The 57,671-nt window shown below is 71.9% G+C and carries 48 protein-coding genes and 1 riboswitch (2 of these 49 running past the window's edge); of the genes, 9 read left to right on the forward strand and 39 right to left on the reverse strand.

From position 1 onward, the window contains the following. The 3 genes from IE096_RS11110 to IE096_RS11120 form a co-directional block, all read right to left on the reverse strand. Positions 1-677 carry the 5' portion of an MFS transporter gene (locus IE096_RS11110; RefSeq protein ID WP_189451208.1) on the reverse strand. Its footprint begins 655 nt before the window's first position, so only the first 677 of its 1,332 coding nucleotides appear in the window; it begins with the start codon at positions 675-677; its stop codon lies off the left edge, out of view. A 107-nt stretch (positions 678-784) separates the two neighbouring features. Further along, positions 785-1,891, reverse strand: coding sequence for a branched-chain amino acid aminotransferase (locus IE096_RS11115; RefSeq protein ID WP_189451210.1), 1,107 nt, complete (start codon positions 1,889-1,891; stop codon positions 785-787). A gap of 192 nt (positions 1,892-2,083) precedes the next feature. Further along, positions 2,084-3,139, reverse strand: a complete 1,056-nt coding sequence (locus IE096_RS11120; protein WP_189451212.1) for a 3-isopropylmalate dehydrogenase — start codon at positions 3,137-3,139, stop codon at positions 2,084-2,086. A gap of 130 nt (positions 3,140-3,269) precedes the next feature. On the opposite strand from IE096_RS11120, the gene IE096_RS11125 reads away from it, so the two are divergent. Continuing rightward, a complete protein-coding gene (locus IE096_RS11125; protein ID WP_189451214.1) occupies positions 3,270-4,934 on the forward strand; it encodes a purple acid phosphatase family protein in 1,665 nt (554 codons plus the stop codon). Between the two features lie 23 nt (positions 4,935-4,957). Here IE096_RS11125 and IE096_RS11130 read toward each other — a convergent pair whose 3' ends face one another. The 3 genes from IE096_RS11130 to IE096_RS11140 form a co-directional block, all read right to left on the reverse strand. Beyond that, positions 4,958-5,110 (reverse strand): hypothetical protein, encoded by a 153-nt coding sequence (locus IE096_RS11130; RefSeq protein WP_164737850.1) that lies wholly within the window; start codon positions 5,108-5,110, stop codon positions 4,958-4,960. A 309-nt stretch (positions 5,111-5,419) separates the two neighbouring features. Continuing rightward, positions 5,420-7,051 (reverse strand): L-glutamate gamma-semialdehyde dehydrogenase, encoded by a 1,632-nt coding sequence (gene pruA, locus IE096_RS11135; RefSeq protein ID WP_189451217.1) that lies wholly within the window; start codon positions 7,049-7,051, stop codon positions 5,420-5,422. Between the two features lie 44 nt (positions 7,052-7,095). After that, a complete protein-coding gene (locus tag IE096_RS11140) occupies positions 7,096-8,022 on the reverse strand; it encodes a proline dehydrogenase family protein (RefSeq protein WP_189451756.1) in 927 nt (308 codons plus the stop codon). Positions 8,023-8,201: 179 nt separating this feature from the next. Between IE096_RS11140 and IE096_RS11145 the strand changes: the two genes are divergently transcribed. After that, on the forward strand, positions 8,202-9,452 hold the full coding sequence (locus IE096_RS11145) for a PucR family transcriptional regulator (RefSeq protein WP_189451219.1): 1,251 nt from the start codon (positions 8,202-8,204) through the stop codon (positions 9,450-9,452). Here IE096_RS11145 and IE096_RS11150 read toward each other — a convergent pair. From IE096_RS11150 to IE096_RS11160, 3 genes are all read right to left on the reverse strand, one after another. Then, positions 9,449-9,640 (reverse strand): ferredoxin, encoded by a 192-nt coding sequence (locus IE096_RS11150; RefSeq protein WP_189451221.1) that lies wholly within the window; start codon positions 9,638-9,640, stop codon positions 9,449-9,451. The genes IE096_RS11145 and IE096_RS11150 overlap by 4 nt on opposite strands. 43 nt (positions 9,641-9,683) lie before the next feature. Next, positions 9,684-10,901: a cytochrome P450 gene (locus tag IE096_RS11155; RefSeq protein ID WP_189451222.1), complete on the reverse strand. Its 1,218-nt coding sequence runs from the start codon at positions 10,899-10,901 to the stop codon at positions 9,684-9,686. Between the two features lie 101 nt (positions 10,902-11,002). Continuing rightward, positions 11,003-11,593, reverse strand: coding sequence for a TetR/AcrR family transcriptional regulator (locus tag IE096_RS11160; RefSeq protein ID WP_189451224.1), 591 nt, complete (start codon positions 11,591-11,593; stop codon positions 11,003-11,005). Positions 11,594-11,689: 96 nt separating this feature from the next. Here IE096_RS11160 and IE096_RS11165 point away from each other — a divergent pair, with 96 nt between their 5' ends. Then, on the forward strand, positions 11,690-13,228 hold the full coding sequence (locus tag IE096_RS11165; RefSeq protein WP_189451226.1) for an MFS transporter: 1,539 nt from the start codon (positions 11,690-11,692) through the stop codon (positions 13,226-13,228). 2 nt (positions 13,229-13,230) lie between these two features. On the opposite strand, the gene IE096_RS11170 is transcribed toward IE096_RS11165, so the two are convergent. The 7 genes from IE096_RS11170 to IE096_RS11200 all read right to left on the reverse strand — a co-directional run bounded on the left by IE096_RS11170 (position 13,231) and on the right by IE096_RS11200 (position 24,064). Then, positions 13,231-14,055, reverse strand: a complete 825-nt coding sequence (locus IE096_RS11170) for a GntR family transcriptional regulator (RefSeq protein ID WP_189451227.1) — start codon at positions 14,053-14,055, stop codon at positions 13,231-13,233. A 166-nt stretch (positions 14,056-14,221) separates the two neighbouring features. After that, entirely contained in the window at positions 14,222-15,829 is a 1,608-nt protein-coding gene (gene serA / locus IE096_RS11175) for a phosphoglycerate dehydrogenase (protein ID WP_189451229.1), read from the reverse strand. Positions 15,830-16,090: 261 nt separating this feature from the next. Beyond that, positions 16,091-17,092 carry a ketol-acid reductoisomerase gene (gene ilvC, locus IE096_RS11180; RefSeq protein ID WP_189451231.1) on the reverse strand — a complete coding sequence of 334 codons (1,002 nt, stop codon included), beginning with the start codon at positions 17,090-17,092 and terminating at the stop codon, positions 16,091-16,093. 90 nt (positions 17,093-17,182) lie between these two features. Continuing rightward, complete coding sequence (ilvN, locus tag IE096_RS11185; protein ID WP_189451234.1) at positions 17,183-17,707, reverse strand: acetolactate synthase small subunit; 525 nt, start codon at positions 17,705-17,707, stop codon at positions 17,183-17,185. Between the two features lie 100 nt (positions 17,708-17,807). Then, the gene (locus IE096_RS11190) at positions 17,808-19,691 is read right to left on the reverse strand and encodes an acetolactate synthase large subunit (protein WP_189451236.1); all 1,884 of its coding nucleotides are present in this window, start codon (positions 19,689-19,691) and stop codon (positions 17,808-17,810) included. A gap of 216 nt (positions 19,692-19,907) precedes the next feature. Beyond that, entirely contained in the window at positions 19,908-22,829 is a 2,922-nt protein-coding gene (locus IE096_RS11195) for a putative bifunctional diguanylate cyclase/phosphodiesterase (RefSeq protein ID WP_189451238.1), read from the reverse strand. 272 nt (positions 22,830-23,101) lie between these two features. Then, positions 23,102-24,064 (reverse strand): 2-hydroxyacid dehydrogenase, encoded by a 963-nt coding sequence (locus tag IE096_RS11200; protein ID WP_189451240.1) that lies wholly within the window; start codon positions 24,062-24,064, stop codon positions 23,102-23,104. 73 nt (positions 24,065-24,137) lie between these two features. Between IE096_RS11200 and IE096_RS11205 the strand changes: the two genes are divergently transcribed. From IE096_RS11205 to IE096_RS11215, 3 genes are all read left to right on the forward strand, one after another. After that, entirely contained in the window at positions 24,138-25,148 is a 1,011-nt protein-coding gene (locus IE096_RS11205) for an aldo/keto reductase (protein WP_189451242.1), read from the forward strand. A gap of 105 nt (positions 25,149-25,253) precedes the next feature. Further along, positions 25,254-26,408: a PQQ-dependent sugar dehydrogenase gene (locus tag IE096_RS11210; RefSeq protein ID WP_229820109.1), complete on the forward strand. Its 1,155-nt coding sequence runs from the start codon at positions 25,254-25,256 to the stop codon at positions 26,406-26,408. A 31-nt stretch (positions 26,409-26,439) separates the two neighbouring features. Continuing rightward, positions 26,440-26,604, forward strand: a complete 165-nt coding sequence (locus IE096_RS11215) for a DUF6191 domain-containing protein (RefSeq protein ID WP_189451244.1) — start codon at positions 26,440-26,442, stop codon at positions 26,602-26,604. A 351-nt stretch (positions 26,605-26,955) separates the two neighbouring features. Here the strand turns inward: IE096_RS11215 and IE096_RS11220 are convergent, their stop codons facing one another. From IE096_RS11220 to IE096_RS11265, 10 genes are all read right to left on the reverse strand, one after another. Next, positions 26,956-29,253: an MMPL family transporter gene (locus IE096_RS11220; protein ID WP_189451246.1), complete on the reverse strand. Its 2,298-nt coding sequence runs from the start codon at positions 29,251-29,253 to the stop codon at positions 26,956-26,958. Positions 29,254-29,473: 220 nt separating this feature from the next. Further along, entirely contained in the window at positions 29,474-30,079 is a 606-nt protein-coding gene (locus IE096_RS11225; RefSeq protein ID WP_373298112.1) for an AMIN-like domain-containing (lipo)protein, read from the reverse strand. A 205-nt stretch (positions 30,080-30,284) separates the two neighbouring features. Beyond that, a complete protein-coding gene (gatB, locus tag IE096_RS11230) occupies positions 30,285-31,793 on the reverse strand; it encodes an Asp-tRNA(Asn)/Glu-tRNA(Gln) amidotransferase subunit GatB (RefSeq protein ID WP_189451248.1) in 1,509 nt (502 codons plus the stop codon). 25 nt (positions 31,794-31,818) lie between these two features. After that, positions 31,819-32,079: a hypothetical protein gene (locus IE096_RS11235; protein WP_189451250.1), complete on the reverse strand. Its 261-nt coding sequence runs from the start codon at positions 32,077-32,079 to the stop codon at positions 31,819-31,821. Next, complete coding sequence (gatA, locus tag IE096_RS11240) at positions 32,076-33,572, reverse strand: Asp-tRNA(Asn)/Glu-tRNA(Gln) amidotransferase subunit GatA (protein ID WP_189451252.1); 1,497 nt, start codon at positions 33,570-33,572, stop codon at positions 32,076-32,078. The genes IE096_RS11235 and gatA overlap by 4 nt, the downstream gene beginning before the upstream one ends. Before the next feature lie 6 nt (positions 33,573-33,578). Then, entirely contained in the window at positions 33,579-33,875 is a 297-nt protein-coding gene (gatC, locus tag IE096_RS11245; protein ID WP_126916225.1) for an Asp-tRNA(Asn)/Glu-tRNA(Gln) amidotransferase subunit GatC, read from the reverse strand. A gap of 324 nt (positions 33,876-34,199) precedes the next feature. After that, entirely contained in the window at positions 34,200-36,299 is a 2,100-nt protein-coding gene (locus IE096_RS11250; protein ID WP_189451254.1) for a putative bifunctional diguanylate cyclase/phosphodiesterase, read from the reverse strand. A gap of 173 nt (positions 36,300-36,472) precedes the next feature. Continuing rightward, positions 36,473-38,728 (reverse strand): NAD-dependent DNA ligase LigA, encoded by a 2,256-nt coding sequence (gene ligA / locus IE096_RS11255; RefSeq protein ID WP_229820110.1) that lies wholly within the window; start codon positions 38,726-38,728, stop codon positions 36,473-36,475. An 8-nt stretch (positions 38,729-38,736) separates the two neighbouring features. Continuing rightward, positions 38,737-39,759, reverse strand: coding sequence for a methionine synthase (locus tag IE096_RS11260; RefSeq protein WP_189451258.1), 1,023 nt, complete (start codon positions 39,757-39,759; stop codon positions 38,737-38,739). Positions 39,760-39,805: 46 nt separating this feature from the next. Next, positions 39,806-40,504, reverse strand: a complete 699-nt coding sequence (locus IE096_RS11265) for an SDR family oxidoreductase (RefSeq protein WP_189451259.1) — start codon at positions 40,502-40,504, stop codon at positions 39,806-39,808. Positions 40,505-40,782: 278 nt separating this feature from the next. Here IE096_RS11265 and IE096_RS11270 point away from each other — a divergent pair, with 278 nt between their 5' ends. Then, positions 40,783-41,208, forward strand: coding sequence for a hypothetical protein (locus IE096_RS11270; RefSeq protein ID WP_189451262.1), 426 nt, complete (start codon positions 40,783-40,785; stop codon positions 41,206-41,208). A gap of 152 nt (positions 41,209-41,360) precedes the next feature. Further along, the gene (locus IE096_RS11275; protein ID WP_189451264.1) at positions 41,361-41,954 is read left to right on the forward strand and encodes a hypothetical protein; all 594 of its coding nucleotides are present in this window, start codon (positions 41,361-41,363) and stop codon (positions 41,952-41,954) included. A gap of 46 nt (positions 41,955-42,000) precedes the next feature. Here the strand turns inward: IE096_RS11275 and mnmA are convergent, their stop codons facing one another. The 3 genes from mnmA to IE096_RS11290 form a co-directional block, all read right to left on the reverse strand. After that, entirely contained in the window at positions 42,001-43,152 is a 1,152-nt protein-coding gene (gene mnmA / locus IE096_RS11280) for a tRNA 2-thiouridine(34) synthase MnmA (protein ID WP_189451283.1), read from the reverse strand. Between the two features lie 132 nt (positions 43,153-43,284). Beyond that, positions 43,285-44,454: a cysteine desulfurase family protein gene (locus tag IE096_RS11285; RefSeq protein WP_189451285.1), complete on the reverse strand. Its 1,170-nt coding sequence runs from the start codon at positions 44,452-44,454 to the stop codon at positions 43,285-43,287. A gap of 13 nt (positions 44,455-44,467) precedes the next feature. Continuing rightward, positions 44,468-45,478, reverse strand: a complete 1,011-nt coding sequence (locus IE096_RS11290) for a helix-turn-helix transcriptional regulator (RefSeq protein ID WP_189451287.1) — start codon at positions 45,476-45,478, stop codon at positions 44,468-44,470. Positions 45,479-45,596: 118 nt separating this feature from the next. On the opposite strand from IE096_RS11290, the gene IE096_RS11295 reads away from it, so the two are divergent. After that, complete coding sequence (locus IE096_RS11295; RefSeq protein WP_189451288.1) at positions 45,597-46,169, forward strand: TIGR03086 family metal-binding protein; 573 nt, start codon at positions 45,597-45,599, stop codon at positions 46,167-46,169. A 64-nt stretch (positions 46,170-46,233) separates the two neighbouring features. On the opposite strand, the gene IE096_RS11300 is transcribed toward IE096_RS11295, so the two are convergent. The 10 genes from IE096_RS11300 to IE096_RS11345 all read right to left on the reverse strand — a co-directional run bounded on the left by IE096_RS11300 (position 46,234) and on the right by IE096_RS11345 (position 57,511). Then, complete coding sequence (locus IE096_RS11300; protein WP_126916213.1) at positions 46,234-46,914, reverse strand: trimeric intracellular cation channel family protein; 681 nt, start codon at positions 46,912-46,914, stop codon at positions 46,234-46,236. 96 nt (positions 46,915-47,010) lie between these two features. Next, positions 47,011-48,468: a M1 family metallopeptidase gene (locus IE096_RS11305; RefSeq protein ID WP_189451289.1), complete on the reverse strand. Its 1,458-nt coding sequence runs from the start codon at positions 48,466-48,468 to the stop codon at positions 47,011-47,013. A 125-nt stretch (positions 48,469-48,593) separates the two neighbouring features. Further along, complete coding sequence (locus IE096_RS11310) at positions 48,594-49,643, reverse strand: ABC transporter ATP-binding protein (protein ID WP_189451290.1); 1,050 nt, start codon at positions 49,641-49,643, stop codon at positions 48,594-48,596. An 11-nt stretch (positions 49,644-49,654) separates the two neighbouring features. Further along, positions 49,655-50,770: an ABC transporter ATP-binding protein gene (locus IE096_RS11315; protein WP_189451291.1), complete on the reverse strand. Its 1,116-nt coding sequence runs from the start codon at positions 50,768-50,770 to the stop codon at positions 49,655-49,657. Next, the gene (locus IE096_RS11320; RefSeq protein ID WP_189451292.1) at positions 50,767-51,765 is read right to left on the reverse strand and encodes an ABC transporter permease; all 999 of its coding nucleotides are present in this window, start codon (positions 51,763-51,765) and stop codon (positions 50,767-50,769) included. The genes IE096_RS11315 and IE096_RS11320 overlap by 4 nt, the downstream gene beginning before the upstream one ends. 151 nt (positions 51,766-51,916) lie before the next feature. Then, complete coding sequence (locus IE096_RS11325) at positions 51,917-53,695, reverse strand: ABC transporter substrate-binding protein (RefSeq protein WP_189451293.1); 1,779 nt, start codon at positions 53,693-53,695, stop codon at positions 51,917-51,919. A gap of 70 nt (positions 53,696-53,765) precedes the next feature. After that, positions 53,766-54,764: an ABC transporter permease gene (locus IE096_RS11330; RefSeq protein ID WP_189451294.1), complete on the reverse strand. Its 999-nt coding sequence runs from the start codon at positions 54,762-54,764 to the stop codon at positions 53,766-53,768. Between the two features lie 421 nt (positions 54,765-55,185). Beyond that, on the reverse strand, positions 55,186-55,989 hold the full coding sequence (locus tag IE096_RS11335; RefSeq protein ID WP_229820111.1) for an enhanced serine sensitivity protein SseB C-terminal domain-containing protein: 804 nt from the start codon (positions 55,987-55,989) through the stop codon (positions 55,186-55,188). 72 nt (positions 55,990-56,061) lie between these two features. After that, the gene (locus IE096_RS11340; RefSeq protein ID WP_189451295.1) at positions 56,062-56,796 is read right to left on the reverse strand and encodes an enhanced serine sensitivity protein SseB; all 735 of its coding nucleotides are present in this window, start codon (positions 56,794-56,796) and stop codon (positions 56,062-56,064) included. 109 nt (positions 56,797-56,905) lie between these two features. Continuing rightward, entirely contained in the window at positions 56,906-57,511 is a 606-nt protein-coding gene (locus IE096_RS11345) for an AAA family ATPase (protein WP_373298113.1), read from the reverse strand. A 137-nt stretch (positions 57,512-57,648) separates the two neighbouring features. Next, positions 57,649-57,671, forward strand: a riboswitch (glycine riboswitch); it runs 74 nt beyond the window's last position.

Below are 57,671 nucleotides of genomic sequence, written 5' to 3' on the forward strand. Positions count from 1 at the left end.
ATCGTGCCCCGGTCGTCGGCTCCCGTACCGCTGTCCTCCGCGTACGTCTCCGTCTCCAGCATGTTGCGCCGCAGGTAGAAGATGACGGCGGCGCCGAGGGCGCCCACGACGAAGGGGATCCGCCAGCCCCAGCTGTGGAGCTCACCGCTGGTGAGGGTGTGCTGGAGGAGGATCAGCAGCCCCAGGCCCAGGATCTGGCCGGCGGTCATGGAGACGTACTGGAAGCTGGAGGCGAAGCCTCGGCGGCCGGGCGCGGAGGCCTCGGTGAGGTAGGTGGCGCTGGCCGCGTACTCGCCGCCGACGGACAGGCCCTGGAGCAGCCGGGCGACGAGGAGGACGGCGGCGCCGCCGTAGCCGGCGACCCCGTAGGTCGGGGCGACGGCGATGAGCACGGCGGACGCCGACATCAGCGTGACCGTCAGGGTGAGGGCCGCCTTGCGGCCGCGCCGGTCGCCGACCCGGCCCAGCAGCCAGCCGCCGACGGGCCTCATGAAGAAGCCGACGGCGAAGATGCCGGCGGTGTTCATGAGCTTGGCGGTGTCGTTGCCCGCCGGGAAGAAGGAGCCCGCGAAGTAGGTGGCGAAGCTGGCGTAGACGAACCAGTCGAACCACTCGACCATGTTGCCGGCCGAGCCGACCCAGATCTTCTTCCAGTGCCGTGAATGTGCCTGTCCCATGAGGGATCACGGTGGCGGAACGGCCCGGATTCGGACAAGGGTCCGGCCGGCAACGATCACATGGACTTGCGTGCGTTATGTCCACCGCCCGCAAGGACGAACCGGTCTCAGCCCAGCGGGTGCATCCAGCCGTGGGCGTCCTCGGTGACGCCGGTCTGGACCGCCAGCAGCGCCTTGCGGAGGTTCATGGTGACCTCGCCGGGCTCGCCGTCGCCCTGGGTCCACTCGCCGCCCGTCGACTTCACGTGCCCGACGGGGGTGATCACCGCGGCCGTGCCGCAGGCGAAGACCTCGGTGAGGGTGCCGTTCTCGGTGTCGCGCTTCCACTGGTCGGTGGAGACACGGCCCTCCTCGGACTCGTAGCCGAGGTCCTTGGCGATGGTCAGCAGCGAGTCACGGGTGACGCCGGCCAGCAGCGAACCGGTCAGCTCCGGCGTGACGATCCGGGGCTTCTCGCCGTCGCGGCCCCCGTACACGAAGTACAGGTTCATGCCGCCCATTTCCTCGACCCACTTGTGCTCCAGCGCGTCCAGCCAGACGACCTGGTCGCAGCCCTTCTCGGCCGCCTCGGCCTGGGCGAGGAGGGAGGCCGCGTAGTTGCCGCCGGTCTTGGCGAAGCCCATGCCGCCGGGGACGGCGCGGACGTAGTTCTCGGACAGCCACACGGAGACGGGCTTGACGCCACCGGGGAAGTACGGGCCGGCCGGGGAGGCGATCACGATGAAGAGGTACTCGTTGGCGGGCTTCACCCCGAGGCCGACCTCGGTCGCGATCATGAAGGGGCGCAGATAGAGGGAGGCCTCGCCGCCGTGCGCCGGGACCCATGCCTTGTCCTGGCGGACCAGGACGTCGCAGGCCTCGATGAAGGTCTCGACCGGCAGCTCGGGCATGGCGAGCCGGCGGGCGGAGGCCTGGAAGCGCCGGGCGTTGGCGTCGGGGCGGAAGGTGGCGACCGAGCCGTCGGGGCGGCGGTAGGCCTTGAGACCCTCGAAGATCTCCTGCGCGTAGTGGAGGGTCATGTTGGCCGGGTCGATGGACAGCGGCGCGTACGGGGTGAGCTGGGCGTCGTGCCAGCCGCGGCCCTCGGTCCACTTGATGGTCACCATGTGGTCGGTGAAGTGGCGGCCGAATCCGGGGTTCGCCAGGATCCGCTCGCGCTCCGCGTCGGAGAGCGGGTGCGAGGAGGGCTTGAGCTCGATCGTGGGCGTCGTCATGAATGCGTGTCCTTCACCTTGGTAGTGGCGGACCGCGCTCACGTCGCCCCGAGGGCATCGGGACGTCCGAGCTTCTTCGCCTCAATCGCGGCCCCACGTTCGATTATCGCTCGTGAGGGGCCCGACGGAAAATGTGCGCGCGGCCGGTAATCGACGGTGATATCCGGTCGCGCGCGGAAACGCGGACCGGTATCAGCCGGTATGTACGGATGCGAGTACGCGCGATACGAGCGCGTCGCCCACCTGGTCGGTGGTGCGTACCACGCTGCCGCGCCCGGCGATGTCCTCGGCGACGGCCGTCTCGACGCGCGCCGCCTCCGCCTCGTACCCGAGGTGGCGCAGCAGGAGCGCCACCGAGAGGACCGTGGCGGTGGGGTCGGCCTTGCCGGTGCCCGCGATGTCGGGCGCGGAGCCGTGGACCGGCTCGAACATCGAGGGGAAGGCCCCGGTGGGGTTGATGTTGCCGGACGCGGCGAGCCCGATGCCGCCGGTGACGGCGGCGGCCAGGTCGGTGAGGATGTCGCCGAAGAGGTTGTCGGTGACGATGACGTCGAAGCGCTCCGGCTGGGTGACGAAGAAGATCGTCGCGGCGTCGACGTGCAGGTAGTCGGTGGTGACCTCGGGGTACTCGCGGCCGACGCGGTCGAAGATCCTCTTCCAGAGGTGCCCGGCGTGGACGAGGACGTTGTTCTTGTGGACGAGGGTCAGCTTCCGGCGGGGGCGGGCCTGGGCGCGCTCGTAGGCGTCGCGGACCACGCGCTCCACTCCGTAGGCGGTGTTGACGCTGACCTCGGTGGCGACCTCGGCGGGGGTGCCGGTGCGCAGCGAGCCGCCGTTGCCGGTGTAGGGGCCCTCGGTGCCCTCGCGGACGACGACGAAGTCGATCTCGGGGCGGCCGGCGAGGGGGCTGACCGTGTGGGGGAACAGCTTCGACGGACGCAGATTGACGTAGTGGTCGAAGGCGAAGCGCAGCTTCAGCAGCAGCCCTCGCTCCAGGACGCCGGAGGGCACCGTCGGGTCGCCGATCGCGCCCAGCAGGATCGCGTCGTGCTGTTCGAGGGAGGCCAGCTCGGCGTCGGGCAGGGTCTCGCCGGTGGCGTGCCAGCGGCGGGCGCCGAGATCGTACTCCCGGGTCTCCAGCTTGACGTCCGAAGGGAGCACGGAGTCAAGAACCTTGAGGCCCTGGGCCACGACCTCGGGGCCGATGCCGTCACCGGGGATCACTGCGAGACGAATGCTGCGAGACATACCGGGACCGTACTCCTGTGTCCCGCCTGATGACACACTCCGTCCGCGATATGGACACATTGCCAGCCGGACAGGCCACATTCACCGAAAGTACGTGTCCGGGCCGCCCGCTCCTGGCACTTTTTCCGACATGGACACACCACGAGTAGGCATCCCCGACCGTCTCGCGCGCGACATGACGATGGCCGAGCAGCACGAGTACCTGCGCGGCAGGTTCACCCGGCGCGGGCTGCTGCGCGCGAGCGCCGTGACGGCCGGCGCGGTCGCGGGCACCGGGCTGCTGGGGGCGGGCGCCCCCGCCGCGTTCGCCGGGGGCGGCGGCACCGCGCGGCCCCTCTCCCCCACGCTGATCACCACTCCCGCGACCGCGAGAGTCGACGGCTCGCTCGTCGCGCCGTTCGGGCGGCACCTGGCCTTCGGGGCCGACCCGAAGACGCAGATGCGGATCTCCTGGCAGGTGCCGTTCGCGGTCAAGCGGCCGTTCGTCCGCGTCGGCCTCAAGCCCTGGGACCTCAGCCGGCGCATCCCCGCCGAGCTCCGCACGCTCCACACCCCGCCCCTGAGCAAGAAGCTCCCGGCCGTCGACCAGGTCTACCTCCACGCCGCCCTGGACGGTCTGACCCCCGGCCAGACCTACTACTACGGCGTCGGCCACGACGGCTTCGACCCCGCCGACACCCGGCACTTCGCGACCGTCGGCACCTTCGCCACGGCGCCCGAGCGGTCCGAGCGGTTCGTCTTCACGGCCTTCGGCGACCAGGGCGTCAGCTACCACGCCCTCGCCAACGACCAGCTGATCCTCGGTCAGAACCCGGTCTTCCACCTCCACGCGGGCGACATCTGCTACGCCGACGACAGCGGCTCCGGCAAGCCGACGGACGTCTACGACGCCCGCACGTGGGACCAGTTCCTCGCCCAGACCGAGACCGTGGCCTCGCGGGTGCCCTGGATGGTGACCACGGGCAACCACGACATGGAGGCCTGGTACTCCCCCAACGGCTACGGCGGCCAGAGCGCCCGCTGGACGCTGCCGGACAACGGCTTCGACGCCCGGAACTCGCCGGGCGTCTACTCCTTCGTCTACGGCAATGTGGGCGTCGTCGCGCTGGACGCCAACGACGTCTCGTACGAGATCACCGCCAACACCGGCTACAGCGACGGCCGGCAGACACGCTGGCTCGACCGGCGGCTGCGGGAGCTGCGCGAGCGGCGCGACGTCGACTTCATCGTGGTCTTCTTCCACCACTGCGCCTTCTCCACGACCAACGGCCACGCCTCGGACGGCGGGGTGCGCGACCTGTGGGTACCGCTGTTCGAGAAGCACCAGGTGGATCTGGTGATCAACGGCCACAACCACGTCTACGAGCGCACCGACGCGATAAAGCGCGGCAGGGTGGCGAAGCGGGTGCCGATCGGCGACTCCGTCGACTCCTCACGGGACGGCATCGTGTACGTCACCGCGGGCGGCGCCGGGAAGTCGCTCTACGACTTCCCGGTGCCCGACAGCTACGAGGGCCATGTGAAGGACGTGGACTCCGTGGCCAGCTACCACTGGGCCAAGGGCCGGGTGAAGGCCAAGGAGACGGTGGAGTGGTCGCGGGTGCGCTATACGGGCTACTCGTTCCTGGCGGTCGAGTCGGAGCCGGGCCGGCACCCCAGGCTCACGGTGACGGCGCTGGCGGAGAGCGGCGCCCGGGTGGACCGCTTCGAGGTGACGCGGAGCGGAGCCGAGAAGGAACAGCACAGCGAGGTCACCCGTCCCGCGCGGGAGGACGAGGACGACCGGGGCCGGTGACTCAGTGACCGGTGACGCCGCCGTTAGTGACCGGTGACGCCGCCGTTGTCGCGGCGGTCGAGCGCGCGCTGGAGCGCGGCGGCGGCGTTGGCCCGGTCGGTCTGACGGGCGGCGCTGTCGGCCGCGCGGGCGGCGCGGCGGATCCGGCGGGCGGAACGGACGGCGGTCTCGGGCATGGTCACGTCTCCTCTGCTGGGCCCCGGGCGGGGGCGGGCGAGCGGGAAGCGAGAAGGATCGAAAAGCCGGGAGAAGGGCGGGGGCCGGGGTGCCGCAGGGGTCACCTGCGCGGGGCACCGGGCCGCGTCCGCCGTCGCTCGATGGAGCGGGACGTTCGGCTCCCTCCACGCTAGGTCAGGGCCCGGCGTGGTGTCTCCACTATTACTCGGACTTCCTACTATCTGAGACAGCGACACCGCCCGCGACACGACGCCGCCCCCGCCCGGCTGGGGGGCCGGACGGGGGCGGGGCTCAGGCGCGGGCCAGGATCAGCCCATGTGCGGGTAGCGGTAGTCGGTCGGCGGGACCAGGGTCTCCTTGATCGACCGGGTGGACACCCAGCGCTGGAGGTTGCTCGCGGCACCGGCCTTGTCGTTGGTGCCGGAGGCGCGGCCGCCGCCGAAGGGCTGCTGGCCGACGACGGCGCCCGTCGACTTGTCGTTGATGTAGAAGTTGCCCGCGGCGAAGCGGAGCTTCTCCATCGCGTCGGCGGCCGCGGCGCGGTCACCGGCGATGATCGAGCCGGTCAGGGCGTAGGCCGAGACGGACTCCATCTGGGCGAGCATCGCGTCGAAGTCGGCGTCCTCGTAGACGTGGACGGCGAGGATCGGGCCGAAGTACTCGGTCGTGAAGACCTCGTTCTCCGGGTCGGTGCACTCGATGACGGTCGGGCGGACGAAGTAGCCCACCGAGTCGTCGTACGTGCCACCGGCGACGATCGTGCAGGTGGAGTCCTCCTTGGCGCGGTCGATGGCGGCCTTGTTCTTGGCGAAGGCACGCTCGTCGATGACGGCGCCGATGAAGTGCGACAGGTCGGTGACGTCACCCATGGTGATGCCGTCGACCTCGGCCGCGAACTCCTCCTTGAAGCCGTCCTCCCAGATGGAGCGCGGGATGTAGGCGCGCGAGGAGGCGGAGCACTTCTGGCCCTGGAACTCGAAGGAGCCGCGGGTCAGCGCGGTCTTCAGGATGGCGCGGTCGGCGCTCGGGTGGGCGACGACGAAGTCCTTGCCGCCGGTCTCGCCGACCAGGCGCGGGTAGGAGCGGTACTTCTCGATGTTGTTGCCGACCGTCTTCCACAGGTACTGGAAGGTCTTGGTCGAGCCGGTGAAGTGGATGCCGGCCAGCTCGGGGTGGTTCAGAGCCACCTCGGAGACGGCGATGCCGTCACCGGTCACCAGGTTGATGACGCCCTTGGGCAGGCCGGCCTCCTCCAGCAGCCGCATCAGCAGCACGGCGGAGTGGGTCTGCGTGGGGGACGGCTTCCAGACGACCACGTTGCCCATGAGGGCCGGGGCGGTCGGCAGGTTGCCGGCGATGGCGGTGAAGTTGAAGGGCGTGATCGCGTAGACGAAGCCCTCCAGCGGCCGGTGGTCGCTGCGGTTCCACACGCCGGCGGAGTTGGCGACCGGCTGCTCGGCGAGGATCTGGCGCGCGAAGTGCACGTTGAAGCGCCAGAAGTCGACGAGCTCGCAGGGCGTGTCGATCTCGGCCTGCTGCGCGGTCTTGGACTGGCCCAGCATGGTGGAGGCGGCCAGCGTCTCGCGCCAGGGGCCGGCCAGCAGCTCGGCGGCGCGCAGGATGATCGCGGCGCGGTCGTCGAAGGACATCGCGCGCCACGCCGGGGCGGCGGCCAGGGCGGCGTCGATCGCGTCCTGGGCGTCCTGCTCGGTGGCGTTGCGGTACGTGCCGATCACGGCGGCGTGGTTGTGCGGCTGGACGACCTTGAAGGCCTCGCCGCCGCCCATCCGCTTCTCACCGTTGATCGTCATCGGCAGATCGATGGGGTTGGCCGCCAGCTCCTTGAGCTTGGCCTCCAGCCGGGCGCGCTCGGGGGAACCGGGGGCGTAGGTGTGCACCGGCTCGTTGACCGGGGCGGGGACCTGGGTCACAGCGTCCATGAGTTCCGTGTCTCCTTCGGGGCTTGACGGGGGTGTCGGGGGGCTCAGCCCTTGGTGAGGATCGAGCGGGCGAAGAACAGCAGGTTGGCCGGCTTCTCGGCGAGGCGGCGCATGAAGTAGCCGTACCAGTCGGTGCCGTACGCGGTGTAGACGCGCATGCGGTGGCCCTCGGCCGCCAGCCGGATGTGCTCTTCACTGCGGATGCCGTAGAGCATCTGGAATTCGTACTCGTCCGGATTGCGACCTGCCTGCCTGGCCAGCTCCTGCGTGATGGCGATCAGACGGGGGTCGTGCGAACCGATCATCGGGTAGCCCGAGCCCGCCATGAGGATCTTGACGATCCGCACGAACGCCTTGTCGATCTCGGCCTTGTCCTGGTACGCGACGGAGGCGGGCTCCTTGTACGCACCCTTCACGATACGCACCCGGCTGCCGGCCGCGGCGAGCCGGCGGGCGTCGTCCTCGGTGCGGAAGAGGTAGGCCTGGATGACGCACCCGGTCTTCGGGAAGTCCTTCCGCAGCTCCTCGTGGATGGCGAACATGGAGTCCAGCGTCGTGTGGTCCTCGGCGTCCAGGGTGACCGTGGTGCCTATGGCGTCGGCGGCCTCGACGACCGGGCGGACGTTGGCGAGGGCCAGCTCGTGGCCGCCCTCCAGGGCCTGGCCGAACATGGAGAGCTTGACCGACATCTCGGCCTTCTCGCCGAGGCCGAGCTCCTTGAGCCGGTCGATCAGCTCCAGATAGGCGTCGCGCGCCGCGTACGACTGCTCGACGGTGGTGATGTCCTCGCCCACCACGTCGAGGGTGACCTCGAGGCCCTTCGCCGCCGCGTCCTCCACGATCGGGATGACCTGGCCGACGGTCTCGCCGGCGATGAAGCGGTCGACGACCTGCTTGGTGCCCGGGGCGGCCGAGACGAAACGGCGCATCTTGTCGCTGCGGGACGCGGCGAGGATCACGGGACCCAGCATGGGCACCTCCACGATGAAGGCCGTCCCCACCTGGGGAGACGGCATAAGTGACTCATCGTGAAACGTAGAGTTCACGCCATCTCGCTGCCATCGACACCTGTCACGCATTCGTGGCCGGGATCTCAGACAGATGTATGACAATGATGGCCGACGAATACCCGAAAGGAGCGGGCCGCGGCATGCGTGGCGAGTATCAGCACCTCGTGGACGAGATCTCCGCGGCGCTCGGCGTCCCCGCGACGCTCGAGGACCGCGACTTCGGCCTGATCGCCTTCGGCGCCCACGGCGGGGACGACGACGCCGACCTGATGATGGACCCGGTGCGCACCCGCTCGATCCTCCAGCGCCGCTCCACGGCGGCGGTCCGGGCCTGGTTCGAGGCGTTCGGCATCGCCCGGGCGCAGGCGCCGCTGCGCATCCCGCCGGACCCGGCGGCGGGGGTGTTCACCGGCCGCATCTGCCTGCCGGTGCGCCACGGCGGGGTGGTGCACGGCTACGTCTGGCTGCTGGACGACGAGCACCTGGCGGGCCTGGACCTGGGCGTCCCGTTCGCCGACCCCCGGCTCGCCCAGGCGGTGGAGACGACCCACCGGATCGGCGCCCTGCTCGCGGCGGAGGCCCGGGCGGGCGCGGAGCTGGGCGAGCTGCTGCGGGACCTGCTGACCGCCCGGCCGGCGGCGGTGGAGGCGGCGCGCGGCGCGCTGCGGGAGGCCCTGGGCCCGGCGGCGGACGGGCCGCTGGCGCTCGTGGCGGTCGCCCCCTGGCAGACGGGTGACGGCGAAACGAGCCCGGAGGGTTCGGGCTCGGCGCTGGCGGAACGGTCCGGGGTGGCCGCGATGTGCGCGGTGCCGGGCGCGCTGCCCGACGGCTCGGCGGCCCTCGCGGCCCTGGTCCGGCTGCGGGCCGGCTCCGCGCCGGCCCCCGCCCGGGCCGTCGCCGACCGGCTGCTGCGCTCGCCGCGCGCCGGCCGGCCCGCGCCGGACGGCGCGCCCGCCGGCGCCCCGCCCGGGCTCGCGGCGGCCGGTCTGGGCACGCCCCGGCGGGGGCTGGCGGAGCTGCCGGAAGCCTGGTCGGAGGCGCTGTCGGCGGCGCGTGCGGCCGGGGCGGAGCGGCGGCTGGGCCCGGTGGCGGAGTGGTCCGGCATCGGCCCGTACCGGGTGCTGACGGGGCTCGCCCCGGAGCGCGCGGCGGACCCGGCGGTGCTGCCGCTGCTGGAGGGCGCGCACACCGAGCTGGCCCGCACCGCCGAGGTCTACCTCGACTGCGCGGGCCAGGCGGGGCGCGCGGCGGCGGCCCTGGGCATCCACCGGCAGACGCTCTACTACCGGCTGGGCCGGGTGGAGCAGCTGACGGGCCTCGACCTGGACGACGGCGAGGACCGGCTGCTGCTCCACATGACGCTCAAGGCGGCCCGGCTGCGGCGCGGCTAGTCCCCGGTCGCGATGGCCTGTACGGGACACCCCCGGGCGGCCTCCTTGACGAGCGGGTCGCCCGCGCCGTCCTCCTTACCGGGCCGGACGAGGCCGAAGCCGTCGTCGTCCTGGTCGAAGACACTGGGCGCGGTCAGGGCGCACATGCCCGAGCCGATGCAGACGCCCGAATCGATGCTGACACGCATGGCGGTGCTCCGTTCTTCGGTGGGATGCCGACAGTAGGACCGGTCACCAGGTGACCGGAAGGGCGAAGAGCCCCTGGAGGGTGCCCGCGGGCTTCACGGGCACCTCGTCCGGAGCAACGGCCAGCCGCAGCGTCGGGATACGGGCGAAGAGGCGGGTGAGGGCGATCTCCAGTTCGGCGCGGGCCAGGTTCTGGCCGAGGCACTGGTGGACGCCGAACCCGAAGGCGACGTGGTGGCGGGCCGAGCGCCGGACGTCGAGGGTGTCGGGGTCGGGGTAGACGGCGGGGTCGCGGTTGACGACCGAGGCGGGGAAGAGGAGGCCGTCGCCGGCGCGGATGGTCACGCCGTGGCACTCGATGTCCTCCAGGGCGACGCGCGGCAGCCCGTCGGCGATCGACAGCAGGCGCAGCAGCTCCTCGACGGCGCCGGCCATCAGAGCGGGTTCGGCGCGCAACGCGGCGAGCTGGTCGGGGTGTTCGAGCAGGGTGTAGGCGCCGAGGGAGATCATGTTGGACGTGGTCTCGTGCCCGGCGACGAGCAGGAGCAGGGCGATCATGACGAGTTCGTCGCGGTCCATCCGGCCGTCGGCGAGGGGCCCGGCGACGAGCTCGTCGAGCAGCCCGTCCCCGGAGCCGCCGGCCGTCGCGAGCCGCCGCTCCTTCTCCTCGATGAGGCCGTGGAAATACCCCATGAACTTGTCACGGGCGGCCCGCGCCTCCTCCGGCCCCTGCGCGCCGATCAGTTCGCGGGAGGTGCCCTCGAAGAAGTCGTGGTCGGCGTAGGGCACACCGAGCAGGTAGCAGATGGCCATCGACGGTACGGGCAGGGCGTACGCGGAGACGAGGTCGGCGCCCGGCCCCGCGGCGAGCATCGCGTCCAGGAGGCCGTCCACGGTCCGCTGGATCCAGGGGCGCATCGCGGCGATGCGCTTGAGGCCGAACGCGGGGATCAGCATGCGGCGCTGGCGGGCGTGGCGCGGGTCGTCGACGCCGATGAGGGGGAGCTCGCGCTCCCCCTGGGCCTCGGCGCGCGGCACGATCGCGGGGAAGGAAGGATTCTGCCGATCGGAGGAGATCCTCGGGTCGGTCAGCAGGGCCCGGGCCTCGGCGTGGCCGGTGACGGCCCACACCTCACGGCCGTCGTAGAGCCGCACCCGGGCCAGGGGGCCGCGGGCCGCCAGCTCCGGGTAGGCGGCCGGCGGGCGGTACGGACAGGTACGGGCCTGCGGAAAGGCGGTGGCGGGGGAATCGGTCACGGACATGGGGCGACCTCCCGGACGGGAACTAGTATCCTCGGGCAACCAGTACACCGGATACCTCCGGTTACGTCCAGTACGCCCCGTCAACTCGCCCCCGCGCAACGCTATTTCGGCGTCAGCACCGTGCCCGCGACCACGCGGCCCATGCCCTCGACGACGTCCCGGCCCGAGGGCACCTGCCGGGGGTCGATCAGCCACAGCACCCACAGCCCGGTGAAGAGGGAGTAGTACACGTGGCCACTGGTCCGCGTGGCGTCCTCGGGGACCTCTGTGTCGTCGACGCCCTCGAACACCGCGACCAGCCCCTCGCGCCCGTACGGCAGCATCTCGGCGAACCGCTTCTTCAGTTCGGGGTGGTTGCCCAACTGGCCCATCACCTCCAGCTGCGCCGACCAGAACCGCTCGTCCTCCGGGAAGTTGGCGACGATGCCGTCGATGACGGCGGCGAGCCGCTCCTCGCGCGAGGCGGCGGCCCCCACGGCGCCGGCCAGCGTGTCGGTGATCCTCTCCCCCCAGTCCTCGGTGAGCTTCAGGAAGCCCTCCATCATCAGCGCGTCCTTGGACCCGTAGTGATAGCCGATCGAGGCGAGGTTGGCGCCGGAGGCCGCCACGATGTCGCGCGCGGTCGTGCGCACCCAGCCCTTCTCCAGCAGGCAGCGCTTGGCGCCTTCGAGCAGATCTTCGCGATGTCCCATGCGAAAACCCTAACCCGCCCCCATACGCCCGTCCCAGACGCACGTCTTAAACAAGCGTCATAGACAAGCGTTTAAGACACCCGTATAGTCGCTGCCATGACGAACAGCACCCGTGCCGGGCGCCGGGAGTGGACGGCTTTTGTCGTACTCCTGCTGCCCCTCCTCCTGGTCTCGATGGACGTCTCCGTCCTCTTCTTCGCCGTGCCGGCCATCACCGAGGACCTGGCCGCGACCAGCACCCAGCAGTTGTGGATCTTCGACAGCTACGCCTTCGCCCTGGCCGGGCTGCTGATCACGATGGGGTCGCTCGGCGACCGGATCGGCCGCCGCAAGCTCCTGCTGCTGGGCGCCACCGCCTTCGGCGCCGCCTCGGTCGCGGCCGCCTACGCGCAGAACGCCGAGATGCTCATCGCGGCACGCTTCGTCCTCGGCATAGGCGGCGCGACGCTGATGCCCAGCACCATGGGGCTGGTGCGCAACATGTTCCAGGACGACGCGCAGCGCACCAAGGCCGTCGGCATCTGGTCCGGCGCCATGGCCGGTGGCATCGCGCTGGGTTCGGTGCTCGGCGGGGTCATGCTGGAACACTTCTGGTGGGGTTCGGTCTTCCTGATCAACGTGCCCGCGATGCTTCTGCTGCTCGTCTTCGCGCCGCTGCTGGTACCCGAGTTCAAGGACCCCCGGCCGGGCCGCTTCGACCTGCCGAGCGTGGTGCTGTCGATGGGCGCGATCCTCCCGGTCGTCTACGGCGTCAAGCGCATGGCGGCAGACGGCTTCAACACCACACTCCTGCTCTACGTCCTCGCCGGCCTGGTGCTGGGCGCGGCCTTCGTCCTCCGCCAGCGCGGCACACGGGACGCCATGATCAGCCGTGAGCTGTTCCGCCGGCGCGCCTTCGGAGCGGGCATCGCTCTCAACACCCTCGCGATGTTCGGCATGATGGGCGCCAACTACTTCACCACGCAGTACCTCCAGTCGGTGCTGGGCAAGGGCCCGCTGGAGGCGGCGCTGTGGGGCACGCTGCCGTCGCTCGCCGTGGGCGTCGCCGGCCCGATGGCCACCGTCGTGGCCCAGAGGACGAACAGGGCCTACGTCATCACGGCGGGCTTCCTCATAGCGGCCACGGGCTTCGCGATCCTCATGAGCACGGGCACCGACTCACTCGTCGTCACCCTGGTGGCCTGCGCCGTCATAGCCTGCGGCATCGTCACCGTGATGGCCCTGGTCTCCGACATGGCGCTCGGCGCCGCCCCGGCGGAGAAGGCCGGTTCGGCCGCGTCCCTGGTGGAGGCGGGCCAGGAGTTCGGCGGCGCCCTGGGCATGGCCGCCTTCGGAAGCGTCGGCATGGCCGTCTACCGCCACGACGTCACCCGCGACGCCCCCGCCGGGCTGCCGCACGGCGCGCTGGAGTCGGCGCGCGAGACCCTGGTGGGCGCCGTCTCGACGGCCGCCGCGCTGCCCGGCCGGACGGGCGGGGCGCTGGCGGCGGCGGCCCGCGACGCGTTCGTCCACGGGATGCACGTCGCCGCCATCGGCGCCACGGCCGTCCTGGTGCTGGGCGCGGCCGTCGCGGTGGCCGCCCTGCGGAACCGCGACGCGGACCGCCCGGAGCCGGCGGTCACCGTCGGCCAGTGACCTCAACGGCGTCCCTCACCAGGGGGGCGCCGCTCCGGCACGCGCGGGGCCAGCCCGTCGAGCAGCCGGGCCAGCCCGAACTCGAGCATCGCGTCGGGCTCCAGCCCGAGGCGCTCGTCGACGGGATCCTCCAGATCGACCGCGATGCCACGCACGAAGGCGGCGAGCGTGACGGCCGTGCCGAGCCCGCACTCGACGGCCGGGGCGACGGTCCACTCCAGCAGGCGCATCGCGTTCGGGGACAGCGACAGCCTCATGGTGGACACCGACTTCGCCAGCCAGGGGTGACGGCGGTAGAGCGCCCACTGCGCGCGGGCCGACGCCTCCAGCCGCGCCCTCCGGCCGTCCGGCCCGCGAGCCGGCAGCCGGACCTCGCCGAAGACGGCGTCCACCACCAGCGCGAGCAGCTCGTCCTTGGCGGTGACGTGACGGTACAACACCACGGTGGAGACGCCGAGTTCAGCGGCGACGGCGCGCATGGAGAGGGCGCCCGAGCCGCCGGAGTCGGCCAGGGCGATCGCCGTGCGGACGATTCGCTCGCGGGTGAGCGCCGGGGCACGCTCGCGGCGGCGGGCCCGGCGGGGCGGGCCGGCCCTCACGACGGCACCCGGCGCGTCGCTGCCGACGATGGTGCCGACGCCCGGCACGGCCCGTACGAGGCCCTCTTGCCGTAACACGGCGAGGGCCTTGGTGGCGGTGGCCAGGGCCACTCCCCACTCCTCGGTGATGCCGCGGGTGGAGGGCACCCGCTGGCCCGCGCGGAGTTCGCCGGAGGCGATTCGGGCGCGGAGCTCGGACGCGATGCGGAGGTATGGGGGCAGGCCCATGGGCCGAGGTTAGCTTTCCGCTCACCGCCGTGGGGCTACGCCCGCGCCTTCGGCGCGGGTTCTACCCCACCCACCCGCCCGATTACCCGGCACGGATTGCCCGGGTAGGGGGGCGCGGGTAAGGGGGCGCGGGCAGGGGGCCGCCCCACCCCGCCCCCGACCCACGTCAGGCCGTCAGGTCGACCGCACGCGCCGACGTCGCCCCGATCTCCTGCGCGATCTCCGCGAGCACAGCCGCCGGCACCGACTCGTCGACCGTGAGGGCGACCAGCGCCTCCCCGCCCTCCGTCGCCCGCGACACCTGCATCCCCGCGATGTTGATCCTCGCCTCACCGAGGATCCGCCCCAGCGTGCCCACCACACCCGGCCGGTCCCCGTACCGCAGGAACGCCATGTGGTCGGCGAGCGTCAGGTCCACATCGTGATCGCCCACGGCCACGATCTTCTGCAGGTTCTTCGGCCCGGCCAGCGTCCCGGAGATCGACACCTCGCCGCCCCCGGAGAGCGTGCCGCGCACGGTGACCACGTTCCGGTGGTCCGGCGACTCCGACCCGGTGGTCAGCCGCACCTCGACCCCGCGCTCCTGCGCGAACAGCGGCGCGTTGACGTACGAGACGGTCTCGTCGACGACGTCCTCGAACACGCCCTTGAGCGCGGACAGTTCGAGCACCTTCACGTCGTGCTGGGTGAGCTCCCCGTACACCTCGACGTCCAGCCGCACGGCGACCTCGCCCGCCAGCGCGGTGAAGATCCGGCCGAGCTTCTCGGCCAGCGGCAGCGCCGGCTTGACGTCCTCGGCGATGACACCGCCCTGCACGTTCACGGCGTCCGGCACCAGCTCACCGGCCAGCGCCAGCCGCACGGACTTGGCGACGGCGATACCGGCCTTCTCCTGCGCCTCGCCCGTGGAGGCGCCCAGGTGCGGCGTGGCCACGACGTTGTCGAACTCGAAGAGCGGCGAGTCGGTGCACGGCTCGGACGCGTACACGTCCAGGCCCGCGCCCGCGACGCGCCCCTCCTTCAGCGCGGCGGCGAGCGCCGCCTCGTCCACGATGCCGCCGCGCGCGGCGTTGACGATCCGCACCGACGGCTTGACCTTGCGCAGCGCCTCGTCACCGATGAGCCCCAGCGTCTCGGGCGTCTTGGGGAGGTGGACGGTGATGAAGTCGGAGACCTTGAGCAGCTCGTCCAGCGTCAGCAGCTTGACGCCCATCTGGGCGGCGCGCGCGGGCTGGACGTACGGGTCGTAGGCGACGACCTTCATGCCGAAGGCGGACATCCGCTGGGCGACGAGCACACCGATACGGCCCAGGCCCACCACGCCCAGCGTCTTCTCGGAGAGCTCGACGCCGGTGTACTTGGAGCGCTTCCATTCGCCGTTCTTCAGCGCGGCGTTGGCCTGCGGGATGTTGCGGGCGGTGGCGATGAGCAGACCGCAGGCGAGCTCGGCGGCGGTGACGATGTTGGAGGTCGGCGCGTTGACGACCATCACACCGGCCTTGGTGGCGGCGGAGACGTCGACGTTGTCCAGGCCGACGCCGGCGCGCGCGATGACCCGCAGCCGCTTCGCCGCGGCGATGGCCTCGGCGTCGAGCCGGGTGGCGGAGCGCACCAGGACCGCGTCCACGTCGGCGAGCGCGGGCAGCAGCTGCGCGCGGTCGGCGCCGTCGCAGTGCCGGATCTCGAAGTCCGGCCCGAGGGCGTCGACGGTGGCGGGAGAGAGCTCTTCGGCGATGAGTACGACGGGCTTGCGTGCCGGGGTACGAGTGCTCACGTGGTCTCAGTCCTCACTAGTCCTTCGCGGACGGCCGTCCCGACGGCCGAAGGCGGTGAAGGGGGCAGCCGCGTGGAAGACGCACGACACTGTGAGCCTGACGCGTTTGTGCTCCGCAGTGTATCGGTGGCGAGGGCCCCGGCCTGCTCCGTTGCGTAAACGTCACCCCCGCCGCCTGTACGCGGCGTACAACACGGCGATGGCGCCGGGACCGGAATGTCCGGCCCCGGCGCCACAAGGACGACTCCGGACTGCTTCGGACTACTCCTTGTCGTCCATCCAGCTCATCAGCTTGCGCAGCTTCTTGCCGGTGGTCTCCAGGAGGTGGTCCTGGTCGGCCTTCTTGTACTCGTTGTACTTGGGCAGACCGGCCTGGTACTCCTTCATCCAGTTGTCGGCGAAGGTGCCGTCCTGGATCTCGGCGAGGACCTTCTTCATCTCGGCCTTGGTGCCGTCGTTGACGATGCGCGGGCCGGTGACGTAGTCGCCCCACTCGGCGGTCTCGGAGACCGACCAGCGCATCTTCTCCAGGCCGCCCTCGTACATGAGGTCGACGATGAGCTTGAGCTCGTGGAGGCACTCGAAGTAGGCGATCTCCGGCTGGTAACCCGCCTCGACGAGGGTCTCGAAGCCGGCCTTCACCAGCGCGGAGGCACCGCCGCACAGCACGGCCTGCTCGCCGAAGAGGTCGGTCTCGGTCTCCTCGGTGAAGGTCGTCTTGATGACGCCGGCGCGGGTGCCGCCGATGGCCTTGGCGTAGGAGAGCGCCAGCGCGAAGGCGTTGCCGGAGGCGTCCTGCTCGACGGCGGCGATGCAGGGCACGCCGCGCCCCTCCTCGTACTGACGGCGCACCAGGTGGCCGGGGCCCTTGGGGGCGACCATGCAGACGTCGACGCCGGCCGGGGGCTTGATGAAGCCGAAGCGGATGTTGAAGCCGTGGCCGAAGAAGAGGGCGTCGCCGTCCTTGAGGTTGTCCTTGACGGACTCCTCGTAGACCTTGGCCTGGATCGGGTCCGGGACCAGGATCATGATGACGTCGGCCTCGGCGGCCGCCTCGGCGGGGGTGACGACGCGCAGGCCCTGCTCCTCGGCCTTGGCCTTGGACTTCGAGCCCTCGTGCAGGCCCACGCGGACGTCGACGCCCGAGTCGCGCAGGGACAGCGCGTGGGCGTGGCCCTGGCTGCCGTAGCCGAGGACCGCGACCTTACGGCCCTGGATGATGGACAGGTCGGCGTCGTTGTCGTAGAAGAGCTCGGCGGCCACGTGGGTTATCTCCTTGATTCCGGTGTTCCGGTGGTGCGTCCCACCGTATGACGGGCGGACGGGAAAGGGGGTCGGGGGTGGGGGAAGTCGTCAGGCGGAGCGGTCGAGCGCGCGGAGGCTGCGGTCCGTGATGGACCGGGCGCCACGTCCTATCGCGATGGTCCCGGACTGGACGAGTTCCTTGATGCCGAAGGGCTCCAGCATCTTGAGCATCGCGCCGAGCTTGTCGCTGCCGCCGGTGGCCTCGATGGTGACGGCCTCCGGGGAGACGTCGACGGTCTTGGCGCGGAACAGCTGGACGATCTCGACGATCTGGGAGCGGGTCTCGTTGTCGGCGCGGACCTTCACCAGGACGAGCTCGCGCTGAATGGCGGCGCTGTCCTCCAGCTCCACGATCTTCAGCACGTTGACGAGCTTGTTGAGCTGCTTGGTGACCTGCTCCAGGGGCAGCGACTCGACGTTGACGACGATCGTGATGCGGGAGATGTCGGGGTGCTCGGTCACCCCGACGGCGAGGGAGTCGATGTTGAAGCCGCGGCGGGAGAACAGCGCGGCGACTCTGGCGAGGATGCCGGGAGTGTTCTCCACCAGGACGGAGAGCGTGTGCTTGGTCATGGGGTCGGCCTCGTGAGCCTCTCGTCTCGTGAGTCGGTGAGGGTCGTACGTCGGGCGGTGGGGCGTCATCGGTCGTTCGTCATCGATCGGTCGTCGCCGGTCAGTCGTCGTCGATGCCGTCGAAGTCGGGGCGGACGCCGCGCGCGGCGAGGATCTCGTCGTTGGAGGTCCCGGCGGCGACCATCGGCCAGACCATGGCGTCCTGGTGGACGATGAAGTCGACCACGACCGGCCGGTCGTTGATGGCGTTGGCCTCGGCGATGACCTTGTCCAGGTCGGCGGGGTCCTCACAGCGCAGGCCCACGCAGCCCATGGCCTCGGCGAGCTTGACGAAGTCCGGCACCCGGGTCCCGGCGCACGGCTCCGTGCCGGCGCCCTCGGCGGAGCCGCCGTCGGTCACGGCGGGGCCGGTGTGGAGCACGGTGTTGGAGTAGCGCTGGTTGTAGAAGAGGGTCTGCCACTGGCGGACCATGCCCAGCGCGCCGTTGTTGATGATGGCGACCTTGATGGGGATGTTGTTGAGCGCGCAGGTGACCAGCTCCTGGTTGGTCATCTGGAAGCAGCCGTCCCCGTCGACGGCCCAGACCGTGCGGTCCGGGGCGCCGGCCTTGGCGCCCATCGCAGCGGGCACCGCGTAGCCCATCGTGCCCGCGCCGCCGGAGTTGAGCCAGGTGCGGGGCTGTTCGTAGCGGATGAAGTGGGCGGCCCACATCTGGTGCTGGCCGACGCCGGCCGTGAAGATGGTGTCCGCCGGGGCGAGTTCGCCGATGCGCTGGATGACCTGCTGCGGGGCGAGGCTGCCGTCGGCGGGCTGCTCGTAGCCCAGCGGGTAGGTGGCGCGCCAGCGGTCGAGGTCGGTCCACCAGTCGGCGTAGTCGCAGGCGTGGCCCTCGGCCTGCTCCGCCTGGACGGCGACGATCAGATCGGCGAGCACCTCGCGGGCGTCGCCCACGATGGGCACGTCCGCGGTGCGGTTCTTGCCGATCTCGGCCGGGTCGATGTCGGCGTGGACGATCTTCGCGTACGGCGCGAAGGAATCCAGCTTGCCGGTCACCCGGTCGTCGAAGCGGGCGCCGAGCGCGACGATCAGGTCCGCCTTCTGGAGCGCGGTGACGGCGGCGACCGAGCCGTGCATGCCGGGCATGCCCAGGTGCTGCGGGTGGCTGTCGGGGAAGGCGCCCAGCGCCATCAGCGTCGTGGTCACCGGGGCGCCGGTGAGCTCGGCGAAGACCTTCAGCTCGCCGGTGGCCCGGGCCTTGAGGACGCCGCCGCCGACGTAGAGGACCGGGCGCCGCGCTTGGGTGATCAGCTTGGCGGCCTCGCGGATCTGCTTGGCGTGCGGCTTGGTGACGGGCCGGTAGCCGGGCAGGTCGGTGTGGGGCGGCCAGGAGAAGACCGTCCGGGCCTGGAGGGCGTCCTTGGCGATGTCGACGAGCACCGGTCCCGGGCGGCCGGTCGAGGCGACGTGGAACGCCTCCGCGATGGTCCGGGGGATCTCGGCCGGGTCGGTCACCAGCCAGTTGTGCTTGGTGATCGGCATCGTGATGCCGCAGATGTCCGCCTCCTGGAAGGCGTCCGTGCCGATGGACTTCGAGGCGACCTGGCCGGTGATGGCCACCAGCGGCACCGAGTCCATGTGGGCGTCGGCGATCGGGGTGACGAGGTTGGTGGCCCCCGGACCCGACGTCGCCATGCACACCCCGACCTTGCCGGTGGCCTGGGCGTAGCCCGTCGCGGCGTGGCCGGCGCCCTGCTCGTGGCGGACGAGGACGTGGCGGACCTTCGAGGAGTCCATCATCGGGTCGTACGCCGGCAGGATCGCGCCGCCCGGGATGCCGAAGACGATCTCGGCCCCCACCTCCTCCAGCGAGCGGATGAGGGACTGCGCGCCCGTGACGTGCTCGACGGTGGCGGGCTGCTGTGCCGCGCCGCTGCGGGGCCGCGGCTGCGGATGATGGTGGGCCCCGTTGGCCTGCTCTGTCATCGACATTCTCTTCTCGAAGGCTTCGGTTCGACGGTTTCGACGGATGACTGGGTGATGCGGAAAACAAAAAACCCCTCGTGCCGTGAGGCAAGCGAGGGGAGCGCGCCGGGGTGGTCAGCAGGGCCTCATGGGCGGCCTGCTTCAGCCGACGCGCTGTCCAAGTACGAGAATTCGGGTGCGCATGGGATCGACCCTCCCTCTGGTGCACCAGGGGTGTCAAGTGGGTGGGACGGGCGTCTCATTATTTGAGCGCAATGGAGCATGGGCGAGGGCTCCCGCGCCGCCCGCCACTCCGGAGCGTACGGGCAGGGCGCCCCCGACGAGCACCTGGTTCCCGCCGTCCGTGGGATCACCCGGAAGGGTGGCGGCCAGGGCGTCGGGGATGAGGCCCGGCAGGGGGTAGGGGGCCCGGTCGAGGGCGTGGCGCAGCCGGTGCTCGTCGAGCGCGCCCGCGAAGGCCATGCCCTGGCCGTGGGTGCAGCCCATGGCGCGCAGGACGCGGGCCTGCTCCAGATCGTCCACGCCGTCGGCGACGGACTCCATGCCGAGGTCGCAGGCGATGCGCAGCAGCCCGGCGGTGATCTTGTGGAGGCGGGCGGATTCGGCCACTCCGTCGACGAGGCCGCGGTCGAGCTTGAGGACGTCGATGGGGAGGCGGCGCAGCGCGCTCATGGCGGCGTAGCCGGTGCCGAAGCCGTCGAGGGCGATGCGGACGCCGAAGCGGCGCAGGGAGACCAGCCGGTGCTCCAGCTCGTCGAGGGGCAGGCGGGGATCGCTGCCGGAGAGCTCCAGGACCAGTGATCCGGAGGGCAGTCCGTGGCGGAGGATGAGGGCCTCGACGCTCTTGGGGGGCAGCGACTTGTCCAGCAGCCGGGCGGCGGACATCCGGACGTGCACGGGGACGGTGTAGCCCGCGAGGCGGCGGCGGCCGGCCTGCTCGGCGGCCCGCTCCAGCGTCCAGCGGCCGAGCTCGGCGGTGCGGGCGCTCTCGTCGACCCGGTCCATTTCGGCCACGCGGAGGAATTCGTCCGGGGTGAAGAGGATGCCCTGGGCGGAGCGCCAGCGGGCCTGGGCGCCGACCGCGGTGATCCGGCCGGTGGCCAGCTCGACGACCGGCTGGTGGAGGAGGGCGAACTCGCCGTCGTGGAGCGCGGTGCGCAGCCGGCTGGCGAGTTCGGTGCGGCGCACCACGTCGGCCTGCATCTGGGGGGCGTAGAGCTCCACGCGGCCCTTTCCGGCCTGCTTGGCGCGGTACATGGCGAGGTCGGCGTTGCGCATGAGGGTGCCGGGGGTGATGTCGGGCTCGGCGAAGGCGACGCCGATGCTGGCGGCGACGCGGACCTCGGTGCCGCCCTCGACGAGGTAGGGCTGGGAGAGGGTGAGCCGCAGCCGGTCGGCGACCTCCAGGATGCGGTACTCGCGGGCGGCGGGGTCGCGGGTGCCGTCGCCGATGATGAGGGCCGCGAACTCGTCGCCGCCGAAGCGGGCGGTGGAGTCCCCGGCGCGCACGGAGTCCTGGAGCCGGCGGGCGGCCTGGATCAGCAGTTCGTCGCCCGCCTGGTGGCCGACGGTGTCGTTGACGGCCTTGAAGCCGTCGAGGTCGATGAAGAGCACGGCCGTGCCGGCGTCGGTGACTCTCCGGCCGGCGAGCGCCTGCTGGACGCGCTTGGTGAACAGGGCGCGGTTGGGCAGGTCGGTGAGCGGGTCGTGCTCGGCGGTGTGCTGCAACTGGGCCTGGAGCCGGACCCGTTCGGTGACGTCGCGGCTGTTGAAGATCAGGCCGCCGTGGTGGCGGTTGACGGTGGACTCGACGTTGAGCCAGTCGCCGCTGCCGGAGCGGAAGCGGCACTCGATGCGGGTGGTGGGCTCCTCGGCGGGCGGCGCGGCCAGGAAGCGGCGCACCTCGTGGACGACGCGGCCCAGGTCCTCGGGGTGGATGAGCGAGGCGAGCTCGGAGCCGACGAGCTCCTCCGCGTCGCGCCCGTAGACACCGGCGGCGGCGGGGCTGACGTAGCGCAGTATTCCGGTGGGCGCGGCGATCATGATGACGTCGCTGGAGCCCTGCACCAGGGAGCGGAAGTGGTTCTCCTTCTGGGCGAGTTCCTGGGTGAGGGAGATGTTGTCGAGCAGCATGATGCCCTGGCGCACGACGAGGGCCAGGACGACCGTGCAGCCGGTGAAGAGCACGACGCGGTCGACGTGGTGGCCGTCGAGGACGTTGTAGAGGATGCCCAGGGTGCAGACGGCGGCCGCGAGGTACGGGGTGAGGGCGGCGAGGGAGCCGGCGATGGGCCGCCCGGCGGGCGGGGCCGGCTGACGGCCGGGCCGGGCCGCGCTCTCGCGCTCCTCGCGGGCGACCCAGGGCGCGTAGGCCATCAGCATGTAGCCCGCGAACCAGCCGGCGTCGAGGATCTGCCCGGAGCGGTAGTTGGCCTGGAGCAGCGGCGAGGTGAACAGCGCGTCGCACAGGACGGTCAGGGCGAGGGCCGCGATGGCGGTGTTGATGGCGGAGCGGTTGGCCGAGGAGCGCTTGAAGTGCAGCGCCAGCACCATGGACACCAGGACGATGTCCAGCAGCGGGTAGGCGAGCGAGAGCGCGGCGTGGGCGACGGTCTCGCCCGCGAAGTGCGCGGTGTGGGCGAGGGCCAGGCTCCAGGAGAGGGTGAGCAGCGAGCCGCCGATCAGCCAGGAGTCCAGCGCGAGGCAGACCCAGCCGGCCCGGGTGACCGGGCGGCGGGCGAGCACCAGCAGGCCGATGATGGCGGGCGGCGCGAAGAGCAGGAAGCAGAAGTCGGCCGGGGACGGGCTCGGCACGTGCCGGCCGAGCACGACCTCGTACCAGCCCCAGACGAAGTTGCCGAAGCCCGCCATGGCGGACGAGGCGGCGAACAGCAGCCAGGCGGGGCGGAAGCGCGTACTGCGGGTCCGCCCGTACCAGACGCAGGAGGTCGCGGCGAGGCCGGCGGCGCCGCTCAGGCCGAAGTCGCCCATGGTGGCGGCGAGCTCGGGCGAGCCCCAGCCGAGGGCCGCGCCCGTCGCGTAGCCCCCGCAGACGATGGCGAGGACGAGCTGCGGGAGCACGCCCGGCCCCCCGGCGGGGGCGGGCCGGCGCGGGAGCGCCGCTCCGGGGGCGCTCACCGCTCCGCCGCCCTCAGCGGACCGAACGGAAGCTGTGATCGGTGGCCCCGTCGCGTCGGGTAGATCGTCCATTGGCCGTCCATCGCCCGTCGCCCCCCTCGAGTTCCGGTCCTTCGCCGCCCCCGTGCCGTGCCTGGAGCGGCCCCCGTCGGGACGATACACCAGAGTCGTCACTCAGGGACATAGCTCATATACATAGCGTAACCAGCCGCCGGATTACGGATACGCAGCGCATCCAAACGCTGTCTCTGAGTGGTTCCGGTCCGTGACGACTACGCCGTGGCTACGACATTCCGCAGAGGCTCGTCCAGTGCGAATCTGGCCAGTTGATCGCGCAAGAGGGCCTTGGCGCGGGGCAGATAGGCCGAAGAAGGCCCACCCACATGGGGGGTGATCAGCACTCCGGGCGCCTTCCAGAGCGGGTGCCCGGCGGGCAGCGGCTCGGGGTCGGTGACGTCCAGGGCGGCGGTCAGCCGGCCGCTCTCCAGCTCGGCCAGGAGCGCCCCGGTGTCCACCACGCCGCCCCGGGCGACGTTCACCAGGAGCGCGCCGTCCTTCATCCGGGCCAGGAACCCGGCGTCGGCCAGCTTGACGGTCTCCGGAGTGAGGGGCGTCGAGAGGATCACCACATCGGCGTCGGGCAGCAGCTCCGGCAGGTCCGCCACCGGGTGGACCGGACCGCGTGCTGTGACACGCGCGGAGCGCGCGACGCGTACGACCCGCGCGCACTCAAAGGCCGCGAGCCGGTCCTCGATGGCGGCGCCGATCGAGCCGTAGCCGACGACGAGCACCGATCTGTCGGCGAGCGCCGGGCGCAGTTCCGGCCGCCACTCCCCCGCGTCCTGCGCCCGGACGAAGCCGGGCACGCCCCGGAGCGCGGCGAGCGTCAGGGTCAGGGCCAGCTCGGCGGTGCTCGCGTCGTGCAGCCCGCGGGCGTTGCACAACCGTGTGCCGGACGGCAGCGACGGCACCTCCGGAAGCAGCTCCTCCACCCCGGCGGTGAGCGCCTGGACGACCCGCAGCCCGCTCATCCGCGACAGCGGCCGGGTCGCCACGGCGGCGCCCTTCATGTAGGGAACGCAGTAGAAGGCGCAACGGGCGGGGTCGCCGGGGAAGTCGGGGCCGCCGTCCCAGTGGGCGTAGTCCAGGCCCCGCGGCAGGTCGTCGATCTCCTCCGGGGGGATCGGCAGCCAGGCCAGGGGGCGTGCGGCGGAACCGCTGTGATCTGCACTCATGTCTGGAGGCTATGCGAAGGGGCCCCGACACCAGAGGTTAGTTTGGGGGCGAGGAACGGGAGGGGAACCGCGGGTGGAGCGCAGGACAATCGGTGCGACGGCGCTCGAGGTGGGCGCGATCGGCCTGGGGTGCATGCCGATGCACTGGGCGTACACCGCGTCCCAGCAGAGCGGGGAGGGCGCGCTGCGCACGGTCCACGCGGCCCTGGACGCCGGGGCCAGCCTTCTGGACACGGCCGACATGTACGGGCCGTTCACCAATGAGCTGCTGGTGGGGCGGGTGCTGCGGGAGCGGCGCGCGGAGGCGTTCGTATCGACCAAGTGCGGGCTGCTGGTGGGCGATCAGCACGTCGTCGCCAACGGCCGTCCGGGCTATGTGAGGCGGGCGTGCGACGCCTCGCTGCGCCGGCTCCAGACCGATGTCATCGACCTCTACCAGCTCCACCGCCCGGACCCCGAGGTGCCGGTCGAGGAGACGTGGGGCGCGATGGCCGAGCTGGTCTCGGCGGGCAAGGTGCGGGCGCTGGGCTGGTGCGCCATCGACGCGCGGGCCCGGCGCAGGTTCGGTTCCTCGGCCGGGGCGCGGACGGGGATGTACGACGCGACGATCGCCCAGCTGGAGCGGGTGCAGCAGGTCTTCCCGGTCAGCTGCGTCCAGGCGGAGCTGTCGGTCTGGTCGCGGGAGGCGCTGGACCGGCTGGTGCCGTGGCTGTCCTCGCGGGGGGTGGGGATGCTGGCGGCGATGCCCCTGGGGAATGGTTTCCTCAGTGGCACGCTCACTCCCGGCCAGGGCTTCGAGCCGGAGGACCTGCGGGCCCGTCACCCGCGCTTCACGGCGGAGATGATGGCCGCGAACCAGCCGATAGTCGCGGGCCTGCGGCGGGTCGCGGAGCGGCACGACGCCACGGCGGCGCAGGTGGCCCTGGCCTGGGTGCTGGCGCAGAGCCGGCACGTGGTGCCGGTGCCGGGCACGAAGAAGGCCGCGTGGGCGGTGGAGAACGCGGCGGCCGCCGGACTGCGGCTGAGCGCCGAGGACTTGGCGGAGATCACGGCACTGCCCCAGGCGATGGGGTCCTGGTACTGACGGGGTGTACCGAGGAGGCCGGGTGAATCAAGGATCGGGGTGTATCAAGGAGGAGTGTCCCACTCACCCGAGAGGAACCCTTTCACCCGAGAGGAACCTTTTGCCGTGCACTTGTCCACCGGGCACCTCCCCCGCCGCGCCGCCGTCACGGCGGCGCTGGCGCTCTCCTCGCTGCTGATCGCCACGGGCTGCTCGGGCGATTCGTCGTCCGGCTCGTCCTCCGGCCCGGGCGGGGGCACCGCGCCCGCCGCGTCCGCCCCGCCCGCCGAGGGCTCCGCCGAGGTCGTCCGCACGGTCGCCGGCAAGCTGGACTCGCCGTGGGGCGTGGCCCCGCTGCCGGACGGCGATCTGCTGGTCGGCTCGCGGAACACCGGCCGGATCACGCGGGTCGCCGCGAAGGACGGCCGGCAGACCCCGCTCGGCACCGTGCCCGGCGTCGCGGCGGCGGGCGAGGGCGGGCTGCTGGGCCTGGCCCTCTCCCCCGGCTACGCCTCCGACCATCTGCTCTACGCCTACTTCACCACCGATTCGGACAATCGCGTCGCCCGGCTGCTGGTCGACGAGAAACGGCCGGAGGGGCAGCGGCTCGGCGCGCCCGACACCATCCTGCGCGGCATCCCCAGGGGCCAGATCCACAACGGCGGCCGGATCGCGTTCGGCCCCGACGGGATGCTCTTCGCCGGCACGGGCGAGGCCGGGCAGCGGGACCCGGCCCAGGACAAGGGCTCGCTCGGCGGCAAGATCCTGCGGATGACGCCCGACGGCCGCCCGGCCCCCGGCAACCCCTTCCCGGACTCGCTCGTCTACAGCTACGGCCACCGCAATGTGCAGGGTCTGGCCTGGGACGCGGACAAACGGCTGTGGGCCTCGGAGTTCGGCCAGGACACCTGGGACGAGCTCAATCTCGTCGAGCCGGGCCGGAACTACGGCTGGCCCGTGGTCGAGGGCAAGGCCCACAGGGCGGGCCTGACGGACCCGGTGGAGCAGTGGCGGCCCGCCGACGCCTCCCCCAGCGGGCTCGCCTACGCGGCGGGCTCCCTCTGGATGGCCGGGCTGCGCGGCGAGCGCCTGTGGCGGATCCCGCTCCGCGGCGCCGGGCCCGCCGCCACCCCCAAGGCATTCCTCAAGGGGAACTACGGGCGCCTCCGCACTGTTGTTCCTACGGGCGACGGCGGGCTGTGGCTGACGACGAGCAACACCGACGGACGGGGCCGGCCGACCGCCGACGACGACCGGCTGCTGCGGCTGAAGGTGACCTGACGGTCGCCGGAGGGCCGACGGAGGGACCGACATGTTCAACGTCTTCGAGGAACTGTTCAACCCCGGGCGCGCCCGCACCGAGGAGGAACGCAACCGGCTGGAGCTCACCCGCGACGACGTCGGCGACGGGGACCCGGGCGCGGGCCCGATAGACCTCGACTCCGGCGTCGTGATCGTCCGCCCCCGCCGGGGCTGAGGCTCCGGGGCGGCCCGGTCCGCGCGTCGCCACCGGGCGGTTTCGACGGCGCCCGAAGGGGCGTGCGCCGCTCCCCCGCGCTCCCCACCATCGAAGGCGTCGGAGCACTTCCGGGAGACATTCGGGGAGAGACCCATGCGCAGATCCCTCGCGGCGGCACTCGTGGGCGCCGCCCTCGCCGGCACGGTCGCGCTCGCGCCGGCGGCGTCCGCGACACCGGCGGGCCGCGATGCCCCACCCCTCCGCTGCCCCGCCGGCGAGGTCGGGATCTACGGCCCGTCCACGGCCCTCTGCCTCCACTCCTTCGGCGTGCACCGATGGGCGGATGGCTTCAAGACGGTGGAAATCGACTCAGGCCCCGACGAGGTCTTCGCCTACACGGCGTTCGGCGGGCCGCCCATCCACATCGGGAAGGGCCAGAGCGTCGCCTTCGACCCGCCCATCGATCTCCTGTACGTGGTGATCACGCGCTGACCCCTCGCGCGGCCCCGCGAAGGCGGGCACCGCATCCTCCGGCGGCTCGATGCTGATGCGCGGCAGGGCGCGCTCCAGCCAGGCCGGCAGCCACCAGTTGGCGCCGCCCAGCATGTGCATCAGGGCCGGGACCAGCAGCGTCCGCAGGACGAAGGCGTCCAGGGCCACCGCGGCGGCCAGGCCCACGCCGAACATGGCGATCACCCGGTCGCCGCTCAGCACGAAGGCCAGGAACACCGAAATCATGATCACGGCCGCCGAGTTGATCACCCGGCTGGTCTCCGCCAGACCCACGCGGACGGCCCGGCGGTTGTCCCGGGTGGCCAGCCACTCCTCGTACATCCGGCTGACCAGGAACACCTGGTAGTCCATCGACAGCCCGAACAGCACCGAGACCATGACCACCGGCAGGAACGGCTCGATCGGGCCCGCGCCGCCGAGGCCCAGCGGCTCGCTGCCCCAGCCCCACTGGAAGACGGCGACGATCAGGCCGAAGGAGGAGGCGACGGCCGCGATGTTCATCGCCGCGGCCTTCAGCGGTATGCCGATGCTGCGGAAGGCCAGCAGGAGCAGCAGACAGCCCAGCCCCACCACGGTGCCCACGAACACCGGCAGCTTGCCGAGGATGACCGCGGCGAAGTCGTCGTACGCGGCGGTCACGCCGCCCACGCGGACGTCGAGGCCGGTGCCCCCGGTGGCCTTGGGCAGCACGGTCGTCCGGAGCCGGTCGACGAGGTCGCTGGTGGCGCGGGACTGCGGGGACGTCGTGGGCACGACGGTGATGACGCCCGTGTCGCCGCTGCCGCTGAGGGCCGAGGGGGTCACGGAGGCGACGCCGGGGGTGTGACGGAGGGTGTCCGGCAGCTTGTTGAAGGCGAGGCTGTCGGCGGCGCTGCCGAGGGGGGCGACGAGCGTCAGCGGGCCGTTGACGCCGGGGCCGAAGCCGCGGCCCAGCATGTCGTAGGCCTGGCGGGTGGTGGAGCCCGCCGGGTTGTTGCCCTGGTCGGAGGTGCCGAGGTGGAGGGAGAGCGTCGGCAGGGCCAGGATCAGCATCACGGCGGCGGCCGCCGCGCCCAGCAGCTTCGGGTGGCGCTCGACGCAGGCCGACCAGCGGGCGGCCAGCCCCGAGGGGGGCTCCTCCCGGGGACCCTCGTGGGCGAGGCGGCGGCGCTCGCGGCGGCCGAGGGCCCGGGGTCCTATCAGCCCCAGCAGGGCGGGGAGCAGGGTGACGGAGGCGGCGACGGTGAGGACGACGGTCAGCGAGGCGGCGATGGCCACGCCGTTGAGGAAGCCCAGGCGGAGGATGAGCATGCCCAGCAGCGCCACGCAGACGGTGCCGCCTGCGAAGACGACGGCGCGCCCGGTCGTGGCGACCGCCCGCTCCGCCGCGACGGCCACGGGCAGTCCCTGCCGCAGCCCCTTGCGGTGGCGGGTGACGATGAACAGGGCGTAGTCGATGCCGACGCCGAGGCCGATGAGCGTGCCCAGCATGGGCGCGAAATCGGCCACCTTCATCAGGTGGCCCAGCAGCACCGTGCCCATGGCGGCGGTGCCCACGCCCACCAGGGCCGTCGCTATGGGCAGCAGGCTCGCGGCGAGCGAGCCGAAGACGACGAAGAGCACCACGGCCGCGACCGCCACGCCGATGATCTCGCTGAGGTGGCCGCTCGCGGTCTCGGTTCCGGCGACGCCGCTGCCGCCGACGGCCACCCGGAGGTTGTTCCCGGCGGCCGCGCGCGCGGTCTCCACGACCCGCTTCACCTGGGCCTTGTCCGGCTCTCCGCCCTTGGCGACGAAGGTCACCGGGGCATAGGCGGTGTGCCGGTCCTGGCTGATCCGGGCGGCTCCGCCGCTGCCGTAGGGGCTCTCCACGGCGGCCACTCCGGGCAGCCGGGCGATCTCGTGGAGCGTCCTGGTCATCCGCTGCTGGACGTCGTCCGCGCGGACGGTGCCCCGGTCGGTGTGCCAGACGATCTTGTCGTCGCCGCTCTCGCCGGGGAACGCCTTCTCCAGCAGCGCGGTCGCGCGGGAGGACTCCGTGCCGGGGACGCCGTAGTCGTTGGAGTACGCGGAGCCGCTCAGCGTCGCCGCGGCGGTGGTCCCGGCGAGGGCGACGAGCCACAGCACGATGACGGTGAAGCGGCGGCGGAGACACCACCGGGCAAGTGAGGCCATGACCTGCTTCCCGGGTATCGCGACGATCTCGCCGGGGAGACGACCCGTGCATGTCGACCGCTGAACAGAGGGGGGATCCGAACAGAGGCCCCGTCCGAGGGGCCTCCGGCGGACCACTGTGACAGCAGGAAAAGATCCTTTGTCTCTTTTGTGGGCTATACCACAAGCGGTCCGGGATTATGCGCGTCTACGCCCGGGCCGGTGAATCCGGCCGACCGGGTCAGCGGAAGCCGCGCCAGCTGTGCGCGACGTCCACGACCAGGTGGTTTCCGCTCTGGAAGACCCGGAACGGCAGCCGTTCGCGCACCCCGACGGCGATCTGGGTGTCACCCTCGAAGCTGGCGCCGAAGCGGGTGTCCTGGAAGGTGCGGTAGCCGCCGAGGTCCACCTCGGGCAGCGGCTGCCCGGCCTTTCCGTCGTACGTCCGCTGCATGGTGGCGGGGTCGTAGCTCGGCGCGGCGACCCGGACCTCCAGGATCGCGCCGCCGCGCACGGGGATGACATCACCCGAGCCGTCCTGCTGGAACTGGTCGACATAGCGGACGTGGAAGCCGATCGGGCGGCCGGTCCCGGGCCCGAGGAGGTCGAAGACGATGCGGTCGTAGCAGTCGTGACGACCGGTTCTGATGTCCCGCAGCGGCTTGTGCCAGGCGACGGCGCTGTCCTTCGGCAGGCTCCCCCAGTCCACGGCCGCGCAGCCGGCCGCGGGCGGGGTGGCGGCCTTGCCCGCCCCGGCCGCCACGGCCGTCCCGCCCGGCGTCACCGCCATCGTCATACCCGCTCCCACCAGCGCGAACGCGACCAGTCCCGTGCGCAACCGTCCCATGGAGGACCCCCAGCCTTCGAGTGCGGGCACGCCGACCGGCCCGCTGACGGGGATCATGCCGGACCGTTTCGTCCGATGAGGGGCGTACGGGCGAATTCCGGCCAACGGGGGCCGATCGCCGGTAGCGGACACGACGACGGCCGCCCCTCCGGGGAGGGACGGCCGTCGTGACGCGTTGACGCGGAGGGGAGAGCTTTTTGAGGACTCAGCCCTCGACGCCGAGCTTCTCCAGGATCAGTTCCCGGACGCGGGCCGCGTCCGCCTGGCCGCGCGTGGCCTTCATGACCGCGCCGACGAGCGCGCCCGCCGCCGCGACCTTGCCCGAGCGGATCTTGTCCGCGATGCCGGCGTTGGCCGCGATGGCCTCGTCCACGGCGGTGCCCAGCGCGCCCTCGTCGGAGACGATCTTCAGACCGCGCTTCTCGACGATCTCGTCGGGCTCGCCCTCGTCGTTGACGACGTGCTTGATGACCTCACGGCCCAGCTTGTCGTTGAGCGAGCCCTCGGCGATCAGCGCCGCGATCCGGGCGACCTGGACCGGCGTGATCGGCAGCAGGCCGAGGCCGATGCCCTCCTCGTTGGCGATGCGCGACAGCTCGCCCATCCACCACTTGCGGGCCGACGCGGCGTCCGCACCCGCCTCGATGGTGGCGACGATCAGGTCGACCGCGCCGGCGTTGAGGATCGACTGCATGTCGTGCTCGGAGACGCCCCACTCCTCGCGCAGCCGGTTGCGGCGCACGCGCGGCAGCTCGGGCAGGCCCTTGCGCAGCTCCTCGACCCACTCACGGGCGGGAGCGACGGGGACCAGGTCCGGCTCGGGGAAGTAGCGGTAGTCCTCCGCCTCCTCCTTGACGCGGCCGGACGTCGTGGAGCCGTCCTCCTCGTGGAAGTGACGGGTCTCCTGGATGATCGTGCCGCCGGAGGAGAGCACGGCCGCGTGGCGCATGATCTCGAAGCGCGCGGCGCGCTCGACGGAACGCAGCGAGTTGACGTTCTTCGTCTCGGAGCGCGTGCCGAACTTCCCGGCGCCCTTGGGCATCAGCGAGAGGTTGACGTCGCAGCGCATCTGGCCCATCTCCATGCGGGCCTCGGAGACGCCGAGCGCCTTGATGAGCTCGCGCAGCTCGGCGACGTACGCCTTGGCGACCTCGGGGGCGCGCTCGCCCGCACCGGTGATCGGCTTGGTGACGATCTCGATGAGGGGGATGCCGGCGCGGTTGTAGTCCAGCAGGGAGTGCTGCGCGCCGTGGATACGGCCGGTGGCACCGCCCACGTGGGTGGACTTGCCCGTGTCCTCCTCCATGTGGGCGCGCTCGATCTCCACGCGGAAGACCTCGCCGTCCTCCAGCTGGACGTCCAGATAGCCGTTGAAGGCGATCGGCTCGTCGTACTGGGAGGTCTGGAAGTTCTTCGGCATGTCCGGATAGAAGTAGTTCTTCCGGGCGAAGCGGCACCACTCGGCGATCTCGCAGTTCAGCGCGAGACCGATCTTGACGGCCGACTCGACGGCGATGCCGTTGACGACCGGGAGGGAGCCGGGCAGGCCGAGGCAGGTGGGGCACGTCTGCGAGTTGGGCTCGGCGCCCAGCTCGGTGGCGCACCCGCAGAACATCTTGGTCTTGGTGCCGAGCTCGACGTGCACCTCGAGACCCATGACGGGCTCGTAGGTGGCAAGCGCCTCGTCGTACGACACCAGTTCAGTGACGGTCACGGAAAACTAACCTCTCAGTCCCTGCTCAGCCCGCGAGGACGTCGTCGCTGTTCATACGGCGCAGCTCGCGGACGAGCAGGGCGACGCCGGTGACGATGGCGGCGGCGGAGACCACCGCGTCGACGAGCTGCAGGGTGTCCTGCTCGCCGCGCGCCTTCTTGGCCTGCTTGGCGACGCTGATGGCGCCGAACAGCGTGGTGCCGATGGACAGGTACGTGCCGGCCTTGGACTTCTTGAAGCCCTTGGCCTTCTTCAGCGCGCTCGACTTGCTCTGTTCGGTGCTCACAGCGACGGTGCCTCCTCCAGCAGCGGGTGGCCCCAGCGCTCGGTGAACGCGGCCTCGACCGCGGCACCGACCTTGTAGAGCCGGTCGTCCTTCATGGCGGGAGCGATGATCTGCAGACCGACCGGCATGCCGTCCTCGGGGGCGAGGCCGCAGGGCAGCGACATGGCCGCGTTGCCCGCCAGGTTGGTCGGGATGGTGCACAGGTCGGCGAGGTACATCGCCATCGGGTCGTCGACGCGCTCACCGATCGCGAAGGCGGTGGTGGGCGTGGTCGGCGAGACGATCACGTCGACCTGCCCGAACGCCTTGTCGAAGTCGCGCGAGATGAGCGTGCGGACCTTCTGCGCGGAGCCGTAGTACGCGTCGTAGTAGCCGGAGCTGAGCGCGTAGGTGCCGAGCATCACGCGGCGCTTGACCTCGGGGCCGAAGCCGGCCTCACGGGTGAGGGCGGTGACCTCCTCGGCCGACTTCGTGCCGTCGTCGCCGACCCGCAGGCCGTAGCGCATGGCGTCGAAGCGGGCCAGGTTGGAGGAGCACTCGGACGGCGCGATCAGGTAGTACGCGGCCAGCGCGAGGTCGAAGGACGGGCAGTCCAGCTCGACGATCTCGGCGCCCAGCTCCTTGAGGAGCTCGACGGACTCGTCGAAGCGCTGGAGCACACCGGCCTGGTAGCCCTCGCCGCGGAACTGCTTGACGACACCGACGCGCATGCCGGCGACGGAGCCGCTCCGCGCGGCCTCGACGACCGGCGGAACCGGGGCGTCGATGGAGGTGGAGTCGAGCGGGTCGTGACCGGCGATCACCTCGTGCAGCAGGGCCGCGTCCAGGACCGTACGGGCGCAGGGGCCGCCCTGGTCGAGGGAGGAGGAGAAGGCCACCATGCCGTAGCGGGAGACCGCGCCGTAGGTGGGCTTGACGCCGACGGTGCCGGTGACGGACGCGGGCTGGCGGATGGAGCCGCCGGTGTCCGTGCCGATGGCGAGGGGGGCCTGGAAGGCCGCGAGGGCGGCGGAGGAGCCGCCGCCGGAGCCGCCGGGGATCTTGGTGAGGTCCCAGGGGTTGCCGGTGGGGCCGTAGGCGCTGTTCTCGGTGGAGGACCCCATGGCGAACTCGTCCATGTTGGTCTTGCCGAGGATGACGACGCCGGCGTCCTTCAGGCGCTTGGTGAGCGTCGCGTCGTACGGCGGGATCCAGCCTTCGAGGATCTTGGAGCCGACGGTGGTGGGGACGCCCTTCGTGGTGAAGATGTCCTTCAGCGCCAGCGGGACGCCGGCCAGCGGGCCGAGCTTCTCGCCGCGCTCGCGCTTGGCGTCCACCTCGCGGGCCTGGGCGAGCGCGCCCTCGCGGTCGACGTGGAGGAAGGCGTGCACCTTCTCGTCGACGGCCTCGATGCGGGCCAGGTGGGCCTCGGTGACCTCGACGGCCGTGAGCTCGCCGGAGGCGATCTTCTCGGCGATCTCGGCCGCGGTGAGCTTGATGATGATGTCAGTCATCGCGGGTCAGTCCTCCCCCAGGATCTGCGGCACCTTGAAACGCTGCTGCTCCTGGGCGGGGGCGCCGGAGAGCGCCTCCTGGGGGGTCAGCGACGGGCGGACGACGTCCGCGCGCATGACGTTCGTCAGGGGCAGCGGGTGGGAGGTCGGCGGTACGTCCTCGTCGGCCACATCGGAAACGCGGGCGACCGCGCCGATGATCACGTCGAGCTGTTCGGCGAAGTGGTCGAGCTCTTCGGCCTTCAGCTCCAGACGCGACAGCCGGGCGAGGTGGGCGACCTCCTCGCGCGTGATGCCAGGCATGCAGCGATCCTCAAGGGTGGGATGTATGGGTTTTCGGCCCAATCCTATGGCTCCGGCGGCCGTGCCCGCGAAACGGTTTCGCCGGGCGCTCGGCCGAGTGGCACTTTTGGGTGGCCCGGGGGCGGCACCGCCGGACCGGTAGCCGGTGGCTGATCGCCGTCGCGGCGGGTGCAGGACCCGGGGGCAAGCCCCCGGATCCCCGGCCCCCGTCTGCGGGGGCCGGGGCGGCAGCCCCGGGAAACGGTGAAAGGGCGGGACCGGGGCACCCTCTCCGCCGCGACGGCGACCGGCCCCCACCTGGGAGACCGGCGGTGCCGAACAGGTCTACGTGACCGCGTCCTCCTCCGCCGGCGCCGGCGTCGGGGCGGGCGTCGCCGGGAGCGGGTCGCGGTGGATGCCGGGTTCGCGGAGGCGGAGCCAGGCCGTGGTCTCGTCCGGCGGCATCGCCGCCGCGACGAGCCAGCCCTGGACCGCGTCGCAGCCGAGGTCGCGCAGCCGTTCCCACGTCTCGTCGTCCTCGACGCCCTCCGCGACGACGAGGAGGCCCAGGGAGTGGGCGAGGTCGAGGGTGCAGCGGACGATCTCGGCGTCCTCGTTGTCGATGGCGAGCCGGGCGACGAAGGAACGGTCGATCTTCAGCTCGCTGACCGGGAGGCGGCGCAGGTGGACCAGCGACGAATACCCCGTGCCGAAGTCGTCGAGGGACATCTTCACGCCGTGGCCGGTGAGCCCGGCGAGGGTGTCGGCCGCGCGCTGGGGGTCCTCCAGCAGCACGTGTTCCGTTATCTCCAGCTGGAGCGCCCCGGGGGGCACGCCGTGGCGGGCGAGGCGGGCGGCGACGGAGCCCGCGAAGCCCGGGGTGTGGACGTCGCGCGGGGAGACGTTGACCGCGACGGGGACCTCCAGGCCCATGGCCCGCCACTTCGCCACCTGCCCGAGGGCGGTCTCCAGGACGTACTCCGTCAGCCGGGGCATCAGGCCGGACGACTCCGCGATCGCGATGAACTCGTCCGGGGAGACCCGGCCCCGCTCCGGGTGGACCCAGCGGACCAGGGCCTCCAGGCCCTCCACATGGCCGTCGAAGCCGACCTTGGGCTGGTAGTGGAGCTCGACCTCGCCGGCGTCCAGCGCGCGGCGCAGGTCGCCGAGGAGGCCGAGCCGGTCGGGGGTGTTGCCGTCGCGGCGGGCCTCGTAGACCTCGACGCCGCTGCGGTCGCGCTTGGCCTGGTACATCGCCACGTCGGCGCGGCGCAGCAGCCCCTCCGCGTCCAGGGCGTGGTCGGGGTAGACGGCGACGCCGGCGCTGGCCTCCAGGACGAGGGTGAGCCCGTCCAGGTCGAGGGGGGAGCCGAGGTCGGCGACGAGCGTACGGGCGACCCGCTGGGCGCTGGTGAGGGAGTCGGCGGTGGGCAGCAGCACGGCGAACTCGTCGCCGCCGAGGCGGGCGGCCTCCGCGTCCCGGGGCAGGGCGAGCCGGAGTCGTTCGGCGATCTGGAGGAGCAGCCGGTCACCGGCGAGATGACCGAGGGTGTCGTTGACGGACCGGAAACGATCGAGGTCGATCAGGACGAGCGCGGCGCGGGCTCCGGCCCGTTCGGCCTCGTCCAGGGCGGTCCAGGTGCGTTCCAGCAGCCACTGACGGTTGGGCAGCCCGGTGAGGGGGTCGCGCAATTGTTCCTCGGCGCGGGCGCGGGCGATCCAGAGGGTGGAGTCCAGCGCGATGAGCGGGACCGCGAAGAGCGGGAGGAGGACGGGCGAGTGGTCGGCGACGACCGCGATCAGCGGGGCGATGCCGAGGAGGGCGATGCCGACGAGGGCCTGCCGCATCAGGGCGGTGCGGGCGATGCTGCCGAGCGCGGCGCGCGGGGCCATGGACCACCAGAGCAGCGCGCGGGTGACAGCGAGGTAGAGGAAGGCGGCGAGGGCGATCTGGGGGACGGCGGAGAGCCGCCAGGTGTCGGGCAGCCAGGGGCTCTCGACGCCGGCGGTGGTCCCGCAGGCGGCGAGGCCGAGGCCGGCGGCCGCGATGCCGAGGATGTCGACCGCGCCGTGGAGTAATGCCTGCCGCCATCGGTGGCGGCGGGCGGCGGCCACGAGGGTGACGACCGCGATGCTGATCAGGACGGCCGGGAGCCAGCCGTAGAGGAGGAGGACGGCCAGGGTGAGGGCGGCACCGGAGCCGGTGCCGCCCCACCAGCGGTCCCGGCCGAGGGCGACGAGGTGGGCGACGATGAGCGCGGTGAGGGTCGCGAGCGACCAGCCGACGGTCTGCCCCGGGAAGAGGGCCCGGCCCGAGGCGACCGCGCGCAGCACGCCGACGGAGAGCCCGAGCGCGGCCAGGGCCACGCAGACCGTCGGCAGGCCGGGCGGGGCGAGCCGCCGCGGCCGCGATGCCGGTTCGGCGCTGTCGGTGGTGGGTTTCATGCCCGTCCCTCTCACAGCCGGCGGTGCCCGCGCCACGGCAGGCGCACATCTCAACAGTAGGCCGCAGAAGGCTACGGCGGGCAGCGATCGGCAGGGGTTGCCCGAATGCGATCCGGCGTTCTGTAGCCATCTGGTACGCGCTGTAGGGGTAATGCCCACTGCCTATGCGGGCATTACTCCGCCGGGGTGGCCTCCTGGGGCACGGCCGCCCCGCGCGCCGCCTCGGGGCCTTCCTCCAGCAGGACGGTGAAGCCGTCCTCTTCGAGGACCGGGACCTTCAGCTGCATCGCCTTGTCGTATTTCGAACCGGGGTTGTCACCGACGACCACGAAGTCCGTCTTCTTCGATACCGACCCGGTCACCTTCGCGCCCCGGCTCTGCAGGGCCTCCTTGGCGGCGTCCCGGGTGAAGCCCGTGAGGGTACCGGTGACGACGACGGTCAGCCCGGCCAGCGGACGCGGGCCCTCCGCCTCGCCGGCCTCCTCCTCCATCCGGACCCCGGCGGCCCGCCACTTCTCGATGATCTCGCGGTGCCAGTCCTCGGCGAACCACTCCCGGACGGCGGTGGCGATGGTGTCGGAGACACCGTCGACGGCGGCGAGCTCCTCCTCCGTGGCCTCGGCGATCCGGTCGACGGAGCGGAACTCGCGGGCCAGCGCCGCCGCGGCGACGGGACCCACGTGACGGATGGACAGGCCGTTGATGATCCGGGCCAGCGGGCGCTGCTTGGCGGCCTGGATGTTCTCCAGCATCGCCAGGGCGTTCTTCTTCGGCTCGCCCTTCTGGTTGGCGAAGAAGGTGACGACCTTCTCCTTGCCCGTCTTGGGGTCGATCTTGGGCAGGCCGCTGTCCTGGTCCCGGACGTAGGACTTGATGGGCAGCAGCTCCTCGATCGTCAGATCGAAGAGGTCGCCCTCGTTGAGCATCGGCGGGGTGGCGGGCTCCAGGGGCTGGGTGAGGGCCGAGGCGGCCACATAGCCGAAGTTCTCGATGTCGAGGCACTCGCGGCCCACGAGGTAGTACAGCCGCTCGCGGATCTGGCCCGGGCAGGAGCGGGCGTTGGGGCACCGGAGGTCGATGTCGCCCTCCTTCATCGGGCGCAGCCCGGTGCCGCACTCCGGGCACTCGGCGGGCATCACGAACTCCCGTTCGGTGCCGTCGCGCAGGTCCACGACGGGGCCGAGGACCTCGGGGATCACGTCGCCGGCCTTGCGGATGACGACGGTGTCGCCGATGAGGACGCCCTTGGCCTTGACGACCTCCTGGTTGTGGAGGGTGGCGAACTCGACCTCGGAGCCGGCGACCGTGACGGGCTCGAAGACGGCCTGCGGCGTCACCCGGCCGGTGCGGCCGACGCCCACCCGGATGTCGAGGAGCTTGGTGTTGACCTCCTCCGGCGGGTACTTCCAGGCGATGGCCCAGCGCGGGGCGCGCGCGGTGGAGCCGAGCCGGCCCTGAAGGGGGATCTCGTCGAGCTTGACGACGACGCCGTCGATCTCGTGCTCCATCGAGTGGCGGACCTTGGGCTGCCCGTAGTGCGCGATGAACTTCCGCACCTCGTCCAGCGAGCCGAAGACCTCGGCGTGCGCGGCGGTGGGCAGGCCCCACTCCCGCAGCAGCTCGTAGGCGTGCGACTGGCAGTCGATGTCGAAGCCCTCGCGGGCGCCGACGCCGTGCACCACCATGTGCAGCGGGCGGGTGGCGGTGACGCGCGGGTCCTTCTGGCGCAGCGAACCGGCCGCCGCGTTGCGCGGGTTGGCGAAGGGGGCCTTGCCCGCCTCCACCAGCCGGGCGTTGAGCTCCTCGAACTTCTCCATCGGGAAGTAGACCTCGCCGCGCACCTCGACGAGGGCGGGGATCCGGTCGCCCTGGAGCCGGTCGGGGACCTCGGCGATGGTGCGGACGTTCGGCGTGATGTCCTCGCCGGTGCGGCCGTCGCCGCGGGTGGCGGCGCGGGTGAGACGGCCGTTCTCGTAGGTCAGGTTGACGGCGAGGCCGTCGACCTTGAGCTCGCACAGGAAGTGGTAATCGGCGCCCTCGCCGAGGTCCTTGGCGATGCGCTCGGCCCAGGCGGCCAGCTCCTCGTCGTCGAAGGCGTTGTCGAGGGAGAGCATGCGCTCGCGGTGCTCGACGGCGGTGAACTCCGTCTCGTACGCCCCGGCGACCTTCTGGGTCGGCGAGTCGGGCGTGCGCAGCGGCGGGTACTCCTCCTCCAGGGCCTCCAGCGACCGCAGCAGCTTGTCGAACTCGGCGTCGCTGACGACGGGGGCGTCCTTCACGTAATAGCGGAAGCGGTGCTCCTCGACCCGCTCGGCCAGCAGGGCGTGCTTCTCGCGCGCCTCGGCGGGTACCGCCGCCTGCGCCGCGAGCTCCTGGAGCTCTTCGCCTCGCCGTTCGACAGCCACCGTCTCGTCCTCCCGTTGATCCATGAGCGCCGTCACTCAGGGTTGTCTGCGAGTGATTTCGCCGCCCGGACGCAGTGGGCGAGGGCCGCGCGGGCATACGCGGGCGAAGCGCCCGCGAGCCCGCACGACGGGGTGACGACCACGGACTCCGAGAGAGACCCCGGTGCCAGCCCCAGCCTGCGCCACAGCGTCCTGACACCCATGACGCTACCGGCAGGGTCCGACAATGGGCCGTCCACGCCGGGCACCACGCCAGCGAAGAGGGTCGTGCCCGCCTCGACCGCCTCACCGATCGCATCGTCCTCACGCTCGGTGAGCAGCGAGAAATCGAACGAGACTCCGGTGACTCCTGCGCGGCGCAGCAGCGCGAAGGGCACGCCGGGGGCGCACGAGTGGACGACGAGCTCGGCGCCGGCCTCCGTCGCGACGGAGGCCACGTCCCGCAGGGCCCCTTCGACGACGGCCCGGTCGACGGCCCGGTGGGTGCGGTAGCCGCTGGCGGTACGGATCTGTCCGCGCAGCACGGCGGGGAGGGAGGGTTCGTCCAGCTGGAGCACGAGCCGGGCGCCCGGCACCCGGCGGCGCACCTCGGCGAGGTGGCCGCGCAGGCCCTCGGCCAGAGAGGCCGTGAGGTCGCGGCAGGCGCCGGCATCGGCGAGGGCGGCCTCGCCGCCGCGCAGCTGGAGGGAGGCGGCCAGGGTCCAGGGGCCGACGGCGGAGACCTTCAGGGCTCCTTCGTGGCCCTGGGTGAACTCCTCGAGCGCGTCCAGGTCCTCGCCGAGCCAGGAGCGGGCGCGGCGGGTGTCGCGGCCGGGCCGGTCGCTGACGCGCCAGCCGCTGGGCTCCAGATGGGCGAAGACCTCGACCAGCATCCCGGCCGTGCGGCCGATCATGTCGGCACCGGGCCCGCGCGCGGGCAGTTCCGGGAGGTGGGGCAGCGTTTCCAGCGACCCGGTGACGGTCTTCGCGGCCTCGCGCGCGTCTCCCCCCGGCATCGAACCGACGCCGGTGGCGGCCCCCGCGCCCCAGCTCCTGACGTTGCTCTTCTCGCTCACTGAAGGAAGGGTACGAGAAAGGGGCCGCCCCGACGGGAGTCGGCCCTCAGCCGCCCGAGTACCCCGGGCGGACCGTCAGGTCGTTGACCTCCGCGTCGCGCGGCAGGTCCAGGGCGAGCAGGATCGTCGACGTGACCGACTCCGGGCTGATCCACTTGCCCGGCTCGTACTCCTTGCCCTCCTGCTGGTGCACCTTCACCTGCATGGCGGTGGCCACGCGGCCCGGGTAGACGCTGGTGACGCGCACGCCGTGGGTGTGCTCCTCGGCCCGCAGGGAGTCCGCGAGCGCCTTCAGGCCGTGCTTGCTGGCCGCGTAGGCGCCCCAGCCGGGGTTCGCGCGCAGTCCGGCGCCGGAGTTGAGGAAGACGACGTGCCCCTGCGAGACGCGCAGCTGCGGCAGCAGCAGCCGCGTCAGCTCGGCCGGCGCGACCAGGTTGACGGCGAGCGTCCGGTTCCAGGTCTTGGGGGTCAGCTCGCCGATCTCCCCGAGGTCGGCGACGCCCGCGATGTGGAGGAGGGAGTCGATCCGGTCGGGCAGCGACTGGTGGCCGAGCGCCCAGGAGAGCCGGTCGGGGTTGTCGAGGTCGGCGACGAGCGTGTGGGCGCCGGGGAAGCGCCCGGCGAGCTCCTTGGCCCGGCCCGCGTCGCGCGCGACGAGCCAGAGTTCGTCGCCGCGTTCGTGGAGCCGCCGGGCGACCGCCTCGCCGATGCCCGACCCGGAGCCGGTGATCACATGTGTTGCCATGCCCCCAGCTTGCCGCACGGCGCGGGCGGCGGACACCGCCCCGTACCGCCGCGTCTGTCCCCCTGTGTGCCGTCTTCGGGCGAGCCGGACGCTACGGGCCGATTTCCTATGTCTCCGATATGGATTCGGAATCTTATGGGTCGCGAACAGATCACAGTGTTACCGGCGGTATCGCGAAAGCGGTAATGGCATGCCTAGCGTGACGCGGGCTCACCGGCGGCGTTATCCCCGCGCCGTTTTCCGTCATTTCACTGAAAGCAGCCATAGTGAAGATTCGCATGTCCCGCACCGCCGCCATATCCGGATTCGTCATCATCGCGCTCACCGGAGCGAGCGGCTGCGGCAGCGACTCGAGCGGGAAGAGCGGCTCCTCCGCTGCCGCCGCCGCTGCCACGACCGACGGCTCCGGCGACGGCACCAAGGACGTCTCCCTGTCCGACTGCGCATACGTCGAAAAGCAGGGCATCGCGGCCAAACTGAGCGCCATGAACCCCAGCGCTACGGCCACTTACAGCTACACCGTCACCGTGAAGTTCACCGCCCCGGACGGTACGGCGATCGACCCGCAGGACTTCTCGCTCCTGTTCGTCCGCCCCGGCCGCACGGACAGCCACGACATCGCCGCCCCCTACAGCCCGAAGGCGGGAGCCCCCACGAAGGGCGCGAAGTGCGAGATCGCGAAGGTCGTGCGCGGCACCGGCTGAGAAAAGCCGTTCTGTTGCGGTCGTGTCACAGAAGCGGCCGGTGACCTGCTGGGATTTGGTCATGTGTAAACACCCCGTTAGCGTGACGTGCGCTTGTCAATGATCAAAACGATCAATGCGTCATCTCGTCACTTCATCGGGGGAGTTCCAGCATGAAGCTTCGTCATGTCCGCGCGGCGGCCGTCTTCGGAATCGTCGTCGTCGCCCTCACCGGCGCCCGGGGCCACCACGGCGCCAGCTGCGGCGGCGGATCCAGCCACCACAGCAGCGGGTCCTCCACGAGTGGTGGCACGTCCACGAGCGGCGGTTTCAGCAGCGGCGGGACGACGAGCGGCGGTACCACCACCGGTGGCACGACCACCGGTGGTGGTACCGGCGACTCCTCGTCGTCCTCCTCCGGCGGCTCGTCCGTCCTGGGCTCGAACGGCAGCGGCCGGGGCGGCAGCGGCGACGACGCCATGCGCGACATCAAGATCACGGACTGCGCCTACACCGATCGCCTCGGCATCACGGCGAAGCTCAGCGCCACCAACGGCAGCGCGACCCTCAAGTACACCTACCGCCTGACGGTGAAGTTCACGGACCCCGAGGGCAAGATCACCACGCGCTTCCCGTCCATCCCCTACGTGATGCCGGGCAAGACCGGCACGCTCGACGTCTCCACCCCGTACGTGCCGAAGGCGGGCTCGCCCAGCAGCGGCGGCCGGTGCGAGGTCACCAACGTGACGCGGACGATCGAGCGCTGATCCCGCGCGGAGCGCTACGCGGGGCGATACCGCGCGGGGGCGGTGCTCAGCCCGCCGCTCCCGCGCGCGCCCGCTCGGTCGTCGCGATCGTCGCCGAGCCGACGACGCGCGTGTCGTCGTAGAGGACGATCGCCTGGCCGGGGGCCACGCCGCGGACGGGCTCGGTGAAGCGGACGTGGAGCTCGTCGCCGACGAGCTCGGCCGTCACCTCGGTCTCGCCGCCGTGGGCGCGCAGCTGGGCCGTGTACGTGCCCGGGCCCGCCGGGGCGACGCCGCACCAGCGGGGCTTGATCGCGGTCAGGGCCGAGACGTCCAGGGCCTCCACCGGGCCCACCGTCACGGTGTTGTTCACCGGGGAGATGTCCAGGACGTAGCGCGGCTTGCCGTCCGGGGCCGGGCGGCCGATGCGGAGGCCCTTGCGCTGGCCGATGGTGAAGCCGTAGGCGCCCTCGTGGGTGCCGACCGTGGCGCCGGTCTCGTCGACGATGTCGCCCTCGGCCTTGCCGAGGCGCTTCGCCAGGAAGCCCTGGGTGTCGCCGTCGGCGATGAAGCAGATGTCGTGGCTGTCGGGCTTCTTCGCCACGGCCAGGCCCCGGCGCTCCGCCTCGGCGCGGATCTCGTCCTTGGTGGTGATCGTGTCGCCCAGCGGGAACATCGCGTGCGCGAGCTGGCGCTCGTCCAGGACGCCCAGGACGTAGGACTGGTCCTTGGCCATGTCGCTGGCGCGGTGGAGCTCCCGGGTGCCGTCCTCGTTCACCACGACCGTGGCGTAGTGGCCGGTGCAGACGGCGTCGAAGCCCAGCGCGAGGGCCTTGTCCAGCAGCGCGGCGAACTTGATCTTCTCGTTGCAGCGGAGGCAGGGGTTGGGCGTGCGCCCGGCCTCGTACTCGGCGACGAAGTCCTCGACGACGTCCTCGCGGAAGCGCTCGGCCAGGTCCCAGCAGTAGAAGGGGATGCCGATCACATCGGCGGCGCGGCGGGCGTCGCGGGAGTCCTCGATGGTGCAGCAGCCGCGCGCGCCGGTGCGGAAGGACTGCGGGTTCGCGGAGAGCGCGAGGTGCACACCGGTCACGTCGTGGCCGGCTTCGACGGCGCGGGCCGCGGCGACGGCGGAGTCGACGCCGCCGGACATGGCGGCGAGCACGCGGAGCCCCTTGCGGGGGGCGCTGAGGTCTGGGGCACCCGGGAAGTCAGTCATAGCCCTTCCAGGGTACGGGGTTCTCTTTCCGGGTACGTGCGGGCCGGTGGTCGGTTTGTGCCCACCCTCCCCCAGCTACCGCTGGGAGGTGCCCCCAGCCCTGCGGAACGCCTGCCCACAAACCGGCGGTCCCTAGCTCAGACCCGCCGACCGGGCCCGGGCGACCACCGGGCCGATCGCCTCCACGACCGCCGTGACGTCCTCGCGCGTCGACGTGTGGCCCAGCGAGAACCGCAAGGTGCCGCGGGCCAGGTCGCGGTCGGTGCCCGTGGCCAGGACGACGTGGCTGGGCTGGGCGACGCCGGCCGTGCAGGCGGAGCCCGTCGAGCACTCGATGCCCTGGGCGTCGAGGAGGAGCAGCAGGGAGTCGCCCTCGCAGCCCGGGAAGGAGAAGTGGGCGTTGGCGGGCAGCCGGCCCGCCGGGTCCGGGTCGCCGCCGAGGACCGCGTCGGGGACGGCCGCCCGGACGCCCTCGATCAGCTCGTCCCGCAGTGCCCCGATCTCGCGGGCGAAGTCCGCGCGCCGCTCGGCGGCCAGCCGGCCCGCCACCGCGAAGGCGGCGATCGCCGGGACGTCGAGCGTGCCGGAGCGCACGTGCCGCTCCTGGCCGCCGCCGTGCAGCAGCGGTACGGGCGTGTACTGGCGGCCCAGCAGCAGGGCGCCGATCCCGTACGGGCCGCCGATCTTGTGGCCGCTGACGGTCATCGCGGCGAGCCCGGACGCGGCGAAGTCCACGTCCAGCTGGCCGACGGCCTGTACGGCGTCGGCGTGCAGCGGAACGTCGAACTCCGAAGCGACCTCGGCCAGTTCGTGGACCGGCAGCACCGTGCCGATCTCGTTGTTGGCCCACATCACCGTGGCGAGGGCCACGTCATCGGGGTTCCGGGCGATGGCCTCGCGGAGGGCGTCCGCGTGGACCCGGCCGTAGGAGTCGACGGGCAGGTACTCGACGGTCGCGCCCTCGTGCTCGGCGAGCCAGTGGACGGCGTCGAGGACGGCGTGGTGCTCCACGGGGCTGGCCAGGACGCGGGTGCGGGCCGGGTCGGCCGCGCGGCGTGCCCAGAACAGGCCCTTGACGGCGAGGTTGTCGGCTTCGGTGCCGCCCGCGGTGAAGACCACTTCACTGGGGCGCGCGCCGAGCGAGGCGGCGAGCGATTCGCGCGCTTCCTCGACCGTGCGGCGGGCGCGGCGGCCCGCGGCGTGCAGCGAGGACGCGTTGCCGGCGAGGGGCAGCTGGGCGGTCATCGCCGTCACCGCCTCCGGGAGCATCGGGGTGGTGGCGGCGTGGTCGAGGTAGGCCATGGTGGGCACGATTCTACGAGTCCCGGCCCGGGACCGTGGCGGGGCGTTCCGGCCCCGGAGGGAGCATCCGGTTGTGCCCGGGTTCGTACAGCTCCAGCACGGCCCGGGCGGCCGCCGCCAGCTCCCGCCGGACCGGCTCCGGGGAGATCACCTCCAGATCCGGGCCGTAGGCCAGCAGGGATCGCGCTTCCGCGATGCCGCCGAAGGCGAATTCGACGGTCGCGGGGTCGCCCTCGGACGGCGGCCCGGTGAGCTGCCGGCCGCGCAGGCGCAGCAGCGTGGCGAGGCGGGAGCGCCGCACCCGGGCCGTCACCAGGAGCTCCGCGGGCCGGTCCTCGACCTCACGGCGCAGCTCCGCCCAGACGTCCGTCAGCTCCTGGCCGGCCCGGCGGCGTACGGGTTCGTCGGTGAGGGTCGCCTTCAGGACGCGGTCGGCGCGGTAGAGGCGGGGGCTGCCGCGGTGGTCGGCGACGAGGTACCAGACGCCGGCCTTGGCGACGAGGCCGTAGGGGTCGACCGTGTACCCGCGCGGTTCGGCCGTGCCGCCGTGGCGGTAGCGCAGGCGCAGCCGGAGGTCGGTGAAGACGGCGGTGTGGAGTTCGCCGAGGTCGACGGCGGGAGTGGGAGCCGCCCAGCGGACGGGGTCGATGTGGATGCGGCGGCTGGTGGCCTCGGCGGCGGGGCGGTGGGGGGCGGGCAGGGCGGCCATGACCTTGCGCAGGGCGGAGCCCAGGGCGCCGTCGAGGCCGAGGTCGGCGTGGGCGCCGGGGCCGGCGAGGACGAACAGGGCGCGGGCCTCGTCCGCGGTGAGGCCGGTGACGTCGGTGCGGTAGCCGGGGAGCAGGGCGATGCCGCCGTGGCGGCCGCGTTCGGCGTAGACGGGCACGCCGGCGGCGGAGAGGGACTCGACGTCGCGGTAGATGGTGCGGACGGACACCTCCAGGCGGCGGGCGAGCTCGGCGGCGGGCACCCGGTCCCGGTTCTGGAGCAGCAGGAGTATCGACAGCAGCCGGTCGGATTTCACGTGATCAAGAATCTCGCGGGGGCGGGGAAAACATGACGGCGGGTGTCAGGTTATGGCGAGAGGGTGCTCTCGACCGGCTGACCGGCCGGTCACCCCGTCCTCTGAGGAGCAGTGCGCCATGGACCTCGACCCCCGCCCCCTCTACACCCGCGCCACCGACCAGGCGGCGGCCCTGATCGCCCGGGTGAAGCCCGAGGCGCTCGGCGACGCCACGCCCTGCGCCGAGTTCGACGTGCGCGGGCTGCTGGCGCACCTCGTGGGCGGTGTCCGCGCCGGCGCCGAGCGCGGCCGGACCGACGCGGACGTGACGCTGGTGGCCGCCGAGGGCGTGCCGGACGACGGCTGGCTCGCGGCCTACGACGAGGCCCGCGCGCTCTTCGCCGAGGTGTGGGCCGACGACGCGAAGCTGGACGCGCCGGTGTCCGTGCCGTGGGGCGAGATGCCGGGCCGGGCGTACCTCTCCTCGGGCTGTGTGCTGGAGACGGTCGCCCACACCTGGGACCTGTCCACCGCCCTCGGCCATCCGCTGCCCCTGGACCAGGAGCTCGCCGAGTACACCCTGGAGTGGGCGCGCCGGGTGCTCCCGGCGGAGCGGCGCGGCGGGCCCGTGCCGTTCGGGCCGGTGCGTCCGGCCCCCGAGGGCGCGGACGCCTACGCGCGGCTGGCGGCGTGGCTGGGCCGGGAGGTCTGAGCCGAAGGCCACGCGCGGACAAAGCCGCGGGGACAAAGCCGCGCGGAAACGTTACGTCCGAGCGTTACCCCTGGGCGTTGCCCTGCGCCGGATCTCCCGCCGTCGCGCTGCGCCGGTGCCAGGCGCGCGGGGCGCGCCAGTGGTAGCGCATGGCCAGCAGCCGCAGGACGAACGCGACGGCGGCGGACAGCATGCTGGTGGAGACGTTGAGCGCGTCGTAGCGGATCAGCAGCGCGGCCATGGTGGAGCCGACCATGGCGGGCACCGCGTACAGGTCGCGGTCCCAGCGCAGCAGCGAGGGCACCTCGTGGGCCAGGACGTCGCGCAGCACACCGCCGCCGACCGCCGTGGCCAGGCCCAGCGTCGCGGCGAAGGTCAGGCCGAGCCCGTGCCCGTAGGCCTTGACCGTGCCCGCGACGCAGAACAGCCCGAGCCCGGCGGCGTCGAAGACGTTCACCGCCTTGGTGATCCGCTCCACCTCGGGGTGGAGGAAGAAGACGATCGCTGTGGCGACCAGCGGGGTGAGGAAGTACCCCAGGTCGGTGAAGGCGGCGGGCGGCACGGCTCCGATGATCAGGTCCCGGAACAGCCCGCCGCCCAGCGCGGTGACCTCCGCCAGCACCGCCATGCCGAAGACGTCGAAGTTCTTGCGGACGCCGAGCAGGGCGCCCGACATGGCGAAGACGAAGATGCCGGCGATGTCGAGCGAGTGCTGGACGGAGGGGCTGAACAGATCGGTGAGCACCAGACATTCTTACGCGCCGGTGGCGGTGCTCCCGACTTCTCCCGGAATGCGTCCCGGAATGCGGACGCGCGCGCCCACGAAGGCCACGGCAGGTGGCTACGGCAGCTTCGGCTTCTGCGGGGTGGACAGCCAGGTCCGGAAGAGATCGCTCAGGTCCTGGTGGGAGACCGCCTCGGCGAGGCCGGTGAACTGGGCGGTGCGGACGTTGCCGCCCTTGTGGAGCTTGGTCCACAGCGGCAGCAGCTTGAAGAACGCCTTGTCGCCGATGCGCTCGCGCAGCATCTGGAGCGTCATCGCGCCCCGGTAGTAGACGGACCGGGAGAACATGGTGTCGCGCTTGGGGTCGGCCACGTCGAGCTTCCAGAAGGCGTCGCCGTCGTCGTGGGCGTTGTACGCCTCCAGGAAGGACTGGTGGGCGCTCTTGCGGCCCTTGTGCTCGTCCCACAGCCACTCGGCGTAGGTGGCGAAGCCCTCGTTGAGCCAGATGTCCTTCCACCGCTCGACCGACAGCGAGTCCCCGAACCACTGGTGGGCCAGCTCGTGGACGACCGTCGCCTCGTCGCGCACGGCGGAGTAGACGGGCTTCGTCTGGACCTCCAGCGAGAACTCGGCCTGCGGCATGTCGTCGACGACGGCGCCCGTCTCCTCGAAGGGGTACGGGCCGAAGAGCTTGGACCAGTAGTCGGTGGCCTCGGCGGTGATGCCGTAGAAGTCGAGCTTGTCCGTGGGCAGGGCGGGATTGGTGGCGACGTAGATGGGGGTGCCGCCGGGGGTGACGCCCTTGCGCACGTCGAACTTCCCGATCGTGGCGGTGGCGAGGTAGGGCGCCATCGGCTTGCTCTCGCGCCAGTGGGTGATCGTGGTGTCGCCGCTGTCGCGGGTGGCGAGGAGCCTGCCGTTGGAGACGGCCGTCAGGCCCTTGGGGGCCCGGATGCGGATGTCGAAGGTGGCCTTGTCGGAGGGGTGGTCGCTGGAGGGGAACCAGGTGGAGGCCGCGTTGGGCTCGCACGCCACGAAGACGCCGTCCTTCGTCTTCATCCAGCCGTACTTCGAGCCGAAGATGATCGGGCCGCTGAGCGGCTGGGGTATGCCGCCGTAGGTGACGGTCGTGGTGAAGGTGTGGCCCTTGACCAGCGGGAGCGCGGGGCGGATGCGGATCTCGTCGCCCACCCGGGAGAAGGCGGCGGGGAGGCCGTTGACCTCGACCTTGGAGACCGTGAGCTGCTGGAGGTCCAGGTCGAAGGAGGAGAGGCTCTGGGTGGCCCGCGCGGTGACGGTCGTCCTCCCGTCCAGCCGGCCGCTGGAGGGCGTGTAGCCGACGTCCAGGTCGTAGTGGAGGGCGTCGAAGCCGCCGTTGCCGAGCTCGGGGAAGTAGGTGTCGCCGATGCCGGGGGCACCGGCGGTCGGGGGCCAGTCGGGGCGGGCCGAGGCCATGGGGGCGGCCGCGATCACCCAGGCCGAGGCGGTGGCCGTGGCGAGGGCGAGGAGCCGGGCCGGGACCCGGCGGCCCTTCGAGCGTATGGAGCGGTCCCGGAGCGGGCGGGAGAGTGCCATGAGCCGTCCCTTCGAACGTGCGAGCGCATTTGCGGCGAACGCGCCGACTCTGCACTCCCCCGCCTCGCGGTGCTCAGGTCTTTACCAAGTCATTTCGATCTCCACGAGCCAGCCTCGCACGCCGCTTACGCACCCGCACCTTCCGTCACCGGTTCGGGTGTTCCCGGCGCGTTCTCCGGGTGATGGCAGGCCACCTGGTGGCCGGCCCGGGGGGCCAGCAGCCGCGGCTCGTCGGTCCGGCACACCTCCGTCGCCTTCCAGCAGCGGGTGTGGAAGCGGCAGCCGGCCGGCGGGGAGATCGGCGAGGGCACGTCGCCCTTGAGCAGGATGCGCTCGCGCTTGACGCGCCGCCCCGGGTCCGGCACGGGCACGGCCGACAGCAGCGCCGTCGTGTAGGGGTGCATGGGCCGCTCGTAGAGCGAGGTGCGGTCGGCGAGCTCCACGATCTTGCCGAGGTACATCACCGCGATCCGGTCCGAGACGTGCCGGATGACCGACAGGTCGTGGGCGATGATGACGTAGGTCAGCCCGAGCTCCTCCTGGAGGTCGTCCAGGAGGTTGACCACCTGGGCCTGGATGGAGACGTCCAGCGCGGAGACCGGCTCGTCGGCGACGACCAGCCGGGGCTTGAGCGCGAGGGCCCGTGCGATGCCGATGCGCTGGCGCTGGCCGCCGGAGAACTCGTGCGGATAGCGGTTGTAGTGCTCGGGGTTGAGGCCGACGAGCTCCAGCAGCCGCTGCACCTCCTTCTTCACCCCGCCCTCGGGCGTGATGCCCTGGAGCCGGAACGGCGCCCCGACGATCGTGCCGACGGTGTGCCGGGGGTTCAGCGAGGAGTACGGGTCCTGGAAGATCATCTGGACGTCGCGGCGCATCGGCCGCATCCCCGCCACCCCGAGGTGGGTGATGTCCCGGCCCTCGAACTCGATCTTCCCGGCGGTCGGTTCCAGCAGCCGGGTGATCAGCCGCCCCATGGTCGACTTGCCGCAGCCGGACTCGCCCACCACGCCCAGGGTCTCCCCGGCGCGCACGTCGAAGTCCAGCCCGTCCACGGCCCGCACCGCGCCCGTCTGGCGCCGCAGCAGCCCCTTGACGATCGGGAAGTGCTTGACCAGGCCCTCGACCTTCAGCAGGGGCTCGGTCGCCTCGGGGGCCGGCTGCGCGGGAATCGTCATCTGTGGGTCCTTCACAGCTTCGGCGCGATCTCTTCGGTCCAGATGCGGGTGCGCTCCTCGGGTGCCAGGTGGCAGGCGGAGTGGTGCGGCCGGCCGGCCTCGGTGCCCGGGACGGGGCGCAGTTCGGGCCGCTCGGTGCGGGTGACACCGCCCTTGGGGACGTCCGCGTAGGGGCAGCGCGGGTTGAAGGCGCAGCCGGAGGGCACGTTGATCAGGCTGGGCGGGGAGCCCTTGACCGGGATCAGCCGCTCGGTCTGCTCGCGGTCGATCCGGGGCATCGAGCCCAGCAGGCCCCAGGTGTAGGGGTGCTGGGGGGCGCGGAAGACCCGTTCGGCCGGACCGCGTTCCACACAGCGGCCGCCGTACATCACGAGGATGTCGTCGGCGAGCTCGGCGACCACGCCCAGGTCGTGGGTGATGATGACGACCGCGGAGCCGAACTCCTTCTGCAGGTCACGGATCAGGTCCAGGATCTGGGCCTGGACGGTCACGTCCAGGGCGGTGGTGGGCTCGTCGGCGATCAGCAGGTTCGGGTTGTTGACGAGCGCCATCGCGATCATCGCGCGCTGGCGCATGCCGCCGGAGAACTGGTGGGGGTAGTCGTCGACGCGCCGGTCGGGCTGGGGGATGCCGACCCGGTCCAGCAGCTCGACCGCGCGCTTGCGGGCGGTCTTCTTGTCGACGTCGTGGTGGACCCGGTACGCCTCGACGATCTGGGCGCCGACGGTGAAGTACGGGTGCATGGCCGACAGCGGGTCCTGGAAGATCATGGCCATCTCGCGGCCGCGCAGCCGGCGCACCTTCTCGGGGTCGGCGCTCATCAGCTCGGTGCCGTCCAGCCAGATCTCGCCGCTGATGCGGGCCTTGCGGCGGCCGTACTGGCCGACGGTGTGGAGGCCCATGATGCCCAGCGAGGTGACGGACTTGCCGGAGCCGGACTCGCCGACGATGCCGAGGGTGCGGCCCTTCTCCAGCTGGAAGGACAGCCCGTCGACGGACTTCACCAGGCCGTCGTCGGTGGGGAAGTGGACGCGCAGGTCGCGGACGTCGAGGAAGGCGGTCGGCCGGGCCTTGCCGTCCGTGGGCTCGCCGACGGCACCGCCGTCGGGGAGGGGTGTGGTGGTCACGAGAGCCTCACTCGGGGATCGATCACGGCGTACAGGAGGTCGACCACGAGGTTGGCGACGACGACGGCGGTCGCGGCGATGAGCGTCACGCCGAGGATCAGCGGCAGGTCGCGGTCGCTGATGGCCTTCACGGCCGCCTGGCCCAGGCCCGGCAGGTTGAAGGTGGTCTCGGTGAGGATCGCGCCGCCGACGAGGGCGCCGAGGTCCATGCCGAGGATGGTGAGGACCGGGGTCAGCGTGGAGCGCATGGCGTGCTTGCCGATGACGACCGGTTCCCGCAGCCCCTTGGCGCGGGCGGTGCGGATGTAGTCCTCGCCCAGGATCTCCAGCATGGTGGCGCGGGTGAGCCGGGCGTACATGGCCGCGTAGAGGAAGGCGAGGGTGATCCAGGGCAGGATCAGCCCGCTGAACCAGCCGGCGGGGTCGTCGGCGAAGTCGACGTAGTCGCCGTCCACCCAGCCCAGACCGTAGGAGAAGACCGCGAGCGAGACCAGGCCGGTGAAGTAGATGGGGAGCGAGACGCCGCTCAGGGCGACGGTCATGGCCGCGCGGTCCCAGAGGCTGCCGCGCTTGAGGGCGGAGACCACACCGGTGGTCACCCCGCCGACCAGCCACAGCACACAGGCGCCCGCGGCCAGCGACAGCGTCACCGGCACCCGGTCCTGGAGCACCGGCCAGATGTCCTGCTCGGTGCGGAAGGAGTAGCCGAAGCAGGGCACGTCGCAGTGGACGGTGGTGCCGCCGCCGGTGTAGTCCCGCCCGGCGACGATGCCGGTGACGAAGTGCCAGAACTGCACCAGGATCGGGTCGGACAGCCCGAGTTTCTGCCGGATGCCCTCGATGGTCTCCGGGTCCGCCTGTTTGCCGACGTAGAGCGCGGCAGGGTCGGCCCCGGTGAGCTTGGGGATCGCGAAGAAGATGCCGAAGGTCACCAAGGTGACCACGAGGAGCATCACGATGACGGCGAACAGCCGCCTGACGATGTAAGCGAACACTGCGGTCGGCCGGCGGCGGCCGGGGACCCCCGTGTCGCGTCGGGGTCCCCGGCCGCCGCGCGCGGCCCTCACCTGCCCTTCGGGCCTAGCGGCGGGTGCGCCGGCGGAGCGTACGGTCTGTCACTGGACGGTGGCTGTCACTCGGCGGCGCTCACCTGACGACGCCAAGGGAGGCGTAGTCGTAGCGTCCGTTGTAGGCCTCGGACGTATAGGCGTTGGTCAGCCGGGAGCTGCGCCACGTGATCGTCTTGTCGTAGACGAAGGGCAGGTACCAGGCGCCCTCGGTGATTTTTTTGTTGGCCTCCTGGTAGAGCTTCCCCGCCTTGTCGACGTCGGTCTCCGCGATGGCCTGGTCGTAGAGCTTGTTGACCTCGGGGTCGTTGAGCTCGGGGTAGTTCTGGTTGCCGCTCTCCAGGATGAAGCGGCCGTCCGTGATGGGCTGGAGGAAGCCCTGGCCGCTGGGGAAGTCCGCGCCCCAGCCCATGATGATGATGCCGTAGTTCTTGTCCTTGACGTTCTTGGGGGCGCCGATGATGCCGGTGTACTGGGCGCCGTCGTACTGGTCGATCTGGGCGTCGATGCCGACCTTCTTCAGGGCCGCCTGCATCGACTCGGCGGTCGCGACCTCCGGCGGCTTGTTGTTGCGCACGGCGATCGTGGTCTTGAAGCCCTGGGGCTTGCCGCAGGCCTTCAGCTCCTCCTTGGCCTTGGCCTCGTCGGGCTTGCCCTGCTTCAGGTTGAACGGGTCGTAGTTCGCGTCGAAGCCCTTGACCGAAGGCGGGAGCATGCTGATGGCGATGTCACCGCCGGCCTGCGGGCCGCCGCGCGCGGTCTGGATCGAGGTGTGGTCGGCGGCGTAGATGACGGCCTTGCGGCAGTGCTCGTTGTCGAACGGCGCGACGGTCTTCGGGAAGGCCGCGTAGCGGATGAAGCCGGTCTGCGGGTTGTCGACGTTGGCCTTGTACGAGTTCATCGCCTTCTGCCGGCCGGTCGAGCCCAGGCCGGTGGCGTTGATGTCGAGGTCGTACTCGCCGGCGAGCAGCTTGTTGTCCATGTCGTCGGCGTTGGTGGTGAGCTTGACCGTGATCTTGTCGGGCAGCGCCTTGCGGACCGGGTCGGACTTCCGGTCCCACTTGTCGTTGCGGACCAGCTCCAGACCCTTGTTCGGGTTGTAGGAGACGAATTTGTACGGTCCGCTGGAGAACGGGCGGGACCCGTACTTCTCGGCGGTGTCCTTGTCCGGGCGGACCGGGGCCGCGGCGGGGATCGCCAGCATCTGGAGGAAGTCGCCGTTGGGCTTGGGCAGATGGAAGACGATCGTCTTCTCGTCCGGCGTCTCGATCGCCTTCAGGCCGAGCTTGTCCTTGCTCTCGTCCTTGTACGGGCCCTTGTACTCCTTGTCGGGGTCGAGGACCTGCATCAGCCACAGCGGGCCGCCGGAGATCTTGTCGGTCGCCCAGGTGCGCTCGATGCCGTACTTGATCTGCCGGGTGGTGATCGGCTGGCCGTCCTCCCAGGTCAGCCCGTCACGCAGCTTGAAGGTGTAGGTCTTCTTGTCGGCCGAGAGCTGGCCGGTGTCCGTGGCCATGTCCGGGACGACGTTCACGCTCTCCAGGCCGGGGGCCGGCTTGGGGGTGACGAGGGTACGGGTGTAGTAGCGGGCGAAGTCCCACATGAAGCCGTAGTAACCGCGCTGCGGGTCCCACGAGTCGGCGTCCTGGGTGCCGATGAACTTCAGCTCCCCGCCCTTCTTGTCGGAGGCGGCGGCCACCTTGTTCACACCGGCGTTGAAGCCCGCCGCCTTGCCGCCCTTGCCGCCGCCTTCGCTCTTGCCGCCGCCACCGCCGCAGGCGGTGGTGGTCACCAGGGCCGCGACCGCGAGCGCCGCCCCGGCGGCCAGTCTGCGCCTCGAAGTTCGTTGGGTTGTCACGATGTAACGGACCTCCGTGGTCGGTCGCCGCCCGGAACGGGCGGTCGGTACGAGAGGGCGAGGGTGGGCGTCAGCGCGAGCCCTTCGGGTCCAGCGCGTCCCGCACGCCGTCGCCGAAGAGGTTGAAGGCCAGCACGGTGACGAAGATGGCGAGACCCGGAATGATCATGAACATGGGGTCGCCCTCGTAGGTCGTGACGGCCTTGGAGAGCATCTGCCCCCAGGAGGCGGTCGGCGGCTTGACGCCGGCGCCGAGGAAGCTCAGCGCCGCCTCCGTCAGGACATTGGTGGGGATCATCAACGTGGCGTACACGGTGATCGGCGCCACCAGGTTGGGCAGCAGCTCCCGGAAGAGGATGTACAGCCGGCCCGCGCCCAGGCTGCGGGCGGCCTCGACGTACTCCCGCTCCCTGAGCGAGAGCGTCTGGCCGCGCACGATCCGGCCCACGTACGGCCAGCCGAAGAACCCGATGACCGCGATCAGCACGGCCATCCGCACCCCCGAACCGGTCAGCCCCCACAGGGAGTTGGGGACGACGGAGACGAGCGCGATGATGAACAGCAGCTGGGGGAAGGCCAGCAGGAGGTCCATGACCCGGCTGACGACCGCGTCCACCCAGCCGCCGAAGTAGCCGGCGACGATGCCGAAGACCGTGCCGATCACGACCGCCACGACGGCCGCGAGGAAGGCCACGAGCAGCGAGACCCGGGCCCCGTAGACAACCCGGCTGAAGACGTCCCGGCCGTTGACGGGCTCGGCGCCGAAGAGGAAGTCGGAATTGATGCCGCCCCAGGCGGCCTTGGGGGTGCTGGAGAGGGGGTCGATCAGCTCCTCGTGGTACTCGTTCGGGGGATGCCCGAGGAGGCCCACGATGACCGGGGCCAGGATCGCCACGAGGATGAGCAGCAGGACGACGACCCCGCCCGCCAGGGCGAACTTGTCGCGCTTGAGCCGTGTCCAGGCGATCCGCCAGGGCGAGCGCCCCTCGATGGCCTTCGCCGGAAGGCCGTCGGTGACGGGGGCGGCGCCGGCGTCGGCCGGTCCCGTGTCGTGCAGTGGTGCCGTCATCGTCTGGTGGACCCCTCTCGGCCGGCGGCGACCGGCCCAACGCCCGCCGCGCTCGGGGCGGCTGGTTCACATCACTGGTGCGAGGACGCGCCCCGCGCGGCGGTGGGCGCGCGGATCGCGGTGGTACGCGAAGTGCAGTGGTGCGGAAGGTGCGGGACGTGCGGGACGTGCGGTGGTACCCGGAGTTGCGTCGGTGCGGAGAGCACCGGAGGTGCCGGTGGTACGGGACGTGCGCACAGAGCGGTCGTACGGCGGAACAGGTCGTACGCAGGAACGAAGTCCTTGTTGGGCGGGAGTCTCCATGGCTCCCGCGATCACCCGCCAGCCCTCACCCGCAAAGGATGCGCAAACGTGATGTGTGAAGGGAGGTTCCGTTATACGGACACCGGGCTGCCCTGAACGGGCGCCGGCGGAACGGGCGTCAGTAGGCCCCGGCCTGCCAGCCCTGCTGCTGCGGCGGGGGATAGCCGTACCCGGAGGCGGGCGCGGCCGGCGCGCCGGCGGCCCCGTAGCCCTCGCGGGCGAAGAACGGCCGGCTGTTGGCCCGCATCCACATGGCGACGGGGTCGTACTCGTCCGACATCGTCACCGTCGACACCGGCAGGCCGTCGGGCACCGCGGCGATCGACTGCTGCATCATCAGGCGCACGGCCTCCACGGAGGCGGGCGAGGTGTCGTACAGATCGAGCCCGATGGCCAGGTACGGCGTGCCCAGGGCGGGCCGCACCCAGGCCCGGCGCAGCGCGCGGACGACGGGGGTGCGGTGGGCGTTCTGCCCGAGGAGGGCGTAGAACTGCGGAATGTCCAGCGCGGGTTCGCTCAGCTGGAGCGGGCCGGCGGGCAGCCGGTCCAGGCCGGCGACGATCCGGCGCAGGTCGAGCCAGGGGATGCCGACGCCGCCGCCGGGGGCGTGGGGGTTGAGCCACAGGCCCCAGCGGTCGGGGAAGAGGGAGGCGGCCACGGTCCGGCCGGCGACGACCTCGTGGGCGCGGTTCCAGCCGCTGGCGGCGAGCTCCTGGGCGGAGGTCACACAGGGGGCGTAGCCGAGGCCGTCGACCTCCATGTTGCCGTACTGGGCGTCGGGCGAGCCGGCCTGACCGTGCCACAGCAGCATCCACACCCGGCCCTCGGCGAGGGACCGCAGCAGCTGCTCGTACGTGTCGTACCGGCCGGGCGCCACCTGGCGCAGCACCTGCTCCACGCCGCTCTCCGCGCCCGCGCTCACCTGGGTCCGCCTCTTCTCTTGGCCGTCTGCTGCTACCAGCTTACGAGCCCGCGGGGGCGGGCATGAGAGCTGTCACAGGTCACGGTCGTAGAACGGCCGTATCCGGGTGCGTATCCAGTCGCCCACGGGGTCGTCCTGGGCGACGTCCAGGAAGACCAGCTGCACGGGCCAGGGCACGGGCACCTGTCCCAGGGCGCGGCCGAGGGCGTCCAGGGCGGTGGAGCGGCTGCCCGGGTCGGGCAGGCCCAGCTCCACGCCGACGAACAGGGCGGGGGCGGCGCCCTCGACGCTGGCCAGGGCTCGGCGGGCGGTCCGGACCACGCCGGTGCCGGCGAACTCCAGACCGGCGGCGGCCAGGAACGCGGTCGGCTCCTCCTGCCAGTCCGGCTCGAACAGCCGGACGCGGCCGCCGGTGGCGTCGCCGTCCAGGGCCGTGCGCCCGGCCCGGCACAGCCCGGCGACGGCGGGCGGGGGCAGGGGCACGGTGACGGTGCCCTCGGGGTTGACGACGATGCCGACCTGCGGGGGGAGGCCGCGGGCGAACTCGACGGCGGGGGCGACGGCGAAGGGCATCCCCTCGCCGGCGACGGCCGTGAACTGCTCCTGCGAGCTGAACACGGGGACGTAGGCGGCGCCGCCGAGCTCCAGGGCGGGCAGGTCGAGGTCGGGGCTGTCGGGTCCGCCGCCCTTGGGCAGCGGGACCCACACGCTGCTGCGGCCGAGCGCCTCGACGATGCGGGGACCGGCGTCCGGGACGCCGACGGAGGCGGCGAGGACCGCCTCCAGTTCGTTGACTGGCCAGGTCATTGTCTTCCCACGGGGTGCGTCCGGTGTTTTCCGGGCACCTTAGCGGCTGCGCCTGGGCATTCCGGGGGCGGGGTTGTTCCCGGGGGCTCCGCCCCCGGCCCCCCGCTCCTCAGCCGAAAGTGATCCGCCGCAGCGCGTTGGCCGCCTCGCGGTCGAGGAGGACGGCCGATGTCGTGCCCGCCGGGCGGTCGCCCGCTGTGAGGGCGGCGACGAGGCGGGCCGTCGCGCGGCGGTGGCGGGCGAAGGAGCGGGCGGAGACGCCGCGGCCCCGGGCGCGCTGGCCGGCGAGCGCGGTGGACGGGTCGACCGCCAGGACGACGAGGTGCAGCCCCCCGCCCCGCCGCCGCGCGTCCCGCGCGAGCCAGCGCCGCACCCAGCTCCACTGCCCGCAGTCGTGTACGACGACGCTGTCACCCGAGCGCAGCGCCCGCCGCAGCGCGGCGTAGTGCGCGATCCTGACGAAGGGCCGCCAGAAGGCGTAGGGAAGCGCCGGCGACAGGCGTTCGAAGCGCTCGCGCACGTCCTGGGAGTCCACGCGGTGGACGGCGGCGGGCACCGCGCGCCGCATCAGCGTGGACTTGCCGCCACCCGGCAGCCCGGAGACGACGAGCAGATCGCCCGCCGGATAGCGGAGCTCCGCTATCGCCCCGGCGCCCCCGCGCAGATCACGCACCCCGTGCGTCTCCCCCGTCCCCACCTCCGTACGCACGGTGATCGCCCCCTCTCGCAAAGAAAAGGTAATCCAATTTGAGAGGCGGTGGGCGGTCCGTCGCACGCCCGTACGTGCAATGATGTGCGCGCCAAGCTCGACTCACGCTCGACTCAACTGCAAGCAATCGCATACTGGCCGCTCGAATCCGCGCGGGAGAGTCCCG

This window comes from Streptomyces abikoensis (assembly GCF_014648775.1).
GTDB lineage: Bacteria > Actinomycetota > Actinomycetes > Streptomycetales > Streptomycetaceae > Streptomyces > Streptomyces abikoensis.

Bases quoted from the DNA above. Each gene is read 5' to 3' on its own strand.
- IE096_RS11145 (WP_189451219.1), top strand. From the start codon at position 8,202: ATGCGTGGCGAGTATCAGCACCTCGTGGACGAGATCTCCGCGGCGCTC.
- ligA (WP_229820110.1), bottom strand. From the start codon at position 38,728: ATGGATCAACGGGAGGACGAGACGGTGGCTGTCGAACGGCGAGGCGAA.
- IE096_RS11170 (WP_189451227.1), bottom strand. From the start codon at position 14,055: ATGGGCCTGCCCCCATACCTCCGCATCGCGTCCGAGCTCCGCGCCCGA.
- IE096_RS11140 (WP_189451756.1), bottom strand. From the start codon at position 8,022: ATGCTGGGTCCCGTGATCCTCGCCGCGTCCCGCAGCGACAAGATGCGC.
- IE096_RS11275 (WP_189451264.1), top strand. From the start codon at position 41,361: ATGAAGCTTCGTCATGTCCGCGCGGCGGCCGTCTTCGGAATCGTCGTC.
- IE096_RS11225 (WP_373298112.1), bottom strand. From the start codon at position 30,079: ATGGGACGGTTGCGCACGGGACTGGTCGCGTTCGCGCTGGTGGGAGCG.
- gatC (WP_126916225.1), bottom strand. From the start codon at position 33,875: ATGCCTGGCATCACGCGCGAGGAGGTCGCCCACCTCGCCCGGCTGTCG.
- IE096_RS11330 (WP_189451294.1), bottom strand. From the start codon at position 54,764: ATGACGGCACCACTGCACGACACGGGACCGGCCGACGCCGGCGCCGCC.
- gatA (WP_189451252.1), bottom strand. From the start codon at position 33,572: ATGACTGACATCATCATCAAGCTCACCGCGGCCGAGATCGCCGAGAAG.
- mnmA (WP_189451283.1), bottom strand. From the start codon at position 43,152: ATGACTGACTTCCCGGGTGCCCCAGACCTCAGCGCCCCCCGCAAGGGG.
- IE096_RS11295 (WP_189451288.1), top strand. From the start codon at position 45,597: ATGGACCTCGACCCCCGCCCCCTCTACACCCGCGCCACCGACCAGGCG.
- ilvN (WP_189451234.1), bottom strand. From the start codon at position 17,707: ATGACCAAGCACACGCTCTCCGTCCTGGTGGAGAACACTCCCGGCATC.
- IE096_RS11305 (WP_189451289.1), bottom strand. From the start codon at position 48,468: ATGGCACTCTCCCGCCCGCTCCGGGACCGCTCCATACGCTCGAAGGGC.
- pruA (WP_189451217.1), bottom strand. From the start codon at position 7,051: ATGGACGCTGTGACCCAGGTCCCCGCCCCGGTCAACGAGCCGGTGCAC.
- IE096_RS11130 (WP_164737850.1), bottom strand. From the start codon at position 5,110: ATGCCCGAGACCGCCGTCCGTTCCGCCCGCCGGATCCGCCGCGCCGCC.
- IE096_RS11190 (WP_189451236.1), bottom strand. From the start codon at position 19,691: ATGACAGAGCAGGCCAACGGGGCCCACCATCATCCGCAGCCGCGGCCC.
- IE096_RS11215 (WP_189451244.1), top strand. From the start codon at position 26,440: ATGTTCAACGTCTTCGAGGAACTGTTCAACCCCGGGCGCGCCCGCACC.
- IE096_RS11125 (WP_189451214.1), top strand. From the start codon at position 3,270: ATGGACACACCACGAGTAGGCATCCCCGACCGTCTCGCGCGCGACATG.
- IE096_RS11270 (WP_189451262.1), top strand. From the start codon at position 40,783: ATGTCCCGCACCGCCGCCATATCCGGATTCGTCATCATCGCGCTCACC.
- IE096_RS11160 (WP_189451224.1), bottom strand. From the start codon at position 11,593: ATGGGACATCGCGAAGATCTGCTCGAAGGCGCCAAGCGCTGCCTGCTG.
- IE096_RS11165 (WP_189451226.1), top strand. From the start codon at position 11,690: ATGACGAACAGCACCCGTGCCGGGCGCCGGGAGTGGACGGCTTTTGTC.
- IE096_RS11340 (WP_189451295.1), bottom strand. From the start codon at position 56,796: ATGACCTGGCCAGTCAACGAACTGGAGGCGGTCCTCGCCGCCTCCGTC.
- IE096_RS11250 (WP_189451254.1), bottom strand. From the start codon at position 36,299: ATGAAACCCACCACCGACAGCGCCGAACCGGCATCGCGGCCGCGGCGG.
- IE096_RS11155 (WP_189451222.1), bottom strand. From the start codon at position 10,901: ATGTCCGTGACCGATTCCCCCGCCACCGCCTTTCCGCAGGCCCGTACC.
- IE096_RS11115 (WP_189451210.1), bottom strand. From the start codon at position 1,891: ATGACGACGCCCACGATCGAGCTCAAGCCCTCCTCGCACCCGCTCTCC.
- IE096_RS11200 (WP_189451240.1), bottom strand. From the start codon at position 24,064: ATGAGTGCAGATCACAGCGGTTCCGCCGCACGCCCCCTGGCCTGGCTG.
- IE096_RS11220 (WP_189451246.1), bottom strand. From the start codon at position 29,253: ATGGCCTCACTTGCCCGGTGGTGTCTCCGCCGCCGCTTCACCGTCATC.
- IE096_RS11285 (WP_189451285.1), bottom strand. From the start codon at position 44,454: ATGGCCTACCTCGACCACGCCGCCACCACCCCGATGCTCCCGGAGGCG.
- IE096_RS11265 (WP_189451259.1), bottom strand. From the start codon at position 40,504: ATGGCAACACATGTGATCACCGGCTCCGGGTCGGGCATCGGCGAGGCG.
- IE096_RS11120 (WP_189451212.1), bottom strand. From the start codon at position 3,139: ATGTCTCGCAGCATTCGTCTCGCAGTGATCCCCGGTGACGGCATCGGC.
- IE096_RS11150 (WP_189451221.1), bottom strand. From the start codon at position 9,640: ATGCGTGTCAGCATCGATTCGGGCGTCTGCATCGGCTCGGGCATGTGC.
- IE096_RS11310 (WP_189451290.1), bottom strand. From the start codon at position 49,643: ATGACGATTCCCGCGCAGCCGGCCCCCGAGGCGACCGAGCCCCTGCTG.